Consider the following 57,671-nt stretch of genomic DNA (forward strand, 5'->3'; position numbering starts at 1 on the left):
ATTCGTTAAGACTTGATTTTAATGGGATTTTATTTTTTTTAAAATTATCATGCAACTATTTTACAACCATCCTCGTCTATGCTAATAGAACACTAACCAATAGTTTTGAAAGTAATCAATTTACATCAAGAAGAAAAAGAACTAATCGAATTGGCTGTCGACAATAATCGTCATGCGCAACATAAATTATATTCTAAATTTTCACCAAAAATGTTAAGTGTTTGCCGCCAATACATAAAAGATGTGCATCAAGCGGAAGATGTTATGATTACGGCTTTTATGAAAGTGTTTACTAATTTAAAAAATTTTGAACACAAAGGAAGCTTTGAAGGTTGGATAAGAAGAATCATGATTAATGAATGCATTTCTTTTATCAGAGTTCAGAAAAAAGTAAAGTTCATTGAAGACGAGAATTATGTCGAGGAAAGATATAATAATATAGAAAGCCAATTTTCGGTAGAAGATATTCAGTTTTTGATTGACAATTTACCCGATGGTTACAAAATGGTTTTCAATTTGTATTGCATTGAAGGATTCAAACATCAAGAAATTGCAGAAATGCTCGGAATTAATGAAGGCACTTCAAAATCTCAATTATCACACGCTCGAAGAATGTTGCAAGACAATATTAAAAAATTAAAAAATTACAATAATGGAACCTATTAAATTAGAAAATCAGATAAGAGAAAAGTTGAATTCGAGAGAAATTCAACCTTCAACTCAAGCTTGGGACAGATTAGATGCAATGCTTTCGGTTGCTGAAGAAAAAAAAACAAGACGACCTTTTGGATTTTTGTTTATTGCTGCAAGCATCACGGTTTTGATAGCTGTTGGTATGTTTTTCTTCACACAAAATAGTATAAAAATTCAGCCTAAAGATGATGTAGTTACTTCGGAACCTATCGATACGGTTCAAAAACCAGTAAACGAAATACAATCTCCAATCCTGGAAGAAAAACAAGAATTAGTTTCAACAGATAACCAAAATCCAAAATCACATATAACAAATAATAATCAACGAGTTTCAATCCAAAATCAAAAAACGCCAAACAATCAAAATCAATCCAACAATCCACTTATTAATCGTGAAAAAGAAATTGAATTTCAAAACAGTTCCGATGTGGCTTTGAAAGAGTTGCCAAGAGTTATTTCAACAACACCAAAAGAAGTTCAGAAAAAAACAACATATGTTGATGTTGATGAGCTACTGGCTTCGGCTGAAAATATAGGTAAATCAAAAAGCAAAGCAAAATCTGATAAAATTAACGTTGATCCCAACACTTTATTATCCCATGCTGACGGTGAAGTAGAAATGACTTTCCGTGAAAAAGCAATCAATAGATTAACAAAAAACTATATGGAACTTAAAGTGGCTTTGGCCAACAGAAATAACGAATAAAAACAATCATTAATCACATTTAAATCAAACATCATGAGAAATTTTACAATTTATTTAGCACTAGCGGCATGCCTATTTGCAGGGAAAGTAGTTGCGCAGGAAACCTTCGAATCAAAAGCAAGACAAATTGCAGACAAGATCGAAAAAATCACAAAAGATGAAAAAGAAGCATTGAAAATTGAAATAGAAGAAGTTAATAAACAATTCGAAAGCGGAACCATTACTAAAGCAGAAGCAGATGTTAAAAAGAAAAAATTAGCCGAAGCACGCGCACTTATAATCGAAAATAAAGTAGCAGTTTCTCACGAAGAACTAAAAGAGTTAGTACAGCAAAAAGTGAACGGAAAGATTTCAAGTTCAGAAAGCAATCCTAAGGAAAGGGATAGCATTGTACTAATTGGCAAGAAATATAAAATAACGTATAAAGTTACTGACAGTACTTATATTGATGTCAACGGAATTAGAAGAAAATACAACGAAAGAAAAAGACTCGGTGAAAGAAGAACTACTTCTCAATTTGTATTTGCAGCAGGTGTAAATAACTTAGTTACCAACGGAAGCGCTAATAATTCTGATTATAGATATTGGGGTTCCCATTTCTACGAATGGGGATTTACTTCAAACACCCGCCTTTTCAAAAATGACAATTTATTGCATTTAAAATACGGATTTTCAGTAATGTATAATAATCTTCGCCCAACAGGCAATAGATTATTCGTTGCAAACGGAAACCAGACCGATTTGGAAACAAGTTCTGTTAATCTTCATGATTCGCGTTTCAGAAATGTGTATTTAACAGCACCAGTGCATTTAGAATTTGATTTTACAAAAGCTAAAAAAAATGCCGAAGGCAAAACAATATTCAGAAGTCATGAAAGCATTCGATTCGGAATAGGCGGTTATGCAGGATTCAGAGTAAAATCAAAACAGATTTTAAAATACGAAGCAGACGGACATGACATTACCGTTAAGGAAAAAGGCGGATTTAATGCCAATGATTTTATTTACGGAGTAAGTACCTATCTTGGTTATCGCGCAACAAGTTTATATCTGAAATATGATTTAAATCCATTGTTTAAAGACAATGCCGTTAAGCAAAACAACATATCACTCGGTGTTCGTTTTGACTTGAATTAAAATAATTTGTTTAGGTTAGTTTATACTTCGAAAAGATGTTTCAGCAATGAAGCATCTTTTTTTATTTTACGTTCTAAATTATGTATTTTTACGCTCATTCATTTTTTTTGTTTTCTAAAAATCTAAAAATCTAAAAATCTAATTTTGATTACCCGCGAAACTATAGATAAAGTTTTTGAAACCGCACGAGTGGAAGAAGTCATAGGTGATTTCGTCCAGCTCAAACGTGCCGGCAGCAATTACAAAGGATTGAGTCCGTTTTCGGATGAACGTTCTCCTTCGTTCATGGTTTCTCCTGTGAAGCAAATTTGGAAAGATTTCAGTTCGGGAAAAGGCGGAAGTGTGGTCACTTTCCTTATGGAACATGAACATTTTACTTATCCCGAAGCCATTCGTTTTTTGGCAAATAAATACAATATCGAAATTGAAGAAACCGAAACGTCTCAAGAAGATAAAATAGAAGCCAACGAAAAAGAAAGCATGTATTTGGTTTCGGAATTTGCGAAAACGTATTTTCACGACACGCTTTTAAATTCCGAAGAAGGAAAAGCAATTGGTTTGTCGTATTTCAAAGAAAGAGGTTTCACCAATGAAACCATTGCCAAATTTGGTTTAGGTTATTCTCCAGAAACTTGGGATGCTTTTACTAAACAAGCATTGTCGAAAGGATATCAATTAGAATTTCTTAAAAAAGTTGGTTTGACCATTGCAAGAGAAGACGGAAAACATTTTGACCGTTTCAAAGGAAGAGTAATGTTCCCGATTCAGAGTTTGTCAGGACGAAATTTAGGTTTTGGCGGACGGATTTTAAACAATGATAAAAAGGCTGCTAAATACCTGAATTCACCCGAGAGTGATATTTACCATAAAAGTAAAGTCCTTTACGGAATTTTCCACGCCAAACAAGCGATTGCCAAACAAAATAATTGCTATTTAGTAGAAGGGTATACCGATGTAATCCAGTTGCATCAGGCCGGAATTGAAAATGTGGTAGCTTCATCCGGAACGGCTTTAACGCCAGACCAAATTCGATTAATCAACCGATTGACCAAAAATATCACCGTTCTTTTCGATGGAGATGCTGCAGGACTTCGCGCTTCTGTTCGTGGAATTGATTTGATTCTCGAAGAAGGAATGAATGTAAAAGTTTGCACGTTCCCTGATGGTGATGATCCGGATAGTTTTGCCAGAAAGAATTCGTATGAAGATTTAGTTTTGTATTTAGAAAACAACGCTAAAGATTTTATCCAATTCAAAGCATCACTTTTGATGGATGAAGCCAATAATGATCCAATCAAAAAAGCCGATTTGATTCGAGATATGGTTGTAAGTATTTCTAAAATTCCGGATAGAATTAAACGGGAAATCTATATTCAGGAAACAGCTCGTATTATGGATATTTCTGAGCAAGTGTTATTGAATACGTTAGCTCAATTAGTTCAGAAAGACATATCGGAAGCTGGAAAAAAACTTAAACAAGAACAAAAGGCATTTGAAGTTGTTAAAAACGAGCCGCTTTTTCAGCAGGAAAAAGTCAATATTGTTTACGAATTGGAACGTAAGATTATTGAAATGTTATTGCTTTATGGTTCTCAGGAAGCCGACTTTGATGATTTTATTTTGAAGGCCAATGAAGACGGCGAAATGATTGAAGAAAAAGAAACCAATACTGTTAAAGTTCATCAACGAATTTATTTGAGTTTGCAAGAAGACGAAGTAGAATTAGCCAATCCTTTATTTAAAGAAATCTATAATGATTTAATAGCATATTATAATCAAAACGAGCATTTCAATATAGAACAGTATTTAATGCAATTGTCTATTGAACACTCACAAATGGTTACGGACATTTTGATGTTAGAAGAAAAAGAGTTGCTTCACAATTGGGAAACCAAGCATATTTATGTGAAAACTAAAATTCAAAATGTATCACAATATGTTTCAGAAACTATTGTTTCTCTTCGCGAATTTCTTATCAATAAATTGATTATGGATTTGATGAACAATTACAGCAGTGAAGAAGAAAATGATTTAGAAGAACTAAAATCAACCATCAACGATTATAACAAACTAAAAGTTAATCTGACTAACAAAATAGGAAGAATACGCTCAACTTATCTATAAAAAAACCTCGCGTTTGCGAGGTTCAATTTTAAACGATTTCTAAGGTTTTTGCTTTGTTAACAAGGTCAACCAGATTCGTTACATTAAGTTTCGTTAGTAAACGAAGTTTGTAAGTACTAATAGTTTTTTCGTTTAAAGCTAAAATTTTAGCGATCTCATTGTTTTTTTTACCATCGCTTAAAAAACGAAGCACTTCGATTTCTCGATTAGAAAGTTTGCGATACAAACGTTCCGATTTGTTTTGTTTAGCAATCAATGCTAAACTTTTCTTGATTTCATCATTTAGAATAATTTGCCCCTGACTTACTTTGACAATGGCAATTCCTAAATTTTCAAGCTTTGATGTCTTGTGAACATAACCCGCACAACCAGCCTTTATAGCATTTGGAGCATAAATATGTTCTGACAAACTACTAAAAACAATAACTTTTGTTTTTGGAAAATTTTTAATGATTGACTTGACTTCATAAATACTCTTTAATCCTTCAAGCTCTAAATCGATGATTAAGACGTCAATTTCTTTGTTTCTTAATGCATCCGGAACCATAAAAAAGTTACCTACATTTGAAACGACATTTATTTCAGGATGATCCTTAAAATAAGCCTTCATTCCAAAGTGTACTACTGGAAAGTTATCCGCTACACATAAATTTATCATAATTGTGGTATTTGATAAAAGTTAATAAAACTACCCGTAAAGGTAAGAAAACATATTCTAAAAATGTTAAAATATTTAACTATTTTTATATTCTAAAGGGATTAAACATACAGGAATTGGCTTCATTTTATGTTGATTTATTGTATTCAACTTTTTGTAAATTTCAAAGACTTCTTTTTCTCTTTTAGTGAAATTTTCATTTTTTCCATTACTTTCAGCTTCAAGCATTGCCCATTCTAATTCGTCATAACTTGCACCAATTTGCTCTTCATCAGTTCTTGAATCTCCAAATAATCCATCTGATGGCGCAGCATTTTGAATAGATTTTGGGATTTTTAAATAGTCACCCAAAGCATAAACATCACTTTTCATTAAATCTGCAATCGGACTCAAATCAACACCGCCATCACCATATTTGGTATAAAAACCAACACCAAAATCTTCTACTTTGTTTCCAGTTCCAGCGACCAGCAAACCATGAATTCCAGCAAGATAATATAATGTTGTCATTCGCAATCTTGCTCTGGTATTGGCTAAAGACAAATTTAGCTTTGTTTCATTTTCTGTGCTTGGCACTTCCTTTTTAAACGTTTCAAAAACTAATGTCAAATCCGTTTCAACATTTTTCACATTCGGAAATCGCTTTTTTAATTGCTCTATATGTTCCCTTCCTCGACTCACATGGGTTCTGTTCTGATGAATTGGCATTTCAACACATAAGGTGGTTAAACCCGTTTGAGCACAAAGTGAAGAAGTCACAGCAGAGTCAACTCCGCCTGAAATTCCAACAATAAAACCATTCACATTCGCATTTGTTGCATAATCCTTCAACCATGTAACAATAAAGGTGGTGATTTCCCCTACCTTAATAGTACTTTTTTTTGCCATTTGTTATGAATTTTTTTAGAAACTGAACTGTATATTTGCAAATGTAAAAAATCAGAAGTTTTTAATCGATTTAATATCATTAATTTTATAATGAAAAAATATTTAGTTCTATTAGCCTTTTTAGTTGGTTTAGCCTCTTGTGATAAAAAATCTAAAGTAGAAAAAGCAATAGAGGAAACTCCCCCAGTTACACTTAAGATTTATCGTTTTGACAAAGCATTTTTTGAAACACCACCAAATGAGTTGCAAAATCTAAAAGCCGAATATCCTTTTTTCTTCCCAGAAGGAACCCCTGATAAAATTTGGACTGACAAAATGCAAAACCCGCAATGGAGGGAATTATATCAAGAAGTGGAAAAGAAATATTCCAATTTTGGAGAGCAAACCTCAGGAATTGAGGATTTGTTTAAACATATAAAGTATTTTTTTCCAAACGCAGTAATGCCAAAAGTGTACACGGTTATTGCGGATATGGATTACAACAACAAGGCTATTTATGCCAATGATAAACTTGTAATTTCGTTGGAGTTATATCTTGGAGCCAATCATAAATTTTATGAGTTTCCTAAATATTTAGAGCAAAATTTTGAAGAAAGACAAATGCTACCAGATATCGTTACGAGCTTTTCGTTAGGTAAAATTCCTCCACCAACAGAAAAAATATTGCTTGGAGAAATGATATATTATGGAAAACAGTTGTATTTAAAAGATCAGTTACTACCTAATTATATTGATGCCGAAAAAATTGGTTATTTGCCTGAACAAATTTCATGGTGCCAAGAAAACGAGAGTTATATTTGGCGTTATTTTATTGAAAAGGAATTACTATATAGCTCAGATTCCAAATTACCCGGACGTTTTATAAATTTGGCGCCGTTTTCTAAGTTTTATTTGGAGATAGATAACGAATCTCCGGGAAGAGTTGGGCAATGGATTGGATGGCAAATTGTTCGTTCGTTTATGCAAAATAATGACGTTAGTATGCAAGAAATGCTAAAAATGAATGCCAAAGAAATATTTGAAAAATCCAAATACAAACCAAAAAAGTCAGATGAGTAAAAGCATAACCTCCGAAATAAAAATCATAGTTGAATTAGATGAAAACCGTGTTCCAGAAAAATTAACTTGGTCAGCACAAGATGGTGGCGTTGAACAACAAGAGGCAAAAGCAATGATGCTTTCTGTTTGGGATAGCAAAGTACAAGAAACACTTCGTATAGATTTATGGACAAAAAACATGCCTGTTGATGAAATGAAATTGTTTTTCCATCAAACATTAGTTGCTATGGCTGATACTTTTCAACGAGCTACTCAAGATGAAAAAATGGCGGATACCATGAAAGATTTCTGTGATTATTTTGCCGAAAAAATGGAGTTAAAGAAATAGAAATTAAAATTGATTGAGGTCTTTAAATACTTCTGTATTTACATCGTCAATATATTCTAAAACAGCTTCTCTTCCGGTAGTTTCTGTAGCTGAAGTCACAAAATGTTGCGGCATTTCTTCCCAGTTGTTTGCCAGAAGTGCTTTTCGATAGGCGGCGATGTTCGATTCAATTTTGCCCTTACTTATTTTATCTGCTTTAGTAAATATAATGCAGAAAGGGATTTCAATTTCACCCAAATAAGTAATGAACTCTAAATCGATTTTCTGTGCCTCTAACCGAATATCTATTAGTACAAAAGCACAAACCAACTGTTCTCTTTTTTCAAAATAATCAGTGATAAACTCTTGAAAAACTTCTTTTGTCCTTTTGGAAACACGTGCGTAACCATAACCAGGTAAATCTACTAAAAACCAATTCGAATTGATTTTAAAATGATTAATCAACTGTGTTTTCCCGGGTTTCCCAGATGTTTTAGCCAAATTTTTATGATTGGTCAACATGTTGATTAAAGAAGATTTCCCAACATTGGAGCGACCAATAAAAGCATATTCAGGTAAACGTTCCAACGGACATTTACTTACATCTGAATTACTGATAATAAATTCGGCGGTATTGATTTTCATGTTATAAATGAACTTCTTTTAACCATTCGTCAAGCAAACGGTTGAATTCGTCAGGATGTTCCATCATTGCTGCATGTCCACATTTGTCAATCCAATATAATGAAGAATTTGGCATTAATTTATGAAATTCATTTGCTACTTCTGGTGGTGTTACTTGATCATTTTTACCCCAAATTATACAGGTTTTAACATGCATCTTTGGTAAATCTTTGGCCATATTATGACGAATGGCACTTTTGGCAATGGTCAATGTTTTAATAACTTTAATTCTATCATTTACAACAGAAAAAACTTCGTCAACCATTTCTTTTGAAGCTACTTTTGGATCATAAAAAACAGCTTCTGCTTTTTTCTTAATGTACTCATAATCGCCACGTTTAGGGTAACTATCACCCATGGCACTTTCGTAAAGACCAGAACTTCCAGTAATTACTAGTCCGGCAACTTTTTCAGGATAAACTTTAGCATGATACAATGCAATATGTCCACCAAGAGAATTTCCCAAAAGAATTACACGGTCAAAACCTTTAAAATTGATAAAGTCTTTTACATATTTTGCAAAAGCTTTTACATTGGTCTTTAAAATGTTTTGGGTATAAAGTGGCAACTCTGGAATAACTACCTTATAGCCTTTAGATGAGAAATAGTTGGCAACTCCATTAAAGTTACTTAACCCACCCATCAATCCGTGTAAAACGACTATTGGTGTGCCCTCACCAGCTTCAAAATAGGAATATCTACCCTCTTTTTTAAATTTTCCTTCCATGTGACTTCTTTGAGTTTTGCCTCGGGAACAAATATATGATTTTATAGATTAAAACCCATTTATATAAGGATTATTTACTGCTAAAATTGATAATCTCATCAGCATTCAATTAGAAACTAATAAAGTAGTATTTATCAACAATCACAAAAATATTTCAAGCTAAAACACTAAAACCAAATCATACTAAAAATAAATTTTTTATCCCTCATTTTCTTTCTGCGAAACGCACCCCGTATTTTTTATGTTTTAGCCAATAGGTTTCTAAATTTTTTCATCAAAAATGGAATGAAGTGGTAAAACTTATTAACAAAGTGGTATTTTGTGGTAAATTGTGGTAATTATTTTTATATTTTTGCTCGTAACGAAACCAAAATAAATTGAACACCATAATCGGAACATACGAATGCAAGGTTGATGCCAAAGGGAGATTGATGATTCCTTCGGCGTTAAAGAAGCAATTGTCTAATTCTCTGCAAGATGGCTTTGTCTTGAAGCGTTCGGTTTTTCAGCCTTGTTTAGAGTTATATCCTATGACTGAGTGGAATTTGATGATGCAAAAAATCAACAAATTAAACCGCTTTGTTAAGAAAAACAACGACTTTATTCGTCGGTTTACAGCGGGCGTAAAAGTGGTAGAAGTTGATGATTTAGGAAGGTTGTTAGTTCCAAAAGACTTGGTGGCGTTTAGTAAGATTTCAAAAGATATCGTCTTGTCTTCTGCGGTTAATATTGTAGAGATTTGGGATAAAGATTTATACGAAAAGTCAATTGCTGGTGATGATATTGATTTTGCTGATTTAGCCGAAGATGTAATGGGAAATACTAATGACGATGACAATGGAGTATCATAATCCGGTTTTATTAAAAGAAACTGTTGACGGACTAAACATCAAACTTAATGGTGTTTATGTAGATGTAACTTTTGGTGGCGGTGGACATTCCAAAGAAATTTTAAGCCGGTTAGGCCCAAACGGTAAACTATTTGGGTTTGACCAAGATGAAGATGCTTTTGCCAATGCTTTGCCAGATGAAAGGTTTACGTTAATACCTGAAAATTTTAGATACATCAAACGGTTTTTGAGATTTCACGGTGTAAAAAGTGTTGATGGAATTTTAGCAGATTTAGGAGTTTCTTCACATCAGTTTGATGTTCCGGAAAGAGGTTTTTCTACTCGTTTTGATGCTGATTTGGATATGAGGATGAGTAAAAAAAATGATTTGAATGCTTTCAAAGTAGTTAATGAATATGATGAAGCCAATTTAAAAAGAGTGTTTTTGGATTACGGAGAATTAAAAGTAGCTCCAGCTTTAGCCAGAACAATTGTCGAAGCAAGAGAAAAGAAAGCAATCGGGACAACAGATGAATTGAAAATTGTTTTGTCAAGATTTTTGCCCGAACAATTTAAAAATAAAATCCTGGCTCAAATCTATCAGGCAATACGAATTGAAGTAAATCAGGAAATGGATGTTTTGAAAGAATTTTTAGAACAATCGCTTGAAATATTGAAACCAGAGGGAAGATTAAGTGTGATTTCCTACCATTCATTAGAAGACAGATTGGTAAAACGATTTATAAAAAACGGCATGTTTGAAGGTGAGCCAGAACGTGACTTTTTTGGAAATTTTTCAGTTCCGTTTAAAAGCATAGAAAAATTAATCGTACCAAGTGAAGCAGAAATAAAAGTGAATAACCGAGCAAGAAGCGCAAAACTTAGAATAGCTGAAAAAAAATAAAGCATGAAAAATGGAGTTTATAGCATATTAAAAGCTCGGTTTTTAGTCAATGAAGACGCTACAAGAAACTGGCGTTTTATAGTTTTTCTGTTTCTGTTAGCGCTTTTGATGATTGCCAATACACACCGATTTGAACAAAAATGTTTTCGCATCACAGAACTCACAAATGAAGTAAAAGAATTACGATCAGAGTTTGTAGATAAGCGTTCAGAATTAATGAAATTAAAAATGGAATCGACAGTTTCTGAAGAAATGGAAAAAAGAAAAATTTTCCCATCTTCAGTTCCGCCACAAAAAATAAAAGTTAAAAAACCAACAGAAAAAAGTTTCTTTCAAAGACTATGGCAGTAGAAGATAAACATATCTCTTACCGAATTTATTTAGTTGCGTTCAGCATCTTCATAATGGCTGTATTAATCACTTTTAATTTGACCAAAATTCAATGGTCTCAAGGTGATTACTACCGAAAATTAGCAAAAGAAAGAACGGTAAGAAACTTTGTCATACCAGCCAATAAAGGGAATATCTATTCTTCCGACGGAAGTTTGTTAGCTACATCAATCCCAAATTACAATATCCGTTTTGATGCTATGGCACCAAAAGGAATAGCTTTCGAGAAAAACGTACTGCCTCTAGCTGATTCATTGGCAAAAATGCTGGGCAAACCAAGTTCTTTTTACCACACACAATTGAGAATGGCCCGCGCTAACAAGAACAGATATTTATTAATCGCCCGTGATTTAAGCTATACCGAATACATAAAAATTAAAGGTTTTCCACTTTTCAATTTAGGTGCTAACAAAGGCGGAATGATTACTGAGCAGGAAACCGTTCGTGAACATCCCATTGGAAAAATTGCCGAAAGAACTATTGGTTATGACCGAATAGACGAAAATGGAATCCGAATCGGTAAAGGAATTGAATGGTCTTTCAGAAAATATTTAAACGGAAAAGACGGTAAAGTCTTAAAGCAAAAAATTGCCAAAGGGCAATGGAAACCTATTCGCGATGTGAATGAAATTGATCCGCAAGATGGATATGACGTGATTTCTACTATCGATGTTTATATCCAGGATATTGCACACCATGCCTTGATGAAACAGTTGAAAGAGTTTAAAGCCGAACACGGTTGTGTTGTAGTTATGGAAACCAAAACCGGAAAAATAAAGGCCATTTCTAATTTAGGAAAACTTAAAGAAACCGATTCAACTTATTTCGAAACTACAAATTATGCTATAGCCGAATCTCACGAACCTGGTTCAACATTCAAATTGGTTGATATGATAGCATTGCTTGATGATCATAAAATAGACACGAGTAAAGTTTATGATAGCAAAGGTGGAATTATTGATTACAGAGGAAACAAAGTTCGCGACTCACACGAAGGCGGTTATGGTAAAATATCTTTAGCACGAGGTTTTGAAGTTTCTTCGAATACCATAATGGTTCAGGCGGTTTATGAAAATTACAGAAACAATCCACAACAGTTTGTAGATAGAATTGACCGAATGGGTTTGAACAAACCATTAGGATTGCCATTTCAGGGAGAAGGCAAACCCTATATCCCGCAAACAACAGACAAACACTGGAGCGCCATTTCGTTACCATGGATGGCTTTTGGTTATGGTGTTTCAGTAACTCCATTACAAACATTGACCTTGTATAATGCTGTTGCCAATAATGGCGAAATGGTTAAACCACAATTTGTTTCAGAAATAAAAGAATGGAATAAAATCATCAAAACATACAACAAAAAAGTCATCAATCCGAAGATTTGTTCAGACGAAACTATTGCCAAACTAAAAGCCGTAATGCAAAATGTGGTAAAAAAAGGAACAGGTTCAAAGTTGTATTCCAAAGATTTCTCAATGGCAGGTAAAACAGGAACGGCACAGGCTAATTATGGAAAAAACGGAGGAAATGACAAACATTATATCTCTTCTTTTGTTGGTTACTTTCCAGCAGAAAACCCAAAATATTCCTGCATAGTTGTAGTTCACAAACCCAATACTTCCGGAAATAATTATTATGGTGCCGATGTTGCCGGACCGGTTTTTAAACGAATTGCGCAAAAGATTTTTACAGATTCGCCATCAACAAACGAAATCAAAAATCTGAATAAAAAAATCAGCAAACAGGAAGTAGCTTATGATGATTATAAAATCAAATCTAATTCTGGGATTAAAGTTATTCCAAATTTAAAAGGAATGAGCGGAATGGATGCTGTGGCTCTTTTGGAAAATTTAAAACTTAAAGTTAAAGTCATTGGCATCGGGAAAGTAAAAAAACAATCGATTCCGGCTGGAGAATCATTAGATAAAACCAAAACAATCATACTCGAATTATCGTGATTATTTTAAAAGACATATTATATAAAGTGGCCATCGAAGCTGTAAAAGGTTCGACAGAAATGTGCATTAACAAAATTGAATTCGACTCAAGAAAAGTTGTAGAAAATGATGTTTTTGTAGCCATTCGCGGAACGGTTTCAAACGGGCATAATTTTATTGAAACCGCCATAAATCTTGGTGCAATAGTTATTGTTTGCGATACATTTCCAGATGTTATTGTTACTGGAGTTACTTATATTCAGGTGAAAGATACCAATTCAGCCTTGGCATTTTTAGCAGCAAATTATTATGGTAATCCATCACAAAATTTAAAATTAATTGGCATCACTGGAACCAATGGTAAAACTACCATAGCATCTTTATTATACCAATTATTCCAAAAAGCAGGCTATAAAGTTGGCTTGTTATCAACCGTAAAAATCATGGTTGATGATAAAGAATACAAAGCAACACACACTACACCAGATTCGTTAACAATCAATTATTATTTGGCAGAAATGAGTGAAATGGGTGTTGAATATTGCTTTATGGAAGTAAGCTCTCACGGAATTCATCAAAAACGTACCGAAGCCTTACATTTTGAAGGTGGCGTTTTCACGAATTTGTCTCACGATCATTTAGATTATCATCCAACATTTGCGGATTATCGGGATGTGAAAAAATCATTTTTTGACCATTTGCCAAAATCAGCTTTTGCATTGACCAACATCGATGACAAAAACGGTTTAGTAATGATTCAGAATACGGCTGCAAGAAAACTGACGTATGCTTTGAAATCTTATGCCGATTATAAAGCGCAAATTCTGGAAAACCAATTATCAGGATTGTTGTTGAAGATTAATGATAGTGAAGTCTGGGTTCGATTGATAGGAACTTTTAACGCCTATAATTTATTAGCAATTTATGGAACTGCAATCGAATTAGGATTAGACAAATTAGAAGCACTTCGATTATTATCTGAATTGGAAAGTGTTTCCGGGCGTTTTCAATTTATTGTTTCCAACTTTCAAATTACAGCAATTGTTGATTATGCACATACGCCTGATGCATTAGAAAATGTCTTGAAAACCATCAATGATATTCGTTCTAATAACGAACAATTGATAACGGTTGTAGGTTGTGGTGGTGATAGAGACAAAACGAAAAGACCAATCATGGCAAATATTGCTTCAACTATGAGCAATAAAGTAATCATCACGTCTGACAATCCAAGAACCGAAGATCCAATTGACATTATTGCCGATATGGAAGAAGGTGTGCAACCCCAAAATCAAAGAAAAACATTGTCAATTGTTGATAGAAAACAAGCTATTAAAACCGCTTGTCAGTTAGCAGGCCCAAATGATATTATTCTTATTGCCGGAAAAGGACATGAAACGTATCAGGAAATAAACGGAGTGCGTCATGATTTTGATGACATGAAAATTGTACAAGAACTATTAGAACAACTAAACAAATAACCAAATTAACACATAACCAGATATGTTATATTATTTATTTGAATACCTCGACAAAACAATGGATATTCCCGGAGCAGGAGTTTTCCAGTATATTACTTTCCGTTCAGCTTTAGCATTGATACTTTCGCTAATGATTTCAACTATTTACGGAAAAAAAATCATCACTTTTTTGAGAAATCAACAAGTTGGTGAAACCGTTAGAGAACTTGGTCTTGAAGGTCAAACACAAAAAGCAGGAACGCCAACAATGGGTGGATTAATCATAATCATTGCAACGCTAATTCCGGTTTTACTGTTAACCAAATTAAATAACATCTACATCATCCTTTTAGTTGTAACCACACTTTGGATGGGAACAATTGGTTTTATTGACGATTATATTAAAATTTTCAAAAAAGACAAACAAGGTTTAAAAGGAATTTTCAAAGTAATTGGGCAAGTTGGATTGGGATTAATTGTTGGTTCGGTATTGTATTTCAATCCGAGTGTTACCGTTAGAGAAAGAGCTACTACACCAATAAATTTTAATCAAACTGAAACAATTGTTTCGAAGACACCATCTGAAATAAAATCTACAGTAACTACAATTCCATTTACAAAAAACAATGAATTGGATTATGCCAAAATCATCGAATGGACGGGTGAAGGTTATGAAAACTGGGCTTGGTTAGTTTTTATTCCGATTGTAATTTTTATTATAACTGCCGTTTCAAACGGAGCAAATCTAACCGATGGAATTGATGGTTTAGCCGCCGGAACTTCAGCTATTTCAGTACTTGCACTCGGGATTTTTACATTCGTTTCAGGGAACGTTATTCTTTCCAGCTATTTGAACATTATGTACATTCCAAATTCGGGTGAAATGACTGTTTTTATAGCTGCTTTCGTTGGAGCCTTAATCGGATTTCTTTGGTATAATTCCTATCCGGCATCAGTATTTATGGGCGATACAGGAAGTCTGACTATTGGTGGAATCATAGCGGTTTTAGCAATTTCTGTTCGAAAAGAAATGTTATTACCTGTGTTGTGCGCCATCTTCTTTGCCGAAAATTTATCAGTGATTTTACAAGTTTCTTATTTCAAATACACCAAAAAACGTTTCGGAGAAGGAAGACGAATTTTCCTCATGTCGCCATTGCATCATCATTATCAAAAGAAAGGATATCACGAAAGTAAAATTGTAACCCGTTTTTGGATTGTAGCCATTTTGTTGGCTATAGTTTCTATTGTGACATTAAAATTGAGATAATGCAACGATTAGTAGTACTTGGCGGTGGAGAAAGTGGTGTTGGAACTGCTATTTTAGGAAAGAAACAAGGCTATGATGTTTTTGTTTCTGACTTTGGAAGAATTAAAGACAATTATAGAGAAGTTCTTAAAAAATATGAGATTAAATGGGAAGACGAAACCCATACGGAAAGCCTGATTTTATATGCCGATGTGGTAATGAAAAGCCCAGGCATTCCAGAAAAAGCCCCAATAGTAAAAAAGCTTTTGGAAAAAGGAATTCCAGTGATTTCTGAAATTGAATTTGCAATTCAGTTTACCAATGCAAAAACCATTGGAATCACAGGTAGTAATGGTAAAACAACAACGACAATGTTGACCTATCATTTGCTAAAAGAAGGCGGGTTAAATGTTGGACTTGGCGGAAATATTGGTAAGAGTTTTGCTTGGCAAGTAGCCGAAGAGAATTACGATTGCTATGTGCTGGAATTGAGCAGTTTTCAGTTAGACGGAAACATTAATTATAGACCAGACATAGCCATAATAACGAATATAAGTCCGGATCATTTGGACCGATACGATTATAAATATGAAAACTATATCGCATCAAAATTCAGAATAACAATGAACCAAACAGAGAACGATTATCTCATTTATGACGCAGATGACGAGGCAATCACAGAATGGTTCAAAAAAAATAAAACTAACGCCCAATTAATTCCATTTTCATTAACAAAAACATTTGAAAACGGAGCTTTTATAAAAAACGATACTATGGACATCATCATCAACAACGAAGAATTTGAAATGAAAACCGGAGAGGTTTCTCTGGAAGGAAAACACAACATGAAAAACGCTATGGCAGCAACTTCTGTAGCACAGCTGATGAAAATCAGAAAGGAAACTATTCGTGAGAGTTTATCCAATTTTCAAGGTGTAGAACATCGTTTAGAAAAAGTACTCAAAATTCAAAATGTACAGTACATAAACGATAGCAAAGCAACCAATGTGAATGCTACTTTCTTTGCGCTAGATAGTATGACTGTCCCAACAGTATGGATAGTTGGTGGTGTTGACAAAGGAAATGATTACGCAGAATTGATGTCTTTAGTAAGAGAAAAGGTGAAAGCAATCATTTGCCTTGGCGTTGATAACAAAAAAATAATTGATGCTTTTGGAAATGTTGTAGATATGATGGTTGAAGTTGACAACATGAGAGATGCAGTAATAACAGCAAAACATCTTGCAGAAAAAGGCGATGCTGTTTTATTGTCTCCGGCTTGCGCGAGTTTCGATTTATTTCAAAATTACGAAGACAGAGGAAATCAATTTAAAGCAGCGGTGAAGAATTTATAAAATTTAGGATTTAGGAAGTATCTAAATCCCAATTCCTAAATCCCAATTCCTAAATCAAAATGAAAGAACTAGTAAACAGTTTAAAAGGAGATAAAGTCATCTGGGCATTCGTTGCCTTGTTGGCGCTGTTTTCGTTTATGCCTGTTTTTAGTGCGAGTAGTAATCTAGCCTATATGCGCCATGGTTCCGGGAATGCGTTTACTTATTTACTGAAACATGCAGCTCAAGTATTGGTAGGTTTTTTTATTTTATACAAAATCCATAAAGTTCCATATCACTATTTCAAAACGATATCCAAAATCCTGTTGCCTGTTGTATGGATTTTATTAATTTATACCTTGCTTAAAGGAACTATCATCGACGGAGCAAACGCAAGCCGTTGGATACAGATTCCGTTTATTGGTATTACGTTTCAAACTTCTACGTTAGCATCCATCGTATTATATGTTTTTGTGGCCCGTTATTTATCTAAAAAAAGAGAAACGCCTATCACTTTCCAAAACTCGCTTTGGGAATTGTGGACGCCTGTTTTTATTACATTAATTTTTATTCTTCCAGCCAATTTATCTACAGCTGCCTTGATATTCTCGATGGTATTGATGTTGGTTTTTATTGGAAAATATCCACTGAAATATATCGGAATTATACTTGGAGCCGGAATTATTGGATTGACCTTTTTCATATTAGTAGCTAAAGCTTTTCCGAATGCTTTCCCAAATCGTGTTGACACTTGGATTGCTCGTATTGACAACTTCACCAGCGACAAACCCGATGAAGATGATTACCAAATCGAAAAGGCAAAAATAGCCATCGCTTCTGGCGGAATATACGGATTGGGCCCAGGGAAAAGCGTGCAAAAAAACTTTTTGCCACAATCTTCTTCCGATTTTATCTATGCCATTATTGTGGAAGAATACGGAATGGTTGGCGGTTTATGTGTTTTGGGTTTATATCTTTTATTGCTATTCCGATTTGTAATTGCAGCGCACAAAGCCAATTCACTTTTTGGAAAACTCGTCGTCGTTGGTTTAGGTTTTCCAATAATTTTTCAAGCGATGACCAACATGGCTGTTGCTGTAGAATTGTTGCCGGTTACAGGTCAAACTTTACCATTGATTAGTAGCGGAGGAAGTTCTATTTGGATGACTTGTATTGCTTTGGGAATTATTTTAAGTGTAACTAAAAAAGAAGAAGAAATAGCAGAAGAACAAGCCGAAAAACAAAAACGGGAAGATGCTTTACAAAAGCTTATAGATAAACAATTATTAGAAGATGAAGCGGCTGAAATGGAAGATTTTTCCATTGTAGATAAGGCAAATCCAATGAGTGCTGTTTTGAATAAAAAATAAAATGAAAAAATTAAAATTCATATTAAGTGGTGGCGGAACCGGTGGACATATCTACCCGGCGATTGCTATTGCCAATGAATTAAAATTGCGTTTTCCTGATACCGAATTTCTTTTTGTTGGTGCTGAAGACAAAATGGAAATGCAAAAAGTGCCAGAAGCAGGTTATAAAATTGAAGGACTTTGGATTGCCGGTTTACAACGAAAACTGACAATGCAAAATTTGATGTTTCCATTGAAATTGATCAGCAGTTTAGTCAAGGCGCGAAAAATAATTAAAAACTTTAAGCCCGATGTTGTAATTGGAACAGGTGGTTTTGCCAGCGGTCCTTTATTACAGATGGCAAATATGATGAAGATTCCAACAGTGATTCAGGAGCAAAATTCTTATCCGGGAATCACCAATAAATTATTGAGCAAAAAAGCCAATGCGATTTGTGTGGCTTATGAAAATTTAGAGCGGTTTTTTCCAAAAGATAAGATTGTTTTCACCGGTAATCCGGTTCGCCAGGATTTATTGGAAATAGATTCTAAACGAAATGAAGCCATTAAGTATTTTAATTTAAATCCAAATAAAAAAACACTTTTGGTACTTGGCGGAAGTCTTGGGGCAAGAAGATTAAATCAATTAATTGAAAAAGAAATTTACAATATTGTTTCAAAAGATATTCAAATTATATGGCAATGTGGCAAGTTATATTATAACAATTACAATCATTATTCTGATGGACAACTAGTTCAAGTTTTGTCTTTTATAGATAGAATGGACTTAGTGTATGCCGCAGCCGATTTTGTCATTTCACGAGCTGGAGCATCATCCGTTTCAGAGTTATGTTTAGTTGGTAAGCCAGTAATCTTTATTCCTTCACCTAATGTGGCCGAAGATCATCAAACAAAAAATGCCAAAGCAATTGTAGATAAAAACGGAGCTATTTTAATTAAAGAAAGTGAATTAGATTTCACTTTTGAACCCATATTTTCGAATTTAATTTTTAATGAAAATTTAAAAAAAGAATTAAGCGAAAATATTAAAAAATTAGCAAAGCCAAACGCAACAAAAGATATAGTTGAACAAATAATTAAGTTGATAAAATAAGTGAATTTAAACCAAATACATAACGTATACTTCATCGGAATCGGTGGCATCGGAATGAGTGCTTTGGCCCGTTATTTCCAAAACATTGGCAAGAATGTTTCAGGTTATGACAAAACACCAACGATGTTGACAAATGAGCTCATTGCTGGCGGAATGTCGATTCATTTTGAAGATAATATCAGTTTGATTCCATCCGATTATTATGTCGAAAACACTTTGGTTATAATTACACCGGCCGTTCCGATTTCACATTCAGAATGGAATTATTTTATCGAAAGAGACTATGTAGTAAAAAAGCGTGCGGAAGTTTTGGGAATCATCACCAAAGACACTTTTTGTTTTGCCGTTGCCGGTACGCATGGGAAAACAACAACCTCAAGTATTCTTGGGCATATTTTATATGAAAGTGGTGCCGATGTTACCGCTTTTATTGGTGGTATTGTCGAAAACTATCATTCCAATTTAATTGGAAGCGGGAAAACAGTAACCGTAGTTGAAGCTGACGAATTCGACCGTTCGTTTTTGCATTTACATCCAAATATTGCCTGTGTAACCTCTATGGATGCAGATCATTTGGATATTTATGGCGACAAAAATGCAATTGAAGATTCGTTTCGAGAATTTGCTGATAAAGTAGAAGATAAAACTAAAATTTTTGTCCCAAAAGGTTTGCCACTATCAGGATTAACCGTTGGCATTGATGAGGGTGCAACTTTCAAAGCATTTAATATCCGAATAGAAAATGGTTATTATGTTTTTGATGTACAAACTCCTTCAGAAACAATTCAAAATATAAAGTTTGGTTTACCCGGAAGACACAATTTAATGAATGCCTTGATGGCTTTAGCGATGGCTAAGACTTATGGTACCCCAACCGAGTCCATTGCTAAGGCCTTGGCTTCATTTAAAGGAATTCAGCGTAGATTTTCGTATCAAATTAAAAATGAAAATCTCGTTTATATTGATGATTATGCACATCATCCAACCGAAATCAATGCGGTTCATCAGGCAGTTCGTGAATTGTATCCAAATGAAAAAGTGTTAGCGATTTTCCAACCGCATTTGTTCAGCAGAACCAAAGATTTTGCCGATGATTTTGCCAAAAGCTTATCTCAATTTGATGAAATCTTGTTGTTAGATATTTATCCCGCTCGCGAATTACCAATGGAAGGAATTACATCAAGTTGGTTGCTTTCTAAAATCGAAAACCAACATAAAAAATTGGTTTCAAAAGATGATTTAATTTCGTCAATTTTAGATAGTGATGCTAAAATAATTGTTACAATAGGGGCAGGAGATATAGGTGAATTAGTTCCAAAAATTAAACAGGCATTATCATGAAATTTTTCACTTGGATAAATATCAGATTAGTTTTGATGATTATAGCTGTAATAGGCATGTTTTCGTTTACTTCGTATCGAAATTCAATGCGAAAAATTAAGAAAACAGAAGTCGTTTTTGTCGGAGAAAACATGCTTTTTTTAAAGCAGGAAATGGTTAATAAATTGTTAATAGAAAAAAATAGCGACCTAAAAACAATCCATAAAGTTGATTTAGATTTGAAGAAATTGGAAGCTTCTGTTAACAAACAACAATTGATTGAAAAAGCAGATGTTTTTGTTAGCGTTGATGGGGTTTTAAAAGCAGTGGTAAAGCAGAAAACACCTGTGGGTAGAGTGTTTGACGAAGCGGGTTCTTTCTATATTGATTATGAAGGAAATAAGATGCCGTTATCAGATAATTATACAGCTAGAGTTCCACTAGTTTCGGGGGAAATTAATGTAGTAAAAAAGGAAAAATTATCTGAAGTTTTAAGGATGATTGACAAAGATGAGTTTTTGAAAAAAAACATCATTGGTGTGCGGGTTTTGCCTAATGGCAGCTTGATAATGGCAAACAGAAATTATGATTTTAGGATAGATTTTGGTCAAACCATAAATATTGACAAGAAATTTAATAATTACAAAGCCTTTTTTCAAAAAGCAGTTTCTGATAGCACTTTGATTAAATACAAATGGATTAACCTGAGATTTACTAAGCAAGTTGTTTGCATTAAATAGAAGATTATGGAAAAAGAGAATATTGCAGTAGGATTAGACATCGGAACAACCAAGATTGTTGCCATGATTGGCAAGAAAAATGAGTATGGGAAGTTAGAAATTTTGGGTGTTGGAAAATCCAAAAGTCTTGGCGTGGCTCGCGGTGTCGTTAACAATATTACGCAAACTATCCAGTCGATTCAGCAGGCAGTTATTGAAGCAGAAGCAAATTCAGGATATAAAATTAATGATGTGGTTGTTGGGATTGCCGGACAACACATTCGCAGTATACAGCATACGGATTATGTTATCAGAAACAATCCGGAAGAAGTTATCAGTGGTAGAGACATTCAGTTGTTGATTGATCAAGTGAATAAATTGGCGATGCTTCCCGGAGAAGAAATTATCCACGTATTGCCTCAGGAATTTAAAATCGATGGACAATCTGAAATCAAAGAACCTATCGGAATGTACGGCGGAAGATTGGAAGCAAGTTTTCATGTTGTGGTTGGACAAGCATCTTCTATCAGAAATGTGGGAAGATGTATTCAAAGTTCAGGTATTGAATTATCCGGATTAACATTGGAACCATTGGCTTCGGCTGATGCAGTTTTGAGTCAGGAAGAAAAAGAAGCAGGCGTTGCCTTAATTGACATAGGTGGTGGAACAACGGATTTAGCCATTTTTAAAGATGGAATCATTCGTCACACAGCAGTTGTGCCTTTTGGCGGAAATGTGATCACAGATGATATCAAAGAAGGTTGTTCAATCATTGAAAAGCAAGCTGAGTTATTAAAAACAAAATTTGGTTCCGCCTGGCCAGGTGAAAATAAAGACAATGAAATTGTGTCAATTCCGGGATTGAGAGGAAGAGATCCAAAAGAAATTTCGTTGAAGAACTTGTCAAAAATAATTCATGCACGAGTAGTTGAGATTATTGAACAGGTTTTTACCGAAATCAAAGCTTACGGACACGAAGATCCACGGAAGAAACTGATTGCCGGAATCGTATTAACAGGTGGCGGTTCACAATTGAAACACATCAAACAATTAGTAGAATATATCACAGGAATGGACACCAGAATTGGGTATCCAAACGAACATTTGGCAGGCAATTCAAGTGAAGAAATTTCAAGTCCATTATTCGCAACAGCCGTTGGTTTAGTAATGAACAGTATCGAAAACAATTCGAATAGTGCCTACAAAATTGAATTAAAAGAAGTAGTAGTTGAAACGCCGAAGCAAGTTGTTTTTCAGCAAACAACTCAAGCTCCGGTTATTGAAGAAAAAAGGGAAGAGGTTGCTAATGTCATCGAAGATGAAGTTGTCCTTGAAACAGAAAGCACAGAGCACAAAATAAAAAGATCCTTTTTTGATCGTTATGTTGAAAAGATTAAGGACTTTTTAGACAATGCTGAGTAACAAAAACAAAACAAAATACAGAATATATAATACCTAATAAAACCAAAATAGTATGATAAGCAACTCAGAATTTGGAAACATCTCATTTGATTTACCAAAAAATCAATCAAATGTGATTAAAGTAATCGGAGTTGGTGGCGGCGGAAGCAATGCTATCAATCACATGTTCAAACAAGGAATCAAAGGCGTTGATTTCATCGTTTGTAATACCGACTCACAAGCACTTCAAAATAGTCCAGTGCCGAATAAAATTCAATTAGGAGTTTCCTTGACGGAAGGACTTGGAGCAGGAGCAAACCCTGATGTTGGTCAGCAATCAGCAATAGAAAGTATTGGCGACATTGAAAAAATGTTAGATACCAATACTAAAATGGTTTTCATCACTGCAGGAATGGGTGGTGGAACAGGAACTGGTGCAGCACCTGTAATAGCTCAACTTGCCAAAGAAAGAGGCATACTTACCGTTGGAATTGTAACAAAACCGTTTCAATTTGAAGGAAAAGTTCGTTATGAGCAAGCCTTGTTAGGTGTAGAAAAGCTAAGAAAACAAGTAGATTCTTTGATTGTTATTAATAACAATAAATTGAGAGAAGTATACGGAAATTTAGGTTTCAAAGCTGGGTTTTCAAAAGCTGACGAAGTTTTGGCAACAGCTTCCCGCGGAATTGCTGAAGTTATAACGCACCATTACACTCAAAATATTGACTTAAAAGACGCCAAAACAGTTTTGTCTAATAGTGGCTCAGCTATTATGGGTTCTTCTACTGCAATAGGTGAAAACCGCGCAAAAGAAGCTATTATTTCTGCTTTAGATTCTCCTTTATTGGATGACAATAAAATTTCGGGAGCCAAAAACGTATTGTTGCTTATCGTTTCGGGTTCTAGCGAAATTACTATTGACGAAATTGGAGAAATTAACGACCATATTCAATCGGAAGCCGGACACGGTGCTAACATTATTATGGGTGTTGGTGAAGATGAAACTTTAGGTGAAGCTATTGCGGTTACAATCATTGCTACAGGGTTTAACGTAGAACAACAAAACGGAATTGTAAATACAGAAGTTAAGAAAATAATTCACTCATTAGACGGAGAACATAAATTAGAGCGTGATTTAACTCAAAAGCCTGTCGAAGTTTTTCAAGCTATTGATACTCCAGTAACAGAAGTTAAAGAAGAAAAAATTGTTTTTGAATTAATCGAAGATGAAGTTGAAACACCTGTAAATGTTGCTTCTATCGACGAAAATGAATTGATTGCTATGAATCATTTCATCAGAAACCTGGATGTAACTTTTGAAATTATTTCTCCAATAAATGATATCGATTTTAAAGTAACAACTCCGGAAGTTAAAGAAATGAAAGTTATCGAGCCAATTATCGAGAAAGAAGAAGAGCAAATCACTTTTACTTTTGATATGCCGGCAATACCAACATTCGAAAAAGTTGAGGATGTTAAGCCAATTGAAGTTGTTGAAGAAAGCAGAATCGTTTTCGATTTGTCTGAATCAGTAAATAACATCGAGGTAAACGAGCCAGTGCAATTTGTCCCAATTACCGAACTCAACGAAGAAGGAATTATCAAATATTCTTTGGAAGAATACATGGAGTTGGAAAACGACTTGTTAAATTCAAAACCAGCAGCTGCAGCTATCGTTCAGGAGCCAATTGCTGAAGAGTTGAACATTACAATGAAGCTTGAAACTACTGAAAAACCAGCTTCAATGGTAAGTCATTTTGAAGATATTTCACCAGTTGAAATGACTATCGAAGAAACCTTGAAACACAGAGCTGACGATAGAAGAAAAAAATTAAAAGAGTTCAATTACAAATTCCATAACAACCCTTCAAAAATAGAAGAAATGGAAAAAGAACCTGCCTACAAACGTAATGGTATAGATTTGTCAAATAATACTCAAACAAATACAAACTCAAGAATGTCAATAGGAATTGATAGCAACGATGATACACAGTTGCGTTCCAACAATTCATTTCTGCACGATAATGTAGACTAGTCTACAGATAACCCTTGAATCTTTAACCCGAAAGTCTTATGATTTTCGGGTTATTTTTTTAACAAATTTGGCGCAAAATAAAAGGTGTTTAAAAAAATGCGCCAAAAACTGGCGCACAATTTTTGTTTGGAAAAAAAATGCGCCTAAAATGTTAATTTTTAGCTTTAATAATTTTGTAAAAAATTCAAGCCTATAAAATCCTATTGACACTCCAATTTTCAGGTTATTTTTTTTAACTTCGCAACTCTTTTATGGAAACAATCCTAATACATCAAACATGAGTTTATCAACCCAAATAATGGACGAAATGAAAAATGCAATGCGCGCTAAAGACACCGTTGCATTAGAAGCTCTTCGTGCCATCAAATCAGAAATTTTATTAGCCCAAACCGCTACAGGTTCTAAAGAAGAAATTACCGAAGCTGACGAAATCAAAATATTGCAGAAACTGGTAAAAATGCGTAAAGACAGCGCAAGTATTTTCACCACTCAAAACCGTCCTGATTTAGCAGAACCGGAATTGGCTCAAATTGCTGTAATCGAAAAATTCCTTCCGGCCCAACTTTCAGAGGAAGAAGTGGAAGCAATTATTGCTAAAATCATTGCAGATACCGGAGCATCAGGAATTGCTTCAATGGGAAAAGTTATGGGATTGGCATCAGCACAAATTGGTGGAAGTGCAGAAGGGAAAACTATTTCAACTATTGTTAAGAAACTTTTAGTTTAGATTATTGGATTGTCAGATTTATATCTAACTCATCCAATAATCTGTCAATCTTAAAAAGGCTCCGTAGTTCAACTGGATAGAATATCAGATTTCGGCTCTGATGGTTGCAGGTTCGAACCCTGCCGGGGTCACGAATAAATAAGGGATTAAATAAAATGTCTAAGCTTGCTTAAGCATTTTATTTAATCCCTTATTTTCAATGCGGAGCTTTGTCAGGGAAGACGGAGTCAACCCTGCTGGACTTTTATTTTATTTGTATTAGAAACTTGTCAACTTCTTTAAATCACTAATCGTTTGTGTTGGATTTGCCGCCTTAAAAACAAAATTTCCAGCCACAAGTATATCTGCACCAGTTTTAACCAATTGCACTGCGTTTTTATCAGTAACGCCACCATCAATTTCAATTAAGGTTGAAGCGTTTTTTCTGTTGATTAATGCTTTTAGTTTTTCAATTTTAGCGTAGGTGTTTTCAATAAAGGATTGACCGCCAAATCCAGGATTCACACTCATGAGACAAACCATGTCAATATCGTTTATGACATCTTCTAATAAATCAATATTGGTGTGTGGGTTTAGCGCAACTCCGGCTTTCATACCTTCAGCTTTTATAGCTTGTAAAGTTCTATGCAGATGAGTACAGGCTTCGTAGTGAACGGTTAAAATAGTTGAACCTAAAGCCGCAAAAGTCTTGATGTATCTGTCGGGATCAACAATCATTAAATGTACATCGATAGTTTTTTTTGCATGTTTTGTAATCGCATCTAAAACTGGCATTCCGAAAGAGATATTTGGAACAAAAACACCATCCATAATATCAATATGAAACCAATCTGCTTCACTATTGTTAATCATTTCGATATCGCGTTGTAAGTTGGCAAAATCAGCAGCGAGAATGGAAGGAGCGATAAGTGTATTTTTCATTGTAGTTTGTGTTGTGTTTTAAAACTTCAAAGTTCGTTGTTCAACATTGAATATTCAACCTTTCAGCAAAAGTACAAATTATAGGCTTTCCTTTTGAATATTGAATATTCAACTTGGAAATTTGAATGTTGAAATTTGTTAAAAATAAAACTCCGGTAATCAGCCGGAGTTTCAATCATCAATCAAAAAACGAACAGTTAATCAGACTGTTGTTGTCGTTATTAGGATTACCCTAAATATGTTTTTAATATTTTACTTCTAGAAGTATGTTTTAATCTGCGGATTGCTTTTTCTTTAATTTGACGAACACGCTCACGGGTTAAATCAAATGTTTCTCCAATTTCTTCTAATGTCATTGGATGTTGGTCGCCTAAACCAAAATACAAACGTACAACATCTGCTTCTCTTGGAGTTAAGGTCTCTAAAGAACGCTCAATTTCGGTACGCAATGATTCGTGGATTAATTCTCTATCCGGATTTGGAGATTCTCCTGAACGTAAAACGTCATACAGGTTTGAATCTTCTCCTTCTACAAGAGGTGCGTCCATTGATAAATGACGACCAGAGTTTTTCATAGACTCTTTTACATCATTCACGGTCATGTCTAATTCTTTTGCAATTTCTTCAGCACTTGGTGGTCTTTCATTAGATTGCTCTAACAAAGCATACATCTTGTTGATTTTATTGATAGAACCAATTTTATTCAATGGCAAACGAACAATACGGGATTGTTCTGCTAAAGCCTGAAGAATCGATTGACGAATCCACCAAACGGCGTAGGATATGAATTTAAAACCACGCGTTTCATCAAAACGTTGAGCCGCTTTAATCAAACCTAAATTTCCTTCGTTAATCAAATCGGGAAGTGTTAAACCTTGATTTTGGTATTGTTTTGCTACAGAAACCACGAAACGTAAATTGGCTTTTGTCAATTTTTCTAGTGCTCTTTGGTCTCCGGCCTTGATTTTCTGAGCTAATTCTACCTCTTCATCAGCAGTAATTAAGTCAACTTTTCCAATTTCTTGTAGGTACTTGTCTAGGGAAGCAGTTTCACGGTTGGTTACCTGCTTGGTGATTTTGAGCTGTCTCATTAATTTGTCTCCTTTACTTTAAAGTGTTCAAGTGGTTGTACGGTATAATTTTTAAAAAGTTACAATTTTTTAATGTTAATTTAAAAACCCCAACTCAAAATTTTTGAATTAGGGTTTTTTCCATAAGTATAACTAACACTTATTTATTATTAAAACTATAACGTATTCCAGTATGAATTCCGAAAAGGAAAGGTTTGAAATCGCTGTTTGAAAAGGCTTTTATTTGATAGTTAAGCAGCGGTTCAACGAAAATTTTCGTGTTTTTGAATAACGGATAATCCATTTCTAAGCCAAGATTCACTGCTAATGATGTGCCTGATAAATTCTTTGTTTTTCCAATCTCTTGACTAAAACCATTGTCAGTTTTGATACTTATCTTATTTTCATCGAGTAATAAATAACTAAAACCAAAGCTAGATTTTAGACCGATTTTTTTATCTAAAAATTTGTATTTCACTTCTAACGGAATTTCTGTATATGATATTTCCTGGGTTATATCCATTTTATCAGAACCATTAGAAGCCCCGTAAATTGTTCCATTTGAAATGTTCGGATTGTAACTAATGCCGCTGTAATTGTTTGTGTTTACCGGAGCATTTTTGGTTACATAACTTATATTGACTTTGCTGTAACCAATTCGGACAGAAACATTTTCGGTCAAATCATACGTTAATCCAATGCCGTAACTAAATTTGATTTCTGATTTTTTGGTAAGCGAATCCAAACGACGGTCAAGCGAAGAACCTTTTGAAAAATAACCATACATGGTTGGAGAAGCAAATACATCGGCATAGAATTTCTTATAAATTTTTGCGCTGTCTTTTTTGATGCTATCCTTTGGATACATGTTGATGGTTATCGTTTTTTCTTTTTTCTTTTTTGCAATTGAATCTGTTTTTTTAGTTCTTATTTCAGAAGTTAAGTCACCTAAATTATTATTTTGTAATGAACTTAAATCAATTTGAACATCATTAGCTTTGTTTATTTTGTTCTTATTTGAATCTAAGTTAGCATTTTCTTTTTTAGCTTCATTTCTGAATCTTTTAGTCAATTTTCTGTCTGTTTTTTTGCTTTTTGCTTTAGAAAATAAATTGGTTTTGTTTTTCCCAGCTTTGGATGAAATGCTATTTGCATTGTCTTTTTTGGCCGATTTTAATAAAACGTTTTCAGTTATACTGTTTGCTGCATTTGTTTTGTCAGCTGCATTTTTTTCATTGATTGTATTCTTATTGTTAATGCTGTTTTTACTTTCAGTTGCATTCTCATCATCAATTGAAGCGTCGCTTTTTATATTGTTTTCACTGCGTATAATTTTTGAGTTTTCATCATCTGAATCGGCAGTATAAGTTTTTCCATTACTACTATTCTCATTGCTGGATTCTTTTGAATTTCTTGGCGAATTCGAAGTAAAACCACCATTTTGATTATAAATATATAAACCAGCAATACTAACTATGAGTAATAAACCAAGCATTTTGCCCCAAAAGAAAAAGAAACCAATTCTTCTTTTTTTCTCTTTCTGAAGTTCATAATTGATGCCACTCCAAACTTGCTCTTTGGGCGTTTTGTCCAATGAGTTCAGCTTGTCGCTTATGGCTTTTCCTATATCTTTTCTATTTTCCATATTTTATACTTATGTTATGGACAGCTTTGTTTGCACTAATTTGTTCTTTCAAAGTCATTTTGGCCCGATGCAAATTTGATTTCGATGTTCCGATGTTTATGTTCAGCATTTCAGCAATTTCATTATGCGAATAATTGTCTAATTCATACAAACAAAAAACCAATCGGTATTGATTTGGCAATCCTTGAACTAACGCAAGAATATAATCGAGTGAAAATTCATCCAATTCATTTTCTTCAATTTCTGTGTCAGGATAGTTTTTATCACTAATCGAAATTAGCTGATAGGATTTTTTGTAGCTTTCAATGGCTTTATTGATGGTGATTCTTTTCATCCAGCCTTCAAAAGAACCTTTCCCTTTATATTGTTTGATATTGGTAAAAATGGTAATAAAAGCATTGTGCAAATTGTCTTCGGCTTCGGCTTCGTTTTGACAATACTTTAGGCACAGCACAAAAAGAGTGTTCTTATACAAATGGTATAACTCTTCTTGTGCTTTGCTGTTTTGCTTTTGGCAGGATTTTATTAATTCTTCTAAATTCAAAAATATTTTTTTTAAAAATAACGAATGCATCTAACTTTTATAGTGTTTAGAGCCGGAACCTTTAGGCTAATTACACTTTGTCCGTTTGAAAAATCTATTGTTTTTACAGTAGTTGCATCATTTTCAGTGGAACTCCAATAAATTGCATTTGAAAAATTCCCCAAACTTGACAGCTGTAAATTGGTATACAACAAAGCTAATTCATTTTCCGAAGGCAAAAACCAATCGTTTCTATCGTTTAATTGATATCCCAAAGCTTCTTTGGCTACAACAGTTCCGTTATTTAGGTTGCTGCAAACATTAGGATTTGTATAAAAGTTAACTAAAGTATCATGAAAATTCAATATTGTCCCCGAGTTATAAAGTCCTTTTCCAATTGCTGAACTTTGTGAATTTGGAATCGTTGAATTGGCACAACCCCATTCAAAGAAAGCTAAATCATTTGGAGCTGCTTCAGCATAACGCCATCCTTCGCTGTAAGAACCTTTATCATAAAAAACGATTCCGCCAGCAGGGCCAACGTCTCCAATAGCATAAGGTGTACTTTCCCAACATGTTTTTTTCAGATGAATGTTCTTTGGTGGATTTTGAATAATAATTTCATCACCTGCAATGATTACTTTTCTGTCAATGTTCCAGTCTAAAGCAACTTGGGATGTTCCTTCTAAATTAATATTCATATGAAGTTCATCGTTCACAAATAAAAATATCCAACTGCCGGTGTATATTTCATCTCCATAAAACAGTTTGATTGTCCCATCAACATTCACATCAAAATAACCGCTTAAATATTTATTGTCTCCAGTTGCATCATATTGGACTTTCCATACACAAGGCAGTATTATTCCTGGAACAGTAGTAGAAAATAATCCGCCACAATAACTGATAATGTCTTCTCTCGAACAACTGTCAATGGCTAATTTTAATTCGGTGTTATTATTTACGGTAAATTCAGTTCCGTCTGCAAGTGTTGTAGTTATTGGATAACTAATACTCAAAGATTGGTCAGCTGGTAAGATTCCGAGAAAAGCACTAAAGTTATCATCGCCAATAATAGTAACAGAACCTATTTTTTCTAAGCTCGAATTGTAAATCAATAAATGTATTGGGTATACAAAATCGATGCACACAATATCGGTCATTGGATTATCTTCAGTTTTGGTTACCCGATTCAACAAATCGAACAACTCAGAATCTTTCTGAATTAAATCTTCAGCATTCGGATAGGTTATAGTATCATCAATGTCTTTGCAGCTATTGATGGTAAACAGGACAAACAGTAAAGTAAAAATTTTTGGAAGAGCATTGATCGTTTTCATAAATATTGGTTTTTAAATCAAAGTCAGAAAAAAGCAAAAAGGTTGCTTGGGAAACATATAAAATAATTAATTGTAATAATAAAACTGCTCGATTGTACTGGTTGTGTTAGGCACAACTAATGTATTAGTGTAAACAGATTTATAATATGTTTTATAGTTATTACTGTTAAATGTCGTGATGTCGGTATCATTTACTTTATAATAATAATTACCGCGTTCGGCTAAATTTTTCAAAGTGTTTCCCATTATAATTTCATTGTTTAATTGATTGACAGTTTTCAATAAATTACTTGGTTTTGGATTTGGATAATATTGAAAAGAAGTAGTAATGGCGGACTGCGTAAGCGAAATCAGTTTTTGATTTTGTATGTCTGCATTGACTTCATAGTCTTCCGTTAGGCTTGTGGTCGGATTGTAACCACTTCCGTTTTCTTTAAATAACAATCCGTTTGAATCTTTAGTGAATGTTCTAAAAGTTGTGGTTTGACCATCAAGTTCATTATAATATTTTGAACTAACTGTTCCGTCACTATTATATAAATAAGTGAAATATAAAGCAGAAGTGGGCAAAAAAGTGTGTCTTCCAATAAGTCGACCTTGTGAATCGTAGTTTTCTTCGCGTTGTGCTGTCAACTCACCTAGATTTGAGAATGTCTGAAGAGTTTTTGTTAGACCATTAGTATTAATAACATTCTTTTCTAGAAATTGACCTTGATAATCAAAAGTTGAATCTGATACCACTTCAAAATTCACATAATGTCTTATGTTTTTTGTATTATAAGTTGGATTGCCCGAAAATGTAGTGAAGGTTACTATTTTTTGAAGTTCTAATGATGTGTTGTCGTTTGATGAATTGCCACTATCACAAGATATTAATAGCATAAATAGACTTCCTAATACGAATAAATTATAATTTTTCATAAAAATATTTTTTGAGGTTATTACTTAATAGTATTTAAAACTTGAAAAGGTTGCGTTATAGGTTAAAATAAAAAACCCCCGATTCAAAATCATGAATCGGGGGTTTTTATAATCAGTAAAAATATTATTTTCTGTCGTCGCGTCTTTCAGGACGTGGGCCACGATCTTCTCTCGCTGGAGCATTTTCATCTCTTGGAGGTCTTGGTAAAAGCGCTTTTCTGGACACTTTTTCTTTTCTTGTTTTTGGATCAACACCTAAGTATTTCACCATAAACACATCACCCATGTTTACTACGTCAGAAACATTTTCTGTTCTTTCCCAAGCTAGTTCAGAAACGTGAAGTAATACTTCGTTCCCAGGAGCTTCTGTATATTCTACAACTGCACCAAAGTCAAGCATTTTTATTACTTTTACTTCATAAGCTTCACCTACTTGAGGTTTGAAAATTATAGAGTCAATTTTAGCTAAAACAGCTGCAATTCCGTCAGGATCAGTTCCAAGAATTTCTACAACACCTTGCTCATCAACTTCATTAATTACGATTGTACAACCAGTAGCTTTTTGTAATTCCTGAATCACTTTTCCACCAGGTCCTATTAAGGCACCAATAAAGTTTCCAGGAATAGTACGCATGATGATTTTTGGAGCGTGAACTTTAACGTCAGCATTTGGTTTCGCCAATGTTTCAGTCAATTTTCCTAAGATATGTAAACGTCCATCACGAGCCTGAGCCAAAGCCTGCTCCATAATTTCGTATTTCAATCCGTCAATTTTGATGTCCATTTGACAAGCTGTAATTCCTTCAGAAGTTCCGGTTACTTTGAAATCCATATCACCTAAATGATCTTCATCACCTAAGATATCTGATAAAACTGCGAAACGATCACCATCAGTAATCAATCCCATTGCGATTCCTGAAACCGGACGAATCATTTGAACTCCAGCATCCATTAATGCTAATGTACCAGCACAAACAGTCGCCATAGAAGATGAACCGTTTGATTCCAATACTTCAGAAACAATTCTGATGGTATATGGATTTTCAGCAGGAATCATATTTTTCAATGCACGTTGTGCCAAGTTTCCGTGACCAACCTCTCTTCTTGAAGTTCCTCTTAACGGACGAGCTTCTCCTGTTGAAAATGGCGGGAAATTATAGTGTAAATAGAATTTTTCTTCTCCTTGTTCAGATGGTGAATCAATTTGGTTTGCTTCTCTGGAAGTTCCTAAAGTTGCTGTTGCCAATGCCTGAGTTTCACCACGTGTAAATAATGCCGAACCGTGAACTGATGGTAAATAATCTACTTCACACCAGATTGGTCTGATTTCGGTAGTTTTTCTTCCGTCTAAACGAGTTCCTAAATCTAAAGTTACGTTACGAACCGCTTCTTTGTTGACTTTGTAGAAATATTTTCCAACTAAATCTCCATTTTCAGCTAATTCTTCTTCTGTAAATAAGGCTTTTACTTCTTCTTTTACAGCATCAAATGCAGCGCCACGTTCTTGTTTAGCCGAACCTTTGCTTGCAATAGCGTAAATTTTATCATAAGCCGCTGCCTTTACTTTAGCGTAAATAGCCTCGTCTGATTTTTCTTGTTCATATTCGCGAACTTCTTTCTTTCCAAATGCTGCTGCCAATCTTTCCTGAGCTGCGATTTGTACTTTAATATGTTCGTGTGCAAATTTAATTGCCTCTACCATTTCTTTTTCTGAAATCTCTTTCATTTCACCTTCTACCATCGCGATAGAATCTGTTGAAGCTCCAATCATCATATCAATATCTGATAATTCTAATTGTGCACGAGATGGATTGATGATGAATTTTCCATCAATTCTTCCAACTCTAGCTTCAGAAATTAAAGTTTCAAAAGGAATGTCAGACAAAGCAAGTGCTGCCGAAGCGGCTAATCCTGCTAATGCATCTGGCATTACATCTTCGTCATGAGACATCAACTGAATCATAACCTGAACTTCTGCGTGGTAATCACTAGGGAAAAGTGGGCGCAATACACGGTCAACTAATCTCATGGTAAGCACTTCGTTGTCACTTGGACGCGCTTCTCTTTTAAAGAAACCTCCAGGAAAACGACCTGCTGCTGCAAATTTCTCGCGATAATCTACCGTAAGAGGTAAGAAATCGATACCTGGACTTGCTTTTCTTGAGGATACTACTGTTCCTAAAATAACAGTTTTTCCAATTCTAACTACTACAGATCCGTCGGCTTGTTTGGCTAAACGACCTGTCTCGATTGTGATGCTTCTGCCATCACCTAAATCGATTTTTTCTACAAATAATTGTGGAATCATAAATTTTTCCTTTTTAATTTTTACATTGGTTCCTGCCTGTCGACAGATTAGTTGTGTTGTAGTAGTTGTTGTTTGTAACCCAATGAAAAACCGAAACTTTTCTTCTTTTTAACCTAAAAAAAAGAGGCGCGTGGGCACCTCTTTATATTGATTATTTTCTAATATTCAATTCTTTGATAATCTCACGATATCTGTTTATCTCTTTTTTCTTCAAGTAATCAAGAAGACTTCTTCTTTTACCTACCAAAAGTACTAACGAACGCTCAGTGTTGTAATCGTGACGATTTTTTTTCAAGTGCTCCGTTAAGTGAGAGATTCTAAATGTGAACAATGCGATTTGTCCTTCTGCAGATCCTGTGTTTTCTGCTTTTCCTCCGTGTTTAGCGAAGATTTCTGCTTTTGTTTCTTTACTTAGATACATTCCAATATTTCTTTAAATGATTATTATGTATGAATCGAGGTTTTCTCAATTCGTGTGCAAAGATAATCTTCTTTTTCGATTAGGCAAATAAAAAGATGGGCTTAACTTAAAAAAGTTTGGCAACTTCCTGATTTACAAATTCTAAAAAGCGTTCGTCAGCTTCTGTGAACGGATCGATAACATGACTGTCGATGTCGATTTGACCAATATTTTTCCCATTTACAAAAAGAGGTACCACAATTTCTGACTTAACGGTAAAACTGCAGGCAATATAATTATCCTGAGCAGCAACATCGGGAACGACAAAATTTGCATTAGACTCTGCTACTTGTCCACAAATGCCTTTTCCGAATGGAATGATTGTATGGTCGGTTTCTGCACCTACATAAGGTCCAAGATGAAGCGTTTTATTCTCGTGATTGGCAAAATAAAATCCTACCCAATTGTAATAATCAACATTGTTGGTCAAGAACTGGCAAAGGTTTTTTAATTTGACATCTCGTTCTAAATTTGCTTTAGAAAGAATAGCAATCACTTCAGGTTTTAAGCTTTCGAAATTCATTTTCAATTTTTTATGCAAATGTAACAACTGAACCTTTTTTATTTTGTATAAATTTGTTAAAAATTACCTCTTGAAAAATCTGCTGCTGCAATACAAACCTTTTTTACTTTTTCTCGGAAAATTTATTGCCAGTTATTTGATTTTAACTTTCATTTATCAAACCTATCTGAATCATTTTGATGAACAACAAGCAGAAGTTGATTCTTTTACACAACTTGTAGCTGAACAATCTGCAGCAGTTTTATCTTGGTTTGATTCACAATCTTATACAATGCCTCATTTGACAGAACCTACAGTAAAATTGTTTTATAAGGCAAAATACATATCCAGAATTATTGAAGGTTGTAATGCTTTAAGTGTGATTATTTTATTTATTTCGTTTGTGATTGCCTTTACTGGTAAATTCAAAAAAACTATTTTGTTCATCATTTTTGGAACTATTTTGATTCATGTTTTAAATATTGGTCGCATTGCGCTTTTGTGTGTTGCGCTTTATAATCTTCCTCAGTATGAGCATTTATTACATGGTGTGATTTTTCCATTGGTGATTTATGGTGTTGTGTTTTTGTTATGGGTGATTTGGGTTAATAAATATTCGTTGTATGCTACAGAAATTGATAAAAAATAAAGCTAAAATTGGCTGGTCATTATTCTTGATATTCCTTCTGGTTTTAATCAGAGCCTTTGAAGAAACTCTTTTTTATGACCCCTTTTTAAATTATTTCAAAGACGAATATGCACATTTGCCGTTTCCAAAAATCAATATTTTTAAATTATTTTTCAGCATAGGAATGCGATTCTACCTCAATTCGGTAATTTCATTATTGCTGTTATATGTCATTTTTAAAGACAAGCAAATTGTAAAATTTTCAGCATTGCTCTACATGATTTTGGGTTCGGTATTGATGATTAGCTTTATTTTTGTACTAACATTTTTTGCCGAAGAAAGTAAAATGATTTTGTTCTACATCAGACGGTTCTTGATTCAACCAATCTTTATTCTGCTTTTTATTCCCGGATTTTATTACCAGAAACGAATTAAAAAGTAAGTATTTTTTCGTAACTTTACTTGTATTGCATATGCTAAAATTTAATTTTGAGTCTTATGAAAATAGTAAAGCATTCTGGAAGTGTTGTTGAGTTTAATCGAGACAAACTTAAAAGTTCTTTATTAAAATCGGGTGCAAGTTCATTAGTTGTTGAAGATATTTTAAAAGCTATAGACCATGAAATTTACGAAGGAATTACTACTAAAAAAATCTACAAACTAGCTTTTGGTTTACTCAAAAAATCTTCTAACTCCATAGCAGCAAGATACAATTTGAGAGATGCTATTCAAATGCTTGGCCCAACAGGTTTTTTCTTTGAAAAATTCATCTCAAGGCTTTTTGTAACGGAAGGCTATACCACAACAACGAATTTTTTTTTGCAGGGCAAATGTGTTTCACACGAAGTAGATGTTCTAATTAAAAAAAATGATTTTGTTGAAATGATTGAATGTAAGTTCCATCCCAGAAGAGAAACTAATTCAGACGTGAAAGTTCCTATGTATATACTTTCAAGATTTAATGATTTAAAAGACAGAAGTCATCCTATTTTTACTAAAAGCGATAAAATTTCAAACTGTTGGATTGTAACCAATAACCGGTTTACTTCTGACGCTATGGATTTTGCCAATTGCTCCGGACTAAAACTTATGAGCTGGGATTATCCACCTAAATTTTGTTTACGAAAAAAAATTGATGAAGATCAATTGTATCCAATTACTTGTTTAACGACTTTGACTATTGCCGAAAAAGACAAATTAATGGTGTCAGATATTATTTTGGCGCAGGAAATTATTGATAAATTAGAAATTCTGGAAAAAATCGGACTTAGCCCAATCAGAATAAAAAATGTGATTAAAGAAGCTTCAGAACTGTGTAAATATTTGTAATATGAAAATTAAATTTCTTGGCGGAGCAGGAACGGTTACAGGTTCGAAAACCTTAATCGAAAGCAACGGAATCAGAATTTTAATTGATTGCGGGCAATTTCAAGGGATAAAACCCTTGCGTGAATTAAATTGGGAACCCTTGCCGATTTTGCCTAATACGATTGATTTTGTTTTGCTGACGCACGGACACTTAGATCATTGTGGTTGGTTGCCAAGATTAGTCAATCAGGGCTTTGCGGGGAAAATATACTGTACAAGTCCAACGGCTTCTGTTGCCAAATTAATTTTGTTAGATAGCGCTAGAATTCAGGAAGAAGAAGCCAATATAGCCAACAGGGAACATTATTCCAAGCATGAAAAAGCAGAACCTTTGTATAATGTTCAACAAGCTCAGGAAGTCTTTCCGTTATTAAAAGTTATAAAACCTAATGAAGGAGTGCCTCTTGACGCAGAAATATCGGCAGTTTTTAGAAATGCCGGGCACATAATTGGCGCTTGTTCTATTGAGCTCAAATTAGAAGGAAAAACACTCGTTTTTTCTGGCGACATTGGTCGGGATAATGATATGCTGATGTACCCGCCGGTTAAACCCAAAGAAGCGGATTATGTTTTTTTAGAGAGTACTTATGGCAATCGAATTCATCCTAATGAAGACGTCAAATTACTGCTGGAAACCTATATCAACAATACTTATCAAAATGGCGGGACAATCATAATCCCTAGTTTTGCTGTAGAACGAGCCCAAACCATTATGTATTTGATTTGGAAATTAAAAGAAGAGGATAGAATTCCGGATATTCCATATATAATCGATACTCCGATGGGAATTAGTGTTTTGGATGTTTTTACAAACAATAAAAGTTGGCACAAATTGTCAGAGGAAGAGTGTGTTAAAATGTGTCAAATATTTACGATTAATTCAGAATACCAGGAAACAATAAATTCAATTTTTGATAAACGACCAAAAGTTGTAATTGCAGCAAGCGGAATGATTACTGGTGGAAGAGTTCTAAGTTATTTAGAAGAATATATCGGATTGCCTGAAACTACGGTAATTATTGTGGGTTATCAAGGAGAAGGAACTCGAGGCAGAAAGCTTTTAGAAGGAGCAACTGAGATAAAAATTCACGGTAAATATTATCCGGTTTTAGCTAAAATTCTTGAAATAGAAGGATTGTCAGCACATGGCGACCAAAATGATTTGCTCAATTGGTTGTCAGAATTAAAAAGCAAACCCAAAAAAGTATTTTTGGTTCATGGTGAGAATCAACCAGCTGATGAATTGCGTAGTAAGATTCAGGAAAAGTATGGTTTTGATTGTTCAGTTCCTTTGATGGGTCAAGAGTTTGAGCTTTAAAGTTTTAATATGATTTTAAGTTTTACTAATTTGATTTTTATTAGCTTTGCACTATGATTTTGAAAAAACAAATAAGCATTTTTCTAACGTTTTTCCTTTTGATTTCCAATTTAGGGTTGGCGTTCAACGTGCATTATTGTGACGATAAAATTGAGTCAGTTTCTCTAAGTACCGTTTCTACTTCAAGCGATACTATAGACAGTTGTTGTGGCGTAGTTGAAAAAAACTCAAATTGTTGCAAAAATAAAATCATAAAATCTGAGGCCAAATCAGACCAAATTATAGTTAAATCGGTTTCCTTTGATGCTGATTTCATTCAAGTTTATAATGATTGGAAACCTTTATTTTTTTCTGATAATTTCAATTTTAAAACTAGAGATAATCTTACTTATTATTGCGATGCCCATGCGCCGCCTTTATATCTCTTGTACAGCCAATATACCTTTTACTCCTGATTTTAGTATTCGATAAGTAGTCACTTAATCACGAATATTAAAATTTAAAAAATGAAAAAAACAATCTTGTTGCTAACATTGTTGGTTTCAGCCGTAACCTTTTCACAAGAAGACATCAAAAAAGATACTTTAAAAACGGTAAAAGTTCAGGCCAACAAAAGGGGACTTAAAAAATCGATTTATGGCACAGCCAATTCAACATTGGTAACCAGTAAAGAATTACTCAAAGCAGCATGCTGTAATCTGGCAGAAAGTTTTGAGACAAATCCTTCCATTGACGTCAATTTTTCGGATGCGTTAACAGGAACCAAACAAATAAAAATGCTAGGTTTGACAAGTCCATATATTATGATTACCGAAGAAAATATTCCTTCAGTTCGTGGTGCTTCGCAAGCTTATGGATTGTCATTTACCCCCGGAACTTGGGTTCAAAGTATTCAAATTAATAAAGGCGCTGGTAGTGTTGTTAATGGTTTTGAAAGTATTTCGGGACAAATTAACACCGAGTTAATAAAACCACTGAAAGATATTCCGTTTTTTCTGAATGCCTACGGTTCTTCTGATTCTCGTTTTGAATTGAATACACATTTCAACAAAAAATTGACCGATTATTGGGCAACGAGTCTATTTGTACACGGAAATGCCCGAGTTGCTAAAAATGACATGAACAATGATGGTTTTCTCGATAATCCGTTGGGAAAACAATTCAACATCGCTAATCGTTGGCAATATTCTAATCCGGAAAAAGGTATGGTTTCATTCATCAATTTTCGCTATATGAATGATAAAAAGCAAACAGGCGAACTTGAGTTTAATTCAAATAGAGACCGATTGACAACCAATTATTGGGGTTCAGAAATCAATACAGAACGATTTGATTTTTCTTCCAAAGTTGGTTATGTATGGAAAGATATACCATACCAAAGTATCGGATTTCAAAATGCTTTTAGCAATCACAATCAGGAATCATATTTTGGTTTAAACCAATACAACATCAAACAGCAAAGCTATTATTCGAACCTGATTTTCAATTCGATTATCAGCAATACCATGCATAAGTTTGCTACGGGATTGAACTTCACCTATGATAAATACTCGGAGTTTGTTAACCTTTCTGATGTTAGCCGAATTGACAATTCTGTTGGATCGTTCTTTGAGTATACTTATGATGATGGCGATAAATTTAGCTACATACTTGGCGGACGATTAGATTATCACAATAGATTAGGAGTATTCTTCACACCAAGACTTCATGTGAAATACAATCCTTGGGAAAAAGCGGTGATTAGATTTTCTGCCGGAAGAGGAAAACGTGCCGCAAATATTTTTGCCGAAAACCAGAACCTTTTCGCCAGTTCAAGAACGTTTTCTATTTTGGATACTAATGGGAAAGTGTATGGTTTAGACCCTGAAATTGCATGGAATTATGGAATTAGTTTTACGCAAAACTTTATTCTTTTTGGCAAAAGTGCCGATGTGACTTTAGATTTATATCGAACTGATTTTCAAAATCAAGCAGTTGTTGATGTAATGAATTCTCCGCAACAGGTTTTGTTCTATAACTTAAAAGGAAAATCATTTGCCAATAGTTTGCAGCTTGATTTCAATTTAGAAATTATCAAACATTTGAATTTAAGAACAGCTTATAAATATTACGACATTTCGACCGATTATCTTTCGGGAAGTTTTCAAAGACCGTTGCAGGCGAAGCATCGTTTCTTTGGAAATTTAGAATATGAAACACACATTGTAGAAAAAGGAAAACAATGGAAATTTGATTACACTTTCAATTGGTTAGGAAAGCAACAATTGCCCAACACAGCTAGTAATCCGACACAAGACAGATTGCCTGAGTTTTCACCTTCATTTGGTGTGATGAATGCACAAATTACCCGAACTTTTTCGAATACCTTTGAAATGTATATAGGTGGAGAAAACATTGGGAATTACCGTCAGAACAAAGCTATTTTGGGTTCGGAGAATCCTTTTGGACCGAATTTTGACACGTCCATTGTTTATGCTCCTGTTTTTGGTCAGATGTATTACGCAGGATTACGATTTAAAATGAAATAAAAGACAATATCAATTACAATATTAAAATATAATAACAATTAAAAACAAAGAAATGAAAAATACAATTTTAGGAATGATGTTACTGTTTGTAGCCTTTTCAACTCAAGCTCAAGAGAAAAAAAGCAAAAATGCCAAATACGAATTTGAAGTAAATGGTAATTGTGAACAATGTCAAAAGCGAATTCAGAAAGCAGCATTTTCTGTTCCTGGCGTAAAAAGTGCCGAATGGAATATAGATGATCACATGCTGCATCTAATTATCAATGAAGAAAAATGTTCGCTACTAGATGTAAAAAAAGCGGTTGCAAAAGCGGGTCATGACACCGATGAACAAAAAGCAACAAGTGAAGTTTATAAAAAGCTTCCCGGGTGTTGTCAGTATGACAGAAAATAATTTTAAGAACTCCTTAATTTTAAGGAGTTTTTTTATGCTTGTTTTTGAAAGAAAAAGAATTGAAAAGAAAGGGCAATGTCGCTACTTCAAAATTTTGATATGGTAAAACATTAGTTATCGATATGTGAAAAATAGCAATTATCTTAAAAAAAAGGACTATTTTCACGCTCGATTTTATATACTTAAATTTTTTACTCTATGAGTAGTTTCGACTGGACACAATTAATAAATCCCGAGTTTTATATCACTATGACAATTGGTGGTGTGAAAATTGGGCTATGGATCGTATTGTTTATTGTTTTTGCTGAAACTGGTTTGTTTGCCGGTTTTTTTCTTCCGGGCGATAGTTTGCTTTTTTTAGCTGGAATTTATAGTCGTGATTTAATTGAAAACTTTACTTTTATAGAAAGTGATATCGTTAATGTTACTTTGTTGTCGACATTGGTAGCTGTTGCAGGAATTCTTGGAAATATGATGGGATATTGGTTTGGCGCTAAAAGTGGTTATTATTTATATAAAAAAGAAGATAGTTTTTGGTTTAAGAAAAAATATTTAATTCAATCCAAAGATTTTTTTGAAAGATTTGGTGGTAAAGCTATAATTTTTGCGCGTTTTTTACCTATAGTCAGAACATTTGCTCCTATTGTAGCCGGAATTGTTACCATGGATAAAAAGAAGTTTATGTTTTACAATATCATAAGCTCGTTTCTTTGGTCGTTCATTTTAATTTTCTCAGGGCATTATCTTTATGGAATGTTTTTGGAGAAGTTTGATATTGATTTGAAACATCATATCGAAAAAATTGTAATTGGAATTATTTTAATTTCCACTTTCCCAGTCTTTTTGAAGATGATTAAAAAAACACCAAAACAAGAAGAATAAAAAAAACGTCCCGATAAATTCGAGACGTTTTTTAAATAATCTATACTCACTATTACATCATTCCAGGCATTCCACCGCCCATTGGCATTCCACCGCCGGCGTTTTCTTCTTTAATTTCAACCAAAGCACATTCGGTAGTCAATATCATTCCGGCTACTGAAGCTGCGTTTTCAAGAGCCACACGCGTTACTTTTTTTGGATCGATGATTCCTGCTTTTAGCATGTCTACATATTCATCTGTTTTGGCATTGTAACCAAAATTAGCTTTCCCTTCCGAAACTTTTGCTACTACAACAGAACCTTCCAATCCTGCATTTTCAACAATGGTTCTCAACGGAGATTCTACTGCACGAGAAACAATTTGTATTCCGGTTGCTTCGTCTGCATTGTCTGCTTTTATTTTATCTAGAACTGATTTTGCTCTCAATAAAGCAACACCACCACCGGCAACAATTCCTTCTTCAACAGCGGCACGAGTCGCATGAAGTGCATCATCAACACGGTCTTTTTTCTCTTTCATTTCTACTTCAGAAGCAGCGCCAACATAAAGTACAGCAACGCCACCAGCTAATTTAGCTAAACGTTCTTGCAATTTTTCTTTATCATAATCTGAAGTCGATGATTCCATTTGACCTTTGATTTGGTTTACACGATTTTTAATCATGTCAGCCGTTCCTGCACCATTTACCAAAGTTGTATTGTCTTTATCGATAGTTACTTTTTCAGCTGTACCAAGCATTTCTAAAGTAGTGTTTTCTAAAGTGTAACCGCTTTCCTCAGCAATTACAGTTCCACCGGTTAAGATGGCAATATCTTCTAACATTGCTTTTCTTCTGTCACCAAAACCAGGAGCTTTTACTGCTGCAATTTTCAAGGCACCGCGTAATTTGTTTACTACCAAAGTCGATAGTGCTTCGCCATCAACATCTTCTGCAATAATTAATAATGGTTTCCCTGATTGTGCTACAGGCTCTAATATTGGTAATAATTCTTTTAGAGAAGATACTTTTTTGTCATATAAAAGAATGTAAGGTCTTTCTAATTCCACTTCCATTTTCTCTGGATTGGTAACGAAATACGGAGACAAATATCCTCTGTCAAACTGCATTCCTTCCACAACATCCACGTAAGTGTCAGTTCCTTTAGCTTCTTCCACGGTGATAACACCTTCTTTACCTACTTTTCCAAAAGCAGTTGCAATCAAATCACCAATAACTTCGTCGTTATTAGCAGAAATAGAAGCTATTTGTTTTATTTTTTCAGAATCGCTTCCAACAACTTGTGCTTGTTTTGACAAATCGGCTACAATAGCTTCAACAGCTTTGTCAATTCCTCTTTTTAAATCCATTGGATTAGCACCGGCAGCTACGTTTTTCAATCCTTCTTTTACAATGGCTTGAGCCAAAACTGTTGCAGTTGTAGTCCCATCACCAGCCAAATCATTGGTTTTAGATGCGACTTCTTTTACCATTTGTGCACCCATATTTTCCAATGGGTCTTTCAATTCAATTTCTTTAGCAACGGTAACACCATCTTTGGTAACTGTTGGCCCACCAAATGATTTTCCAATTATTACATTACGACCTTTTGGTCCAAGGGTTACTTTTACTGCATTTGCTAATGCATCAACACCGCGTTTTAAACCGTCACGTGCTTCAATATCAAATTTTATATCTTTTGCCATTTTGTTTTGTTTTTGTCTTAATACTTAATACTCAAATCTTAATTAGATAATTGCTAAGATGTCGTCTTCACGCATAATTAGGTAATCTTTTCCGTTGAACTTTAAATCAGTTCCAGCGTATTTTCCGTAAAGAACAACATCGCCAACTTTAACGGTTAATGGTTCGTCTTTTTTACCATTTCCAACAGCTACAACAGTTCCTTTTTGTGGTTTTTCTTTTGCCGTATCTGGAATAATGATTCCGGAAGCTGTTTGAGTTTCAGCGGCGGCAGGTTCAATAATTACTCTGTCTGAAAGGGGTTTAATATTTAATGCCATAATTATTTATTTTTTATTTTAATAGTGTGTTTCGGGTCTTTCAGAAATTGTGCCATGTCTTTAAAACGGACATTTTTTCTAAAAAAAATGCCAGCATGTCAGTGCTGGCATTGTATATTTTTTATGCTAATTATTTTTTTGGAGTCTCCACTGGTTTAGCTGGAGTAGTAGTTGTGTTTTTTGGCGCAATATTTTCTTTTTCGTCTACAATTTTTGAATTAGAATCGCTCAAGCTTCCTGAGAAACTTAAGCTTGATAATAAAATCAAAACGATTAATATTGTTGCTAATGTCCAAGTACTTTTATCTAAAAAGTCAGTTGTTTTTTGTACACCACCCATTTGAGTTGAACCTCCTAATGAAGAGGATAAACCACCACCTTTAGGATTTTGTACCATAATTACTATGATCAATAAAAAACAAACTATTGTTATTAATACTAAAAAGATTGAAAATGTGCTCATTACTTACTTATTATTTTGTTGTAAAATTTTAATATCCGAAATTCGGTTTGCAAAGAAACTACTTTTTTCTGGATATTTCAAAATTAATATTTCATAGGCTTGAATTGCTTTTGAATATTTTTTTTGTTCCAAATAAACCCTAGCTAAAGTTTCCGTCATTAAATAGGAAGTGTCTTCGGGAACGACTTCTATTGTTGGAACTACTGCGTCTTTTGCTATTGGAGTTATCTTCGGATTGTTTTCTATAAACTTGTCAATTAAATCTAATTTTTTCTTTTTATCATCAAAAAATGAAGGTTTGCTTTCTTCTCTGACAATTGGTTTTAGTCGTGACAATTGCAACCATTCTTGAAAGGAATGTTTCTCGTTTTTAGAAAATTCTAATGGTTTTCCAATGGCTAATTTTTCTTCGACTTTTTGTTCTTCTGTGGTTGTTGCTTCTTTGATAGAAGTTAAAATCGATTGTTCTAAAGCATCAACAAAGGGATGATTGGCTTCCACAATGATATGTTCGCTTCCAATGACACTCATGTTCATTAACTCTTCTAGTTTCTTTTCATACAAACCTTTTTGTACCGAAACAAAAGAGTCAGAAGTGATAAAGTCGAATAAAATACTTCTGTCATTAGTATAAGCAGCAGAAACTTTCAGGGCATAATTATAATTAAAACTATCCTGATTATACAGATGCTTTAACTTCAATATACGAGCACTTTGAAAATAGGGGAAAGCATTTAAGACATTGTCTAATGTTTCAGCATATCTATCATTAATAGCATCAGGTTTGTTTAGTAAATATGTATAATCTGTTAAGTTCATCAAGTTACCATTTGGCCAAAGACTCATTAAAAATGTCTTGCGTTATACGCTCAAAAATCTCATCAATATAACCATTTAATACAGAACCCGTTGGAAGTGTACTTCCTTCATAATCTCTGTAAAACGAAAAGCGTTTCTCAAAATTATCAGCTTCTTTATTTTTATTGCTAAAACGAACATTAACAGAAATCGTCAATCTGCTTTGAGCAGCACTTTGATCAGCAGTGGCTTGCATTGGCGTTGTTCTATACTCCACAATTTCTCCTTCATAGAGTAAATCGCCATTCGAATTCGTCAAATTCAAATTGGTTTGGTTTTGAATAATTTCCTGAAGTTTTATCGTAAATGTTCTTTCAATACCAGGTTCAATTAATTCAGCATTATTCTGAAAATAATTCACTTGAAATGTTTTGGCATCAATTTTCCCTGTTCCGGTAAAGTTATAAACGGAACAACTGTTAATGCTGACGGCAAGGATGAAAATAGAAAGTATTTTTAAAAACTTCATGGTAACAATTAAAGACCGCTAAAGTAATTCTTTATTTTGAAATATGGAAGGACATTACTGATAGTAATAATCGGCAAAAGAATACAAGTCAACAGCATTATTACTGCTGTCTAAAACTTCGATACCAACCTCTAAAAGTGTTCCATCCATATTGACAATTGCGCCATAATTATAATAGTACGGATCAGTTATGCCTTTGTCAAAACCCATAGGGCTGTTTTTTGAAACCTGGCAGTCAATGAAGAAATTTGGGTCGGTTAATGATTTAACTCTAGCGACAGCCAAAATTGCTTTGAAAACTTCACCACCCTCAACAACACTTCCGATAAAATGGAAATTTTTGATAACATCAGTTACTCCTGAAGTTGATTTTTCGAATGACAGCATATTTCCATTAGCATAAGTCATGTGATATTCTCCGGCGTTGGTTCCTGTACGCACGAAATTTTCAGCTAAAAAATCTGAATTAACTTGACAATTTATAGTAAAACTACTTCCGTAGGTATAGTCATAGGTTCTTGTTGCAACATCAAAAGTATATGGTAAGCCATTAATGCTTTTTATAGTATTATCAGCATTGTAATTGATGATGTCTGTTTCGGTTGCTACTCCATTTGTATATTTTACGTCTCTTATAAGACGATTCTGATTGTCATAAATAAACTCTTCAGCAATTGTTCCGTCAGCAAGAGTGATGTCTTTTAATAAATTATTCTTAAAATTCCAGTGTTTCTCGTTTGAGCTATTACGATAAAAAACAACTTTTTGTAAAACTTTAGTTTGGTTACTATTATCATCACTACTACAAGAAAATAATGTAGTAGTTAAAACGAAAAGGAAGATAATTTTTTTCATGATTCATAATTTGGGTGGCGTAAACTTAAAAAGGTATTTACTAAATAAAAAATTTACAGGTCATACTGCTTGATTTTTCGATAAAGTGTTCTTTCAGAGATTCCCAACTCATCTGCGGCCGCTTTTCTTTTACCTTTATGACGCTCTAGAGATTTCTTGATAAGTTCAATTTCTTTTTGTTCTAATTTTAATACTTCTACTTCGTCAATGGTTTCTGCCATTAGATAATTAGTGTCATCGTCATCCTCAATCTCCTCTTGTTCTACTTCGTTTTGTGAAGCAATCGAATTTAGTCTTGGATCGTCAGCAAAATTAGAAGCGCTTTCTTCTTTAGATCCAAAAACCTTCTGAATCAAATTCTTATTCATTTCCTGAACTTTTGAGCTACCGTTTTGCATTAATTCCATGGTTAATTTTTTCAAATCATGCAAATCACTTTTCATATCAAAAAGTACTTTATATAAAATGTCTCTTTCCGTAGAAAAATCATTTTCCGATTTTTTCCCACCAATAACCGAAGGTAAATTACTGCCTTCAACGGGTAAATAAGATTGTAATGTAGCTAACGAAATGTCACGATTCGTTTCCAAAACCGAAAGCTGTTCTGCAAAATTTCTAAGCTGACGAATGTTTCCGCTCCAGCGGTATTTTTGCAAAAACTGAATGGCTTCATCACTCAATTTAACGGGAGGCATTTTGTATTTATGAGCAAAATCGGAAGCAAATTTTCGAAACAACAAATGAATATCCTCTTTTCTGTCGCGCAGTGGAGGCAAAGGAATATCAACTGTACTCAAACGATAGTATAAATCTTCACGAAATTTCCCCCTCTCTATTGCGTCGAACAAATTTACATTGGTAGCGGCAACTATACGAACATTGGTTTTTTGTACTTGTGATGAACCTACTTTCATAAATTCGCCGTTTTCCAAAACACGAAGTAAACGCACTTGGGTAGATAAAGGTAATTCACCAACTTCATCCAGGAAAATGGTTCCGCCATCGGCCACTTCAAAATACCCCTGACGCTCAACATTGGCGCCTGTAAACGAACCTTTTTCATGTCCGAAAAGTTCGCTGTCAATGGTTCCTTCCGGAATGGCACCGCAGTTTACAGCGATATATTTTCCGTGTTTTCTATGCGAAAGCGAATGTATAATTCTAGGAATACTTTCTTTACCAACACCACTTTCACCCACAACCAATACCGAAATATCAGTAGGAGCAACCTGTATGGCTTTCTCTATGGCACGATTTAGTTTTGGGTCATTCCCAATAATCTCAAATCGTTGTTTTATGCTTTGTACGGTTTCCATTTTATTCAATTGATAATTGATAATTGACATTGGATAATTAATTTCTATTTTTTAAAATTTTTAATTATCCATTATCAATTATTCATTGTTTTAATTCATTTCACTATATCCAATAGCTTCGCCAATCAAGGTTCCACTGGTACAGTTGGTAATTTTTACATTCACAAAATCGCCAATTTTATAATGTTCTTTTGGGAAAACAACCACTAAACTCTGTGAATTCCTTCCCGATAATTGTTCTGCTGATTTTTTAGAAACTTTTTCTACCAAGACTTCCACCGTTTTTCCAATAAATTCTTGCGTTCTTGCTAAACCATGTTTGCGTTGCAAATCCACAATTTCTTGTAAACGTCTTTGTTTTATCTCTTCCGGAACATCATCTTCCATCTTTCTTCCTGCCAAAGTTCCTGGGCGTTCTGAGTAGGCATACATATAGCCAAAACTATATTTCACGGTTTCCATTAGGTTCAGAGTGTCTTGGTGATCTTCCTCAGTTTCTGTTGGGAAACCGGCAATCATATCCTGTGTGATAGAACTTTCTGGAAGTATCGTTTTAATTTTATCAATCAATTGTAAATATTCTGCACGTGTGTGCAAACGATTCATTTCTTTTAGAATTCTATCGCTTCCACTTTGAACTGGCAAATGAATATGTTTACAAACATTTGGATATTTGGCAATAATATGCAACACTTCTTCATGCATATCTTGAGGGTTGGATGTCGAAAAACGAATACGCATTTTAGGGAATTGCACGGCAACCATTTCTAATAACTGATCAAAACCAACAGCTGTGGCTTGTTGCATTTCTGAAGCTTTATCAAAATCTTTTTTCAAACCGCCACCATACCAAAGATAACTATCCACATTTTGACCTAAAAGCGTAACTTCTTTAAAGCCTTTATCCCATAAATCTTTGATTTCTTCAAGAATACTTTGCGGTTCTCTACTGCGTTCTCGTCCACGAGTGAACGGAACCACACAAAACGTACACATATTATCACAACCGCGCGTAATAGAAACTAGAGCGGTTACGCCATTACTCATCAAACGCACAGGCGAAATATCGCCATAAGTTTCTTCCTTAGACAAAATTACATTAATGGCATCTCTGCCTTGCTCTACTTCTTGCAATAAGTTTGGTAAATCTTTATAAGCATCCGGACCTACAACCATGTCAACAATTTTCTCTTCATCAAGAAATTTCTCTTTCAATCGTTCCGCCATACAGCCTAAAACGCCCACTTTCATATTCGGATTTACTTCGCGTTTTACCGCATTATATTTTTCCAAACGCTTTCTAACGGTTTGTTCAGCTTTATCCCGTATAGAACAGGTATTTACCAAGACCAAATCGGCTTCTTCTAATATAGTTGTCGTATTATAACCTTCATTTGTCAATATAGACGCAACAACTTCACTGTCCGAAAAATTCATCGCACAGCCATAGCTTTCTATAAATAGTTTTTTGGTGTTTTCCTTTTTGTGTTCCAAAACAAGACTGCTGCCTTGTTTTTTCTCGTCAATTTCCTTTTTCATATAAAATGTTTCGCTTTCGGGACAACAAAGATAATACTAAATTATAAAATATGACAAGATGGCAGTTTGGTTTAACAAAAGTTTTGGAGCGAATGGTTTGAGTATACATGGAGTCCTTGTTTCCGCTTTCCGTTGCAATATTTTTAGATATCTTTTCGGGTAATCCAAAAATGATTTTCACTACAATCAGGGCATGAGAGTTGTCGTCTTTTGTGATAGTTGTAATTTGATAAAATGTGTCAATCGTCGTTAAAAAATAGCAATAAAACGGTTTTTTAAAAAAAACGTTTACTTTTGCCGACATAAACAATCGGGATATGGCAAAGAATTTAGTTATCGTGGAGTCACCTGCAAAGGCTAAAACTATTGAAAAATTTCTAGGAAGCGAGTTTCAGGTAGAATCAAGCTACGGGCATATTGCCGACTTGCCTTCTAAAGAAATAGGAGTTGATGTGCTTAACGGTTTCAAGCCGAAATACGAAGTCTCTTCCGATAAAAAAGCTTTGGTGACAAAACTTAAAGGCCTAGCTAAAAATGCCGAGATGGTATGGTTGGCTTCCGATGAGGACCGCGAAGGAGAAGCCATTTCTTGGCACTTAGCGGAAGAATTGAAATTAGATAAAGCCAAAACAAAACGTATTGTTTTCCACGAAATAACAAAAAACGCTATTTTAAAAGCCATCGATAATCCAAGAGAAATCGATTACAACTTAGTTAATGCTCAACAAGCGCGAAGAGTTTTAGATAGATTAGTTGGTTATGAATTATCACCAGTACTTTGGAAAAAGGTTAAAGGGGGATTATCTGCCGGTCGTGTTCAATCAGTTTCAGTGCGATTAATTGTAGAAAGAGAAAGAGAAATTCAGGAATTCAAAGCTGTAGCATCCTATTCGGTAACAGCCGAATTTACAAACGAAGCCGGAAAAATAGTCAAAGCCAAATTGCCAAAAAACTTCGCAACCAAAAAAGAAGCAGAAGATTTTCTGAATAAAAATATCGGTTCTACCTATAAAGTAGCCGATTTAGAAACGAAGCCAACAAAAAAATCACCAGCTGCACCTTTTACGACATCAACTTTGCAACAGGAAGCCGCCCGTAAATTGTATTTACCAGTTGGAATCACCATGCAAATCGCACAGCGTTTGTACGAAGCGGGATTGATAACTTATATGAGAACAGATAGTGTGAATCTTTCGAAAGAAGCATCTGATGCAGCTGAAGCGGAAATAACAAAATCATACGGAAGAGAATATTCTAAACCAAGAACTTTCAACACCAAAAGTAAAGGGGCACAGGAAGCGCACGAAGCTATTCGTCCAACAGATATGTCGAGACATACTGTGAATGTAGAAAGAGACCAAGCGCGATTATACGATTTGATTTGGAAAAGAACATTAGCCTCTCAAATGAGCGATGCTGAACTAGAAAGAACAAACGTAAGGATTGAAGCCAATAATCATTCAGAAGTTTTCCAAGCATCGGGAGAAGTAATCAAATTTGAGGGATTCTTAAAAGTATATCTTGAAGGAAATGACGATGACGATGAAGAACAGGAAGGAATGTTGCCAGCGTTGAAAGTAAACGAAAGACTAGTAAATAACAATATCACAGCAACCGAAAGATATACAAGAGCTGCTTCGAGATACACAGAAGCATCATTGGTAAAGAAATTAGAAGAATTAGGTATTGGCCGTCCATCGACATATGCACCAACGATTTCTACTATTATCGCCAGAACGTATGTTGAAAAAGGAAACTTAGAAGGTGTAGAAAGAAAATATACGCAACTTACGCTTCAAGCAAATAAAGTTGACGAAAAGGTTTTAAAAGAAAATACTGGTTCTGATAAAGGGAAATTAGTTCCAACCGATATCGGAACGATTGTAAATGACTTTTTGGTAAAGAATTTTGCAGCGATATTAGATTATAATTTTACGGCGAAAGTAGAGCAAGACTTTGATGAAATCGCAGAAGGAAATATTGATTGGGCAAAGATGATGCAGGATTTCTATGATAAGTTTCACCCAAATGTTCTTGAAGTAGGTGAAAATGCAGAACGAGAAAGTGGCGAAAGAATATTAGGGAAAGATCCAAAAACAGGCAAACAGGTTTTGGTTCGTTTAGGAAAATTCGGTCCAGTTGCCCAAATAGGTGAAGCAGATGATGATGAAAAACAATTCGCAAGTTTGCGTCAAGAACAAAATATTGGTAGCATAACTTTAGAAGAAGCGTTGAATTTATTTTTACTGCCAAAAAATTTAGGTATATATGAAGGAGAAGATGTTGAAGTTAGCAATGGTCGTTTTGGCCCTTATGTTCGTTTCGGTAAGCAATTTATTTCTTTACCAAAAGGCGAAGATCCATTAGATGTTACTATGGAAAGAGCACAAGAATTGATTAACGAAAAAGCACAAGCTGATGCACCAATTGCTACTTATAAAAATGAACCGGTTCAAAAAGGAGTTGGTCGTTTTGGTCCTTTTTTAAAATGGAACGGGATTTTTATCAACGTAAGTAAAAAATACAATTTTGATAATCTATCGCAAGCGGATGTTGAAGAATTGATAGAAGAGAAATTGCAAAAGAACATCGACAAAGTAATTCACAATTGGAAAGAAGAAGGAATCTTGGTTGAAAAAGCACGTTGGGGAAAATCAGTAATTACCAAAGGCAAAATCAAAATTGAATTAAATAAAGATGTTGATGCCACCAAATTAACTCTAGAGGAAGTAAAAGAGCTAATAGAGAAAAAAACACCGGCAAAGAAGACTGCAGCAAAAAAAACAGCAACAAAAAAAGCACCTGCTAAAAAGAAATAAGCTATGGAATTTGATTTTCTATCACCTGTTGATAACGAAGTTCTTCAATACATCAAAGGATTGTCATCACAGCATTTGGGAAGCAAAGTCGCTTTTCATACGGATAAGGAATTTCCAGATATTGATAAAGTAAAAATTGTAATCGTTGGCGTATTAGAAAACCGTGGTGCAGTAAATTATGTAGACGATGAAGTTAATCTTGAAGCTGTCCGAAAAGAACTATATGGTTTGTTTCCCGGAAACTGGCAAAGCTCAATAGCTGATTTAGGAGATATTATTCCGGGAAATTCTTTAGAAGACACTTTTTTTGCTTTACAAAAAGTAGCCGCTAAATTAATTAAAAAAGGAATTATTCCAATTGTTATAGGTGGTTCACAGGATTTGACTTACCCACTATACAGAGCATACGATAATCAGGAGCAAATGGTTAACTTGGTTTCTATAGATAGTAAATTTGATTTTGGTAAGCAGGAAGATGGAATTACAGCAAATTCTTATTTGTCTAAAATAATTTTGGACGAGCCCAATAATCTTTTTAATTATACTAATGTAGGATATCAAACCTATTATAATTCTCAAGAAGAGATTGATTTAATAGAAAAATTATTTTTTGACGCTTACAGATTAGGTGACATATCAAATAATATTGAAATGTCAGAACCAACTTTACGGGATGCAGATATTGTTAGTATAGATTTAAATGCTGTAAAATCCTCATATTCAGGAAACTTTGTTACTTTTACTCCAAATGGTTTTGACGGAAAAGAAATTTGTAGTTTATCAAGATATGCGGGTATTAGTGACAAGGTAAGTTCTTTGGGTATCTTTAATTATAATAATAAAAGAGAGGGATCAGTTCTTATTGCTCAAATAATATGGTATTTTATTGAAGGCGTTAATTATCGTTCCAACGAGTATCCATTTGGTACAAAAGAGAATTATTTAAAATACATTGTGCCATTAGAAAATGAAGAATTAATATTTTATAAGAGCAATAAAACGGGTAGATGGTGGATAGAAATTAATTTTTTTGTAGGGCAGCACAATAAACTTAAAAAAAATACGTTATTATCATGTTCACATGAAGAATATTTAGCGGCGTGTAATAATGAAATACCAGAAAGATGGTGGAAAGCACAACGAAAGAATTCAATTTAATTTAATAAACGTAAAAAACAACTTACAAACAAGACAATAAAAACGCATTTTATCGTAAAAAAATGCATTTTATCGATAAAATATTTTTTTAATTACAAGAATAATTCTATTTTTGAAATGTGAATTAATGAAATGAAAGAGTAAACAAATAAATTTAATATTAATTAATTGCTTTTTTCAAAAATAATAAATAGGTTTACGCCCTAAAAAAAATTCAAATAACCCCAAAATTTACATATGAAGAAGTTCATAACATTTGCGTCATTTTTAGCTTTATTAACCAGTTGTGGTGGATCAAGTGATAAAGGTGAATTGGTAGGAGTTAAAGGAAGAAAATGGCATCCAGAAAAGCCGTTTGGAATGACTTTGATACCTGGTGGAGCATACATTATGGGTAAATCTGATGATGACCCAGCTAACATACAAGATGCTCCAACTAAAACGGTTACAGTTAGATCATTCTACATGGATGAAACTGAAATAACAAACAGTGAATATCGTCAATTTGTTGAATGGGTAAAAGACTCTACTATAAGAGTTCGTTTAGCTATTCTCGCTGATGAAGTAGGACAAACACCAACAGGTAAAGGTGCGAAAGGCGGAAAAGGTGGTGGAAAAGGAGGAAGTATTGGAGACTTTGCTTTCAATGATACTGATCCGGCCAAGATGACTCCTTATGATAAATACATGTATGAGAATTATTATAGTGTAGGTACTGATGATGATCCTTATGCAGGAAGAAGGTTGAACAAAAAAATCAAACTTATAAAAGATACCAAAAAATATCCAGACGAATATTATACAGAAGTTATGGATACTATGTATTTGCCTTTAGCCGAATCTTTTAATGGTTTACGAACTATTGATGTCCGTAAATTAAAATTTAGATATTCATGGATGGATATTCAAGCAGCTGCAAAAGCAAAAACGGGTAAAAGAAGTTCATTTATCAGAACAGAACAACAACTTGTTTATCCTGACACCACGGTTTGGATTAAAGATTTTGCCTATTCTTATAATGAACCTATGCACAACGATTATTTTTGGCACCAAGCTTACGGCGAATATCCTGTAGTAGGTGTAAATTGGAAACAAGCAAAAGCTTTTTGTGCTTGGAGAACGTTAAACAAAAATTCGTATATCAAATCAAAGAAAAAACACCACGATTTAATAAACACTTTCCGTCTTCCTATTGAATCAGAATGGGAATATGCTGCTAGAGGTGGATTAGAATCAGGAACTTTTCCTTGGGGTGGACCTTATGCTAAAAATGACAGAGGTTGTTTCTTAGCTAACTTCAAACCTAATAGAGGAGATTATGCTGCCGATCAGGCTTTGTATACTGTAGAAGCAAAATCATATGAGCCAAATGGATATAATTTATACAATATGGCAGGAAATGTGGCTGAATGGACTGATTCATCTTATGATGCCGCAGCTTATGAATATGTATCTTCAATAAATCCAAACGTTTCAGATTTAAAAAACATGAGAAAAGCCGTTAGAGGTGGTTCATGGAAAGATGTCGCTTACTTTTTGCAAGTAGGAACCAGAGATTTTGAATATGCAGATTCAGCTCGAAGTTACATAGGATTCCGTACAGTACAAGATTATATGGGAACTAAAGTCACCAAAAACGGAGTTCCTAAAAAATAATTTAAAACTAACTTAAATATAAATTAAAACTAACTAACTAAAATTTTATTATTATGGCATTATTAAGCAAAAAAGCAATGAATTTCGCATACGGGATGGGAGCAGCAGTTGTAATCATCGGTGCATTGTTCAAAATTACTCACATCGAATTTGGATTTATAACGGGTAACTTAATGTTAACTATAGGACTTGTTACTGAAGCGTTAATTTTTGGATTATCTGCTTTTGAACCAGTTGATAATGAATTAGATTGGTCTTTAGTTTATCCAGAATTAGCTGGTGGTGAAGCAAAAGCTAGAAAAGTAAAAACAGAAGATGCAACAGACGCGCAAGGGTTATTATCTCAAAAACTTGATGCTATGTTAAAAGAAGCTAAAGTAGATAGTGCATTAATGGAAAGCTTAGGAAACAGTATCAAAAATTTTGAAGGTGCAGCAAAAGCTATATCTCCAACTGTTGATGCAGTTGCTTCTACAAAAAAATATTCTGAAGAAATGACAAGAGCAGCAGGTCAATTAGAAGCATTGAACGGTTTATACCAAGTGCAATTACAAAGTGCTGAAAGAAACGCAAAAATCAATGACGAAGTTGCTGAAAACAATTTAAAATTAAAAGATCAAATGCAAAGCTTAACGTCTAACCTTTCTACATTGAATAATGTATACGGTGGAATGCTTTCTGCAATGAGTAATAAAGGATAATTAGTTTTATAACTATATATTTTAAACAAAATAATAATTTAAACTAATTAGAAAAAATGGCAGGAGGAAAATTAACCCCTAGACAGAAGATGATTAACCTGATGTATTTGGTATTCATCGCGATGTTGGCATTAAACATGTCAAAAGAAGTATTATCAGCTTTTGGAATTTTAAATACTAAGATTGAAAGTTCAAATTCAATCACTGACAATAGAAATGAAAGCTCTTTTTTGCAACTACAACAAAAAGCTAAAGACCAGCCATTACAGTATGGTGATAAAAAAGCTAAAGTTGATAAAATCAGAGCTATCTGTAAAGAATACAATGATTATATCGAAGGTATAAAAACTGAAGTTACCAAAAAATTCCCTAAAGATAAAGAAGGTAACTATCCATGTGAACAAATGGATAAAAGTGACGAAATTGACAATATGTTCTATACAGGCGATAAAGAGTCAGCAAAAGGTAAAGAATTCTTAGAAAAAATCAGAGGATTTGCAGGTAAACTAAAAGCAATTGGAGGAAGTTCAATAGCTGAGGTTGAAATGAAAAAAATCGAGAAAAGATTTGCTACAGAAGATGTTTATTCTGAAAAAGCTGAAGCAAAGTTACCATGGTTAGATTATAACTACCACCATTTCCCATTGATTGCAACTGTTACAAAACTGACACAATTGCAAGCGGATATCAAATCAACTGAAAGTGATATCATGGAAGGGATGTTTAAATCTGACTTAGTTGCTGCCGCTTCATTAACAGCGTATCAACCAATTGTTGTTCCAGAAAAAACAGCTTTCTTTCAAGGTGAGGCAGTTAAAGGAAAAATTATCTTAGGAAAATTTGATCCAAACTTAGTTGCTAAATCAGTTATCGTAAATGGAGTTAGTGTTCCTGCCAAAGCAGGTCAGGCAGATTTCTCTTTCGGTGCTGGTGCTGTTGGAGAACATGAAATTACTGGTTCATTTAACTTTGACGAAAACGGAAAAGTAGTTAGCTTACCAATTAAAGGAAACTATGTTGTTGTACCACAACCTAAATCAGCTAATATTTCTGCTGATAAAATGAACGTAGTTTACAGAGGGTTACCAAATCCAATGACTATTTCATTCGCAGGTATCTCTGATGACAAAGTATCGGCTTCTGCTCCAGGTTTAGCCAGAGCAACGGGTAATGGAAAATATAACTTAAACCCAGGTTCTGGTACTGAAGTAAAAGTTAGCGTTACAGCTAAACTTCCTGATGGGAAACCAGTTTCTGATAGCAAAATATTTA

Annotated in this window: 54 protein-coding genes and 1 tRNA gene (1 of these 55 running past the window's edge); 34 read left to right on the forward strand and 21 right to left on the reverse strand. The window is 34.1% G+C overall.

Translation table 11 applies throughout. From position 1 onward, the window contains the following. The first annotated feature begins 105 nt into the window (after positions 1-105). From QWY90_RS02625 to dnaG, 4 genes are all read left to right on the forward strand, one after another. The gene (locus QWY90_RS02625) at positions 106-666 is read left to right on the forward strand and encodes an RNA polymerase sigma factor (RefSeq protein ID WP_290284284.1); all 561 of its coding nucleotides are present in this window, start codon (positions 106-108) and stop codon (positions 664-666) included. Beyond that, positions 653-1,399 (forward strand): hypothetical protein, encoded by a 747-nt coding sequence (locus QWY90_RS02630; protein ID WP_290284285.1) that lies wholly within the window; start codon positions 653-655, stop codon positions 1,397-1,399. The genes QWY90_RS02625 and QWY90_RS02630 overlap by 14 nt, the downstream gene beginning before the upstream one ends. Before the next feature lie 33 nt (positions 1,400-1,432). Continuing rightward, positions 1,433-2,536 carry a hypothetical protein gene (locus tag QWY90_RS02635; RefSeq protein ID WP_290284287.1) on the forward strand — a complete coding sequence of 368 codons (1,104 nt, stop codon included), beginning with the start codon at positions 1,433-1,435 and terminating at the stop codon, positions 2,534-2,536. Between the two features lie 144 nt (positions 2,537-2,680). Beyond that, positions 2,681-4,660 carry a DNA primase gene (gene dnaG, locus QWY90_RS02640; RefSeq protein WP_290284288.1) on the forward strand — a complete coding sequence of 660 codons (1,980 nt, stop codon included), beginning with the start codon at positions 2,681-2,683 and terminating at the stop codon, positions 4,658-4,660. Positions 4,661-4,688: 28 nt separating this feature from the next. Here the strand turns inward: dnaG and QWY90_RS02645 are convergent, their stop codons facing one another. Both QWY90_RS02645 and nadE read right to left on the reverse strand, forming a co-directional pair. Beyond that, the gene (locus tag QWY90_RS02645; protein ID WP_290284289.1) at positions 4,689-5,318 is read right to left on the reverse strand and encodes a response regulator transcription factor; all 630 of its coding nucleotides are present in this window, start codon (positions 5,316-5,318) and stop codon (positions 4,689-4,691) included. Between the two features lie 75 nt (positions 5,319-5,393). Next, complete coding sequence (nadE, locus tag QWY90_RS02650; RefSeq protein WP_290284290.1) at positions 5,394-6,206, reverse strand: NAD(+) synthase; 813 nt, start codon at positions 6,204-6,206, stop codon at positions 5,394-5,396. 90 nt (positions 6,207-6,296) lie between these two features. Here nadE and gldB point away from each other — a divergent pair, with 90 nt between their 5' ends. Next, on the forward strand, positions 6,297-7,265 hold the full coding sequence (gldB, locus tag QWY90_RS02655; RefSeq protein WP_290284291.1) for a gliding motility lipoprotein GldB: 969 nt from the start codon (positions 6,297-6,299) through the stop codon (positions 7,263-7,265). Further along, the gene (gene gldC, locus QWY90_RS02660; RefSeq protein ID WP_290284292.1) at positions 7,258-7,593 is read left to right on the forward strand and encodes a gliding motility protein GldC; all 336 of its coding nucleotides are present in this window, start codon (positions 7,258-7,260) and stop codon (positions 7,591-7,593) included. The genes gldB and gldC overlap by 8 nt, the downstream gene beginning before the upstream one ends. Positions 7,594-7,596: 3 nt before the next feature. Here gldC and yihA read toward each other — a convergent pair whose 3' ends face one another. Both yihA and QWY90_RS02670 read right to left on the reverse strand, forming a co-directional pair. Continuing rightward, positions 7,597-8,217, reverse strand: a complete 621-nt coding sequence (yihA, locus tag QWY90_RS02665) for a ribosome biogenesis GTP-binding protein YihA/YsxC (RefSeq protein WP_290284293.1) — start codon at positions 8,215-8,217, stop codon at positions 7,597-7,599. 1 nt (position 8,218) lies between these two features. Next, positions 8,219-8,983, reverse strand: coding sequence for an alpha/beta fold hydrolase (locus QWY90_RS02670; protein ID WP_290284294.1), 765 nt, complete (start codon positions 8,981-8,983; stop codon positions 8,219-8,221). A 377-nt stretch (positions 8,984-9,360) separates the two neighbouring features. Between QWY90_RS02670 and mraZ the strand changes: the two genes are divergently transcribed. From mraZ to QWY90_RS02745, 15 genes are all read left to right on the forward strand, one after another. Continuing rightward, positions 9,361-9,834: a division/cell wall cluster transcriptional repressor MraZ gene (gene mraZ, locus QWY90_RS02675; protein ID WP_290284296.1), complete on the forward strand. Its 474-nt coding sequence runs from the start codon at positions 9,361-9,363 to the stop codon at positions 9,832-9,834. Then, a complete protein-coding gene (gene rsmH, locus QWY90_RS02680) occupies positions 9,809-10,717 on the forward strand; it encodes a 16S rRNA (cytosine(1402)-N(4))-methyltransferase RsmH (RefSeq protein ID WP_290284297.1) in 909 nt (302 codons plus the stop codon). Before mraZ ends, rsmH begins: the two co-directional genes overlap by 26 nt. Positions 10,718-10,720: 3 nt before the next feature. Then, on the forward strand, positions 10,721-11,068 hold the full coding sequence (locus QWY90_RS02685) for an FtsL-like putative cell division protein (RefSeq protein WP_290284298.1): 348 nt from the start codon (positions 10,721-10,723) through the stop codon (positions 11,066-11,068). Further along, positions 11,059-13,068 carry a PASTA domain-containing penicillin-binding protein gene (locus QWY90_RS02690; protein ID WP_290284299.1) on the forward strand — a complete coding sequence of 670 codons (2,010 nt, stop codon included), beginning with the start codon at positions 11,059-11,061 and terminating at the stop codon, positions 13,066-13,068. The genes QWY90_RS02685 and QWY90_RS02690 overlap by 10 nt, the downstream gene beginning before the upstream one ends. Then, on the forward strand, positions 13,065-14,528 hold the full coding sequence (locus QWY90_RS02695; RefSeq protein WP_290284300.1) for a UDP-N-acetylmuramoyl-L-alanyl-D-glutamate--2,6-diaminopimelate ligase: 1,464 nt from the start codon (positions 13,065-13,067) through the stop codon (positions 14,526-14,528). Before QWY90_RS02690 ends, QWY90_RS02695 begins: the two co-directional genes overlap by 4 nt. A gap of 22 nt (positions 14,529-14,550) precedes the next feature. Beyond that, complete coding sequence (mraY, locus tag QWY90_RS02700) at positions 14,551-15,777, forward strand: phospho-N-acetylmuramoyl-pentapeptide-transferase (RefSeq protein WP_290284301.1); 1,227 nt, start codon at positions 14,551-14,553, stop codon at positions 15,775-15,777. Next, entirely contained in the window at positions 15,777-17,111 is a 1,335-nt protein-coding gene (gene murD, locus QWY90_RS02705; RefSeq protein WP_290284302.1) for a UDP-N-acetylmuramoyl-L-alanine--D-glutamate ligase, read from the forward strand. Before mraY ends, murD begins: the two co-directional genes overlap by 1 nt. A 59-nt stretch (positions 17,112-17,170) precedes the next feature. After that, a complete protein-coding gene (locus tag QWY90_RS02710; RefSeq protein WP_290284303.1) occupies positions 17,171-18,460 on the forward strand; it encodes an FtsW/RodA/SpoVE family cell cycle protein in 1,290 nt (429 codons plus the stop codon). Position 18,461: 1 nt separating this feature from the next. Further along, positions 18,462-19,553, forward strand: a complete 1,092-nt coding sequence (murG, locus tag QWY90_RS02715; RefSeq protein ID WP_290284304.1) for an undecaprenyldiphospho-muramoylpentapeptide beta-N-acetylglucosaminyltransferase — start codon at positions 18,462-18,464, stop codon at positions 19,551-19,553. Continuing rightward, positions 19,554-20,894 carry a UDP-N-acetylmuramate--L-alanine ligase gene (gene murC / locus QWY90_RS02720; protein WP_290284305.1) on the forward strand — a complete coding sequence of 447 codons (1,341 nt, stop codon included), beginning with the start codon at positions 19,554-19,556 and terminating at the stop codon, positions 20,892-20,894. Next, positions 20,891-21,613 carry a cell division protein FtsQ/DivIB gene (locus QWY90_RS02725; RefSeq protein ID WP_290284306.1) on the forward strand — a complete coding sequence of 241 codons (723 nt, stop codon included), beginning with the start codon at positions 20,891-20,893 and terminating at the stop codon, positions 21,611-21,613. The genes murC and QWY90_RS02725 overlap by 4 nt, the downstream gene beginning before the upstream one ends. 6 nt (positions 21,614-21,619) lie before the next feature. Next, on the forward strand, positions 21,620-23,014 hold the full coding sequence (ftsA, locus tag QWY90_RS02730; protein ID WP_290284307.1) for a cell division protein FtsA: 1,395 nt from the start codon (positions 21,620-21,622) through the stop codon (positions 23,012-23,014). Positions 23,015-23,066: 52 nt separating this feature from the next. Then, the gene (ftsZ, locus tag QWY90_RS02735; RefSeq protein WP_290284308.1) at positions 23,067-25,028 is read left to right on the forward strand and encodes a cell division protein FtsZ; all 1,962 of its coding nucleotides are present in this window, start codon (positions 23,067-23,069) and stop codon (positions 25,026-25,028) included. Positions 25,029-25,305: 277 nt separating this feature from the next. Next, positions 25,306-25,755 carry a GatB/YqeY domain-containing protein gene (locus tag QWY90_RS02740; protein WP_290284309.1) on the forward strand — a complete coding sequence of 150 codons (450 nt, stop codon included), beginning with the start codon at positions 25,306-25,308 and terminating at the stop codon, positions 25,753-25,755. A gap of 57 nt (positions 25,756-25,812) precedes the next feature. Further along, positions 25,813-25,886, forward strand: a tRNA-Arg gene (locus QWY90_RS02745). Positions 25,887-26,013: 127 nt separating this feature from the next. Here the strand turns inward: QWY90_RS02745 and rpe are convergent. The 9 genes from rpe to QWY90_RS02790 all read right to left on the reverse strand — a co-directional run bounded on the left by rpe (position 26,014) and on the right by QWY90_RS02790 (position 35,466). Continuing rightward, complete coding sequence (rpe, locus tag QWY90_RS02750; protein ID WP_290284310.1) at positions 26,014-26,676, reverse strand: ribulose-phosphate 3-epimerase; 663 nt, start codon at positions 26,674-26,676, stop codon at positions 26,014-26,016. A gap of 227 nt (positions 26,677-26,903) precedes the next feature. Then, positions 26,904-27,767 carry a sigma-70 family RNA polymerase sigma factor gene (locus QWY90_RS02755; protein WP_026707723.1) on the reverse strand — a complete coding sequence of 288 codons (864 nt, stop codon included), beginning with the start codon at positions 27,765-27,767 and terminating at the stop codon, positions 26,904-26,906. Positions 27,768-27,906: 139 nt separating this feature from the next. Continuing rightward, positions 27,907-29,391 carry a hypothetical protein gene (locus QWY90_RS02760; RefSeq protein ID WP_290284311.1) on the reverse strand — a complete coding sequence of 495 codons (1,485 nt, stop codon included), beginning with the start codon at positions 29,389-29,391 and terminating at the stop codon, positions 27,907-27,909. Continuing rightward, a complete protein-coding gene (locus QWY90_RS02765; protein WP_290284312.1) occupies positions 29,381-29,935 on the reverse strand; it encodes an RNA polymerase sigma factor in 555 nt (184 codons plus the stop codon). The genes QWY90_RS02760 and QWY90_RS02765 overlap by 11 nt, the downstream gene beginning before the upstream one ends. 11 nt (positions 29,936-29,946) lie before the next feature. After that, positions 29,947-31,254: an Lcl C-terminal domain-containing protein gene (locus QWY90_RS02770; protein ID WP_290284313.1), complete on the reverse strand. Its 1,308-nt coding sequence runs from the start codon at positions 31,252-31,254 to the stop codon at positions 29,947-29,949. A 66-nt stretch (positions 31,255-31,320) separates the two neighbouring features. Then, complete coding sequence (locus tag QWY90_RS02775; protein WP_290284314.1) at positions 31,321-32,175, reverse strand: hypothetical protein; 855 nt, start codon at positions 32,173-32,175, stop codon at positions 31,321-31,323. A 124-nt stretch (positions 32,176-32,299) separates the two neighbouring features. Next, a complete protein-coding gene (locus tag QWY90_RS02780; RefSeq protein ID WP_290284315.1) occupies positions 32,300-34,483 on the reverse strand; it encodes a polyribonucleotide nucleotidyltransferase in 2,184 nt (727 codons plus the stop codon). Between the two features lie 151 nt (positions 34,484-34,634). Beyond that, entirely contained in the window at positions 34,635-34,904 is a 270-nt protein-coding gene (gene rpsO / locus QWY90_RS02785) for a 30S ribosomal protein S15 (protein WP_290284316.1), read from the reverse strand. A gap of 106 nt (positions 34,905-35,010) precedes the next feature. Further along, entirely contained in the window at positions 35,011-35,466 is a 456-nt protein-coding gene (locus QWY90_RS02790; RefSeq protein ID WP_290284317.1) for an XrtF-associated fRMsr-like GAF protein, read from the reverse strand. A gap of 70 nt (positions 35,467-35,536) precedes the next feature. Here QWY90_RS02790 and xrtF point away from each other — a divergent pair, with 70 nt between their 5' ends. The 8 genes from xrtF (at position 35,537) to QWY90_RS02830 (ending at position 42,563) form a co-directional block, all read left to right on the forward strand. Beyond that, a complete protein-coding gene (gene xrtF / locus QWY90_RS02795) occupies positions 35,537-36,094 on the forward strand; it encodes an exosortase family protein XrtF (RefSeq protein ID WP_290284318.1) in 558 nt (185 codons plus the stop codon). Further along, positions 36,069-36,515: an exosortase F system-associated membrane protein gene (locus QWY90_RS02800; protein ID WP_290284319.1), complete on the forward strand. Its 447-nt coding sequence runs from the start codon at positions 36,069-36,071 to the stop codon at positions 36,513-36,515. Before xrtF ends, QWY90_RS02800 begins: the two co-directional genes overlap by 26 nt. 56 nt (positions 36,516-36,571) lie before the next feature. Continuing rightward, positions 36,572-37,402 (forward strand): restriction endonuclease, encoded by an 831-nt coding sequence (locus tag QWY90_RS02805; RefSeq protein WP_290284320.1) that lies wholly within the window; start codon positions 36,572-36,574, stop codon positions 37,400-37,402. A gap of 1 nt (position 37,403) precedes the next feature. Next, a complete protein-coding gene (locus QWY90_RS02810; RefSeq protein ID WP_290284321.1) occupies positions 37,404-38,759 on the forward strand; it encodes an MBL fold metallo-hydrolase RNA specificity domain-containing protein in 1,356 nt (451 codons plus the stop codon). Positions 38,760-38,812: 53 nt separating this feature from the next. Then, positions 38,813-39,214, forward strand: a complete 402-nt coding sequence (locus QWY90_RS16975) for an HYC_CC_PP family protein (RefSeq protein ID WP_439108575.1) — start codon at positions 38,813-38,815, stop codon at positions 39,212-39,214. Between the two features lie 51 nt (positions 39,215-39,265). Next, positions 39,266-41,287 carry a TonB-dependent receptor plug domain-containing protein gene (locus tag QWY90_RS02820; RefSeq protein ID WP_290284323.1) on the forward strand — a complete coding sequence of 674 codons (2,022 nt, stop codon included), beginning with the start codon at positions 39,266-39,268 and terminating at the stop codon, positions 41,285-41,287. A 52-nt stretch (positions 41,288-41,339) separates the two neighbouring features. Then, positions 41,340-41,681 carry a heavy-metal-associated domain-containing protein gene (locus QWY90_RS02825; RefSeq protein ID WP_290284324.1) on the forward strand — a complete coding sequence of 114 codons (342 nt, stop codon included), beginning with the start codon at positions 41,340-41,342 and terminating at the stop codon, positions 41,679-41,681. A gap of 198 nt (positions 41,682-41,879) precedes the next feature. Then, on the forward strand, positions 41,880-42,563 hold the full coding sequence (locus QWY90_RS02830) for a DedA family protein (protein ID WP_290284325.1): 684 nt from the start codon (positions 41,880-41,882) through the stop codon (positions 42,561-42,563). A gap of 52 nt (positions 42,564-42,615) precedes the next feature. On the opposite strand, the gene groL is transcribed toward QWY90_RS02830, so the two are convergent. The 8 genes from groL to miaB form a co-directional block, all read right to left on the reverse strand. Further along, a complete protein-coding gene (gene groL / locus QWY90_RS02835; RefSeq protein ID WP_290284326.1) occupies positions 42,616-44,247 on the reverse strand; it encodes a chaperonin GroEL in 1,632 nt (543 codons plus the stop codon). A gap of 42 nt (positions 44,248-44,289) precedes the next feature. Next, the gene (locus QWY90_RS02840) at positions 44,290-44,565 is read right to left on the reverse strand and encodes a co-chaperone GroES (protein ID WP_136150696.1); all 276 of its coding nucleotides are present in this window, start codon (positions 44,563-44,565) and stop codon (positions 44,290-44,292) included. Positions 44,566-44,695: 130 nt separating this feature from the next. Next, positions 44,696-45,028 (reverse strand): preprotein translocase subunit SecG, encoded by a 333-nt coding sequence (secG, locus tag QWY90_RS02845; protein ID WP_290284327.1) that lies wholly within the window; start codon positions 45,026-45,028, stop codon positions 44,696-44,698. 3 nt (positions 45,029-45,031) lie between these two features. Continuing rightward, the gene (locus QWY90_RS02850) at positions 45,032-45,847 is read right to left on the reverse strand and encodes a tetratricopeptide repeat protein (protein ID WP_290284328.1); all 816 of its coding nucleotides are present in this window, start codon (positions 45,845-45,847) and stop codon (positions 45,032-45,034) included. Positions 45,848-45,851: 4 nt separating this feature from the next. Continuing rightward, the gene (locus QWY90_RS02855; RefSeq protein ID WP_290284329.1) at positions 45,852-46,355 is read right to left on the reverse strand and encodes an LptE family protein; all 504 of its coding nucleotides are present in this window, start codon (positions 46,353-46,355) and stop codon (positions 45,852-45,854) included. A gap of 54 nt (positions 46,356-46,409) precedes the next feature. Continuing rightward, positions 46,410-47,210, reverse strand: coding sequence for a hypothetical protein (locus tag QWY90_RS02860; RefSeq protein WP_290284330.1), 801 nt, complete (start codon positions 47,208-47,210; stop codon positions 46,410-46,412). Between the two features lie 53 nt (positions 47,211-47,263). Beyond that, positions 47,264-48,526 carry a sigma-54 interaction domain-containing protein gene (locus QWY90_RS02865; RefSeq protein ID WP_290286920.1) on the reverse strand — a complete coding sequence of 421 codons (1,263 nt, stop codon included), beginning with the start codon at positions 48,524-48,526 and terminating at the stop codon, positions 47,264-47,266. Positions 48,527-48,616: 90 nt separating this feature from the next. After that, positions 48,617-50,065: a tRNA (N6-isopentenyl adenosine(37)-C2)-methylthiotransferase MiaB gene (gene miaB, locus QWY90_RS02870; RefSeq protein WP_290284331.1), complete on the reverse strand. Its 1,449-nt coding sequence runs from the start codon at positions 50,063-50,065 to the stop codon at positions 48,617-48,619. Positions 50,066-50,382: 317 nt separating this feature from the next. On the opposite strand from miaB, the gene topA reads away from it, so the two are divergent. The 5 genes from topA to porM all read left to right on the forward strand — a co-directional run. After that, a complete protein-coding gene (gene topA, locus QWY90_RS02875) occupies positions 50,383-52,884 on the forward strand; it encodes a type I DNA topoisomerase (protein ID WP_290284332.1) in 2,502 nt (833 codons plus the stop codon). Positions 52,885-52,887: 3 nt separating this feature from the next. Continuing rightward, positions 52,888-54,042, forward strand: coding sequence for a formimidoylglutamase (locus QWY90_RS02880; RefSeq protein WP_290284333.1), 1,155 nt, complete (start codon positions 52,888-52,890; stop codon positions 54,040-54,042). 237 nt (positions 54,043-54,279) lie between these two features. Next, entirely contained in the window at positions 54,280-55,698 is a 1,419-nt protein-coding gene (porK, locus tag QWY90_RS02885; protein ID WP_290284334.1) for a T9SS ring complex lipoprotein PorK/GldK, read from the forward strand. Positions 55,699-55,751: 53 nt separating this feature from the next. Beyond that, entirely contained in the window at positions 55,752-56,399 is a 648-nt protein-coding gene (gene porL, locus QWY90_RS02890) for a type IX secretion system motor protein PorL/GldL (RefSeq protein WP_290284335.1), read from the forward strand. Positions 56,400-56,455: 56 nt separating this feature from the next. Then, a protein-coding gene (gene porM / locus QWY90_RS02895; RefSeq protein ID WP_290284336.1) for a type IX secretion system motor protein PorM/GldM crosses the window boundary here: on the forward strand, positions 56,456-57,671 show its 5' portion. Its footprint extends 332 nt past the window's final position; the window shows 1,216 of its 1,548 coding nt (coding positions 1-1,216); its start codon is at positions 56,456-56,458; the stop codon falls past the right edge of the window.

The sequence above is a fragment of the Flavobacterium paronense genome (assembly GCF_030409795.1).
In the GTDB taxonomy this organism is placed as follows: Bacteria; Bacteroidota; Bacteroidia; order Flavobacteriales; family Flavobacteriaceae; genus Flavobacterium; species Flavobacterium paronense.

Excerpts from the sequence above, each read along its gene's own strand:
- QWY90_RS02690 (WP_290284299.1), top strand. The coding sequence starts at position 11,059 with ATGGCAGTAGAAGATAAACATATCTCTTACCGAATTTATTTAGTTGCG.
- QWY90_RS02820 (WP_290284323.1), top strand. The coding sequence starts at position 39,266 with ATGAAAAAAACAATCTTGTTGCTAACATTGTTGGTTTCAGCCGTAACC.
- QWY90_RS02840 (WP_136150696.1), bottom strand. The coding sequence starts at position 44,565 with ATGGCATTAAATATTAAACCCCTTTCAGACAGAGTAATTATTGAACCT.
- QWY90_RS02810 (WP_290284321.1), top strand. The coding sequence starts at position 37,404 with ATGAAAATTAAATTTCTTGGCGGAGCAGGAACGGTTACAGGTTCGAAA.
- QWY90_RS02635 (WP_290284287.1), top strand. The coding sequence starts at position 1,433 with ATGAGAAATTTTACAATTTATTTAGCACTAGCGGCATGCCTATTTGCA.
- nadE (WP_290284290.1), bottom strand. The coding sequence starts at position 6,206 with ATGGCAAAAAAAAGTACTATTAAGGTAGGGGAAATCACCACCTTTATT.
- QWY90_RS02850 (WP_290284328.1), bottom strand. The coding sequence starts at position 45,847 with ATGAACTTAACAGATTATACATATTTACTAAACAAACCTGATGCTATT.
- murG (WP_290284304.1), top strand. The coding sequence starts at position 18,462 with ATGAAAAAATTAAAATTCATATTAAGTGGTGGCGGAACCGGTGGACAT.
- QWY90_RS02760 (WP_290284311.1), bottom strand. The coding sequence starts at position 29,391 with ATGGAAAATAGAAAAGATATAGGAAAAGCCATAAGCGACAAGCTGAAC.
- QWY90_RS02865 (WP_290286920.1), bottom strand. The coding sequence starts at position 48,526 with ATGGAAACCGTACAAAGCATAAAACAACGATTTGAGATTATTGGGAAT.
- QWY90_RS02800 (WP_290284319.1), top strand. The coding sequence starts at position 36,069 with ATGCTACAGAAATTGATAAAAAATAAAGCTAAAATTGGCTGGTCATTA.
- ftsA (WP_290284307.1), top strand. The coding sequence starts at position 21,620 with ATGGAAAAAGAGAATATTGCAGTAGGATTAGACATCGGAACAACCAAG.
- rsmH (WP_290284297.1), top strand. The coding sequence starts at position 9,809 with ATGACGATGACAATGGAGTATCATAATCCGGTTTTATTAAAAGAAACT.
- rpe (WP_290284310.1), bottom strand. The coding sequence starts at position 26,676 with ATGAAAAATACACTTATCGCTCCTTCCATTCTCGCTGCTGATTTTGCC.
- porK (WP_290284334.1), top strand. The coding sequence starts at position 54,280 with ATGAAGAAGTTCATAACATTTGCGTCATTTTTAGCTTTATTAACCAGT.
- QWY90_RS02710 (WP_290284303.1), top strand. The coding sequence starts at position 17,171 with ATGAAAGAACTAGTAAACAGTTTAAAAGGAGATAAAGTCATCTGGGCA.
- QWY90_RS16975 (WP_439108575.1), top strand. The coding sequence starts at position 38,813 with ATGATTTTGAAAAAACAAATAAGCATTTTTCTAACGTTTTTCCTTTTG.
- mraY (WP_290284301.1), top strand. The coding sequence starts at position 14,551 with ATGTTATATTATTTATTTGAATACCTCGACAAAACAATGGATATTCCC.
- QWY90_RS02790 (WP_290284317.1), bottom strand. The coding sequence starts at position 35,466 with ATGAATTTCGAAAGCTTAAAACCTGAAGTGATTGCTATTCTTTCTAAA.
- gldC (WP_290284292.1), top strand. The coding sequence starts at position 7,258 with ATGAGTAAAAGCATAACCTCCGAAATAAAAATCATAGTTGAATTAGAT.
- QWY90_RS02805 (WP_290284320.1), top strand. The coding sequence starts at position 36,572 with ATGAAAATAGTAAAGCATTCTGGAAGTGTTGTTGAGTTTAATCGAGAC.
- QWY90_RS02630 (WP_290284285.1), top strand. The coding sequence starts at position 653 with ATGGAACCTATTAAATTAGAAAATCAGATAAGAGAAAAGTTGAATTCG.
- QWY90_RS02645 (WP_290284289.1), bottom strand. The coding sequence starts at position 5,318 with ATGATAAATTTATGTGTAGCGGATAACTTTCCAGTAGTACACTTTGGA.
- QWY90_RS02855 (WP_290284329.1), bottom strand. The coding sequence starts at position 46,355 with ATGAAGTTTTTAAAAATACTTTCTATTTTCATCCTTGCCGTCAGCATT.
- topA (WP_290284332.1), top strand. The coding sequence starts at position 50,383 with ATGGCAAAGAATTTAGTTATCGTGGAGTCACCTGCAAAGGCTAAAACT.
- QWY90_RS02685 (WP_290284298.1), top strand. The coding sequence starts at position 10,721 with ATGAAAAATGGAGTTTATAGCATATTAAAAGCTCGGTTTTTAGTCAAT.
- murD (WP_290284302.1), top strand. The coding sequence starts at position 15,777 with ATGCAACGATTAGTAGTACTTGGCGGTGGAGAAAGTGGTGTTGGAACT.
- QWY90_RS02825 (WP_290284324.1), top strand. The coding sequence starts at position 41,340 with ATGAAAAATACAATTTTAGGAATGATGTTACTGTTTGTAGCCTTTTCA.
- QWY90_RS02860 (WP_290284330.1), bottom strand. The coding sequence starts at position 47,210 with ATGAAAAAAATTATCTTCCTTTTCGTTTTAACTACTACATTATTTTCT.
- groL (WP_290284326.1), bottom strand. The coding sequence starts at position 44,247 with ATGGCAAAAGATATAAAATTTGATATTGAAGCACGTGACGGTTTAAAA.
- yihA (WP_290284293.1), bottom strand. The coding sequence starts at position 8,217 with ATGAAAATCAATACCGCCGAATTTATTATCAGTAATTCAGATGTAAGT.
- QWY90_RS02770 (WP_290284313.1), bottom strand. The coding sequence starts at position 31,254 with ATGAAAACGATCAATGCTCTTCCAAAAATTTTTACTTTACTGTTTGTC.
- ftsZ (WP_290284308.1), top strand. The coding sequence starts at position 23,067 with ATGATAAGCAACTCAGAATTTGGAAACATCTCATTTGATTTACCAAAA.
- gldB (WP_290284291.1), top strand. The coding sequence starts at position 6,297 with ATGAAAAAATATTTAGTTCTATTAGCCTTTTTAGTTGGTTTAGCCTCT.
- QWY90_RS02755 (WP_026707723.1), bottom strand. The coding sequence starts at position 27,767 with ATGAGACAGCTCAAAATCACCAAGCAGGTAACCAACCGTGAAACTGCT.
- QWY90_RS02775 (WP_290284314.1), bottom strand. The coding sequence starts at position 32,175 with ATGAAAAATTATAATTTATTCGTATTAGGAAGTCTATTTATGCTATTA.
- miaB (WP_290284331.1), bottom strand. The coding sequence starts at position 50,065 with ATGAAAAAGGAAATTGACGAGAAAAAACAAGGCAGCAGTCTTGTTTTG.
- QWY90_RS02725 (WP_290284306.1), top strand. The coding sequence starts at position 20,891 with ATGAAATTTTTCACTTGGATAAATATCAGATTAGTTTTGATGATTATA.
- porL (WP_290284335.1), top strand. The coding sequence starts at position 55,752 with ATGGCATTATTAAGCAAAAAAGCAATGAATTTCGCATACGGGATGGGA.
- QWY90_RS02740 (WP_290284309.1), top strand. The coding sequence starts at position 25,306 with ATGAGTTTATCAACCCAAATAATGGACGAAATGAAAAATGCAATGCGC.
- QWY90_RS02670 (WP_290284294.1), bottom strand. The coding sequence starts at position 8,983 with ATGGAAGGAAAATTTAAAAAAGAGGGTAGATATTCCTATTTTGAAGCT.
- QWY90_RS02780 (WP_290284315.1), bottom strand. The coding sequence starts at position 34,483 with ATGATTCCACAATTATTTGTAGAAAAAATCGATTTAGGTGATGGCAGA.
- QWY90_RS02880 (WP_290284333.1), top strand. The coding sequence starts at position 52,888 with ATGGAATTTGATTTTCTATCACCTGTTGATAACGAAGTTCTTCAATAC.
- rpsO (WP_290284316.1), bottom strand. The coding sequence starts at position 34,904 with ATGTATCTAAGTAAAGAAACAAAAGCAGAAATCTTCGCTAAACACGGA.
- secG (WP_290284327.1), bottom strand. The coding sequence starts at position 45,028 with ATGAGCACATTTTCAATCTTTTTAGTATTAATAACAATAGTTTGTTTT.
- QWY90_RS02830 (WP_290284325.1), top strand. The coding sequence starts at position 41,880 with ATGAGTAGTTTCGACTGGACACAATTAATAAATCCCGAGTTTTATATC.